Genomic DNA, 57,671 nt, shown 5'->3' on the forward strand with positions numbered 1-57,671 from the left:
GCCGGCCCCGGGGTGCCGCCCCGCCCGGGGGGTGGTTGTTGGCGCGCCTCGGGGGGGGGGGGGGCCCCGGGGGGGGCCGCCGGGGGGGGGGGGGGGGGGCCGGCGGGGGGGCGGGCCCCCCGCGACCCGATCCGCGCCAGGGGTCAGGCCGGCGGGTGGTACCGGCCGGCGACGTCGGTGGATGTCAGGGCCCTGTCCCACACCTGGACCTGGTCGATCGTGCCGGGCCACAGGTCGGCGGTGCGGCCGCCGGAGAAGGCGCGGGCGATGGCCAGGGGGCCGTTCGCGGTGTCGCCGGTGAGCTGGGTCCACTCGGTGGACTGCTTCACTCCGTCGACGTAGAGGGTGTACGTGCCCGCGTCCCCGTCGTGCACGCCCACCAGTTGGTACCAGCGGCCGGTCCGCGGTTCCGCGTCGGCGAGCGCGCGGCCCTCGCTCGTCGAGAACGCGAACCGCCTGTCGGCGGCGGAGTACTGCAGGTAGAAGCCGCTGCTGACGGTGCCGTCCTGGCTGACGGCGGTGGCGAACGTGCCGGTTCTGTCGAGCCGGACCCACGCGGAGACGGTGAAGTTGCCCGCGGTGTCCACGACGGGTCCTGCGGTCTGGGCCCACTGGTCCGTGCCGTTGAACTGCACGGCGCTTCCGGAGACGCCGCCCACCCAGGTCGGTGAGCCGGTCAGTCCGGCGTCGTGGGCGCCCGAGCCGTCGTGGCCGGTGCCGCCCGCGGCTTCGTCGAGGTTCCATGTGCCGACCGGGTCACGTTGACCGGCCGGGTACGCGATGCGCAGGTTCTGCAGACGGTGGGTCGAGCGGGTCCCCTGGCCCGCGGGGCGGTACGAGGCGGTCGCGGTCAGGGCGGCGGTGCTCGCCGGTTCGGCGCCGGCGGGCGGGGTGAGGAGGTAGCTCCATGCCGCGGACCTGCCGGGCCGGATCGCGGCGACCGGGTGCTGCCCGACCGCCTCGGCCGACCAGCCCTGCGGCAGGGCGAGATCGACCCGGGGGGAGGTGAGCGTACGGTCGGTCGTGTTGCGCACCGTGACCCGGAACGGCGTGGAGGGGTGCACCGTGAGCAGTCCGGCGGCGTTGACGGGTCCGACGGTGACCTCGGCGTCGGCACTGGACGGGGCCCACGACTGGAACTCGGTGACGCCGACGAAGGCGCCCGGCGGGTTGGTGAACACCAGCCGGACCCTGCTGGTGGTCACGGTCGGGAAGGTGACGCGGTTCGTACCGTTGCCCACCGGCCGGTCGGGGCTGCGGACCTGGCCGGGCACGTCCTGCCAGGCGCCCTGGTCCCAGTACTGCACGCGGTAGCCGGCCGCGGGCCTGACCCCGCCGCCGTCGTCGTATCCGGACCAGCGGATGTCGCCGACCGGGACCGCGGCGCCGAAGTCGACACCGTAGGAGTCACTGCCGTTGGGGGAGGCGTAGTTGGTCCAGCGGGTGTTCTGCGGGACCTCGTTGTACCAGATCTTGCCGTCCAGGGCGTTCCACGGGTTGTCGTAGGGCGAGGTGTAGGAGGCGATGGGCCGGGGGTAGCCCGTGCGCAGTGGGTTCGCGGCGTCGTTGACGAGACCGTCGTCCGGGGCGGGGACCGTGGGGCCGACGGTCACGGTGGTGTCGCGCAGCGTCGTGGAGTGGTGCACGGGCCGGCCGTCGACGTACAGGCGCATGCCGGTGCCCTGGTGGTAGTGCGTGCCGTCGCGGTCCCACAGGAGCGTGACGTTGTGGCCGTGGTAGGGCACGTTCTCCGCGGCGAAGTGGTCCCATGAGCCGGGGACCAGGGGCCGCACCTCCAGCGTGTCACCGGACTGCGGCCGCAGGCCCAAAAGGCCGGAGAGCACCAGGTCGTTGAAGGTCGAGTGGTTGTAGTCCTCGCTGTGGCCGGTGCCGTCGTAGATCCAGGCGTCCTGGTCGGGCGCGTGCGCCTCGGCCACGTAGGGCTTGCCGTTCTTGGTCTGCGTCGCGGCGTAAGTGGCCAGGGCAGCCGCGTAGTCGGCCTTGGTGACGGCCATCTGCACCGGCTGGTCGTCGAGCAGGTTCGCCAGCCCGGTCAGCGTCTGCGAGGTGGCGAACGGCCAACTGGGTCCGTCCCAGCGGCAGCAGTTGCCGGCGTCCTTCATGAAGTACGGGCTGCGGCGCTCGGCGGACGTGGGGCCGTAGGGCGCGGCGAAGCCCTGGGGGTCCAGCAGTTGCGACCAGGCACCGGCGGCGGAGGGCTCGGCGGCACCGAACATCCAGGGTATGTAGCCGATTTCCTCGCGCGTGCCGGAGAGCTCGTGATCGGGGTTGTCGTCGCGCGCCATGGCGTAGTAGAAGCCGCGCTCGGGGTCCCACAGCCACTCGTGCATCGCGGACTTGAGCGCCGCGGCCCGGGAGGTGTACTCACGGGCGAGCGCGGTGTCCCCCGAGAGACGCGCGATCGCGGCGATGGCCTGGGCGTCGCCGTACTGGTAGGAGTTGAGGGTCGGCCGGTAGCCCGCGCCGCCGTGGTAGGGGTCGCCGGACTCGTAGGAGGAGGCGGAGAACTCCATGGCGTCCCAGACCGGGACCGACCAGTAGAGGCCGAGCCGCTTGTCGAACTGCCGGTCCCAGCCGCGGTACTGGCGGACCAACTGCGGCAGCAGGGTCTTCAGGTGCGCGAAGTCGCCGGTGACCTGCGCCTGCTGGTAGGCGGCGGTGGCCAGCCACATGCTGTACTCGTGCGCCCAGTCGGTGGTGTCGGCGTTCACGGCGTCGGTGGCCGGCTTCGGCCCGGCGCCCGGGCCGGTGAGCCAGAAGTCGATGTAGTCGCGGTTGTAGCCCTGGTCGCGGACCCAGCGTCCCTCGGTGACCTGGTGGCCGACGGCCGCGTTGATCGCCTGGTAGGGGGCCGCGTAACCGCAGCAGTCCAGGAACTCGGTGGAGATCCAGCCGTCGGCGGGGTCGGTCCAGCGCAGGTGTTCCTTGTACACGCGCCACCGGTAGTAGTAGACGCTCTGCATGGTGCGGTCGGGCAGGTCGACGAACGGCACGTTCGCTCGGTACCAGTCCGGGTCGGCGATGCCCTCCAGGTACGTGTCGTCGTCCAGGAAGTGGGTCCCGGCCCCCACGGCCGGCAGTGGCCCTGGGGCGGCGGCTTGCCCCGTCGGCGCGCCGTCCGCGCGAGCCGGGACGGCGACCAGGCTGAGCACGATCATCAGCAGCGCGGTCGCGCTCGCTGCCGATCGGGCGGGGAGACGGAGGACTCGGCCTAACGAGGGAAGCATCGGGCGCGTCCTTTCGCTGCATCCTTACAACGATGTAAACGCACAAAGTTGCTCACGAACACACAGGAGTCGTCAACCCTTCTCGCAGAGGGAGTTGGGAGACCGGGCGTGCGGGACGGCGGGGGCCCGGGTAGCGGGGCAGCAGGGGGGTACGTCGGCGACCTGGTCCAGCGCCGGGCCTACGAGGCGCCGATGGATTCCAGCAGCAGGTGGAGGTCCTGTGCCGCGTCGGCGGTGGAGCCGGTTGCGGCGATGAGGACCGCCGCGGTGGCGGCGGTCAGAAGGGGGTGGCGGCCGAGCGGCGGGGCGAGCAGTGCGGCGACGCGGCGGGGGACCGGACCCGCGGTGGCGAGCGGGTTGCGGCGGCCCAGCGAGCCGAGGACGCCGAGGGCGGCGCCCGCGCCGCGGAGGCGGGCGGGGGCACGGTGGGCGGCGAGGGCCGCCTTGCCGACCGCGCGGGCGACCCGGGTCCGGTCCCCGGCGGCGGTGGCGGCGTTCTCGTCGGCCCATCGTTCGATGGTGTACGTGACGGCCGAGGCGAGCGGGCGCAGCAGGGGATTGGCCGCGGCGCCCAGCTGTGCCAGGGCGACGAAGGCGTAGTGGTGGCCCGCGAGGTGGGCGCGTTCGTGGGTGAGCAGGATGTCGTGCTCGCCGGCGTCCAGCACGTGGAGCATGCCGGTGGAGACGACGATGCGGCCGGGCAGTCCGGGCAGCGCGTAGGCGTCCGGTGCCTCGTCGTCGACGACGACCAGGCCGTCGCGCGTGGGCATGCAGGCGGCTTCCAGGGCGGCCGCGGCCAGCGTGCGGGCGCGGCGCCAGAGCATGCGGGCCGCGGCCGTGACGGCGCCGCCCAGGAGCAGCCCGGCCAGCAGGGCGACGGACAGTTCGGCGGGGTCGTTGCGCTGGGCGGTGTGCGCCGACCAGTGGCCGAGGGAGGCGAGCAGCGGGATGCGGATCAGTGCGGTGGTGGCCAGCAGGCCCAGTGAGATGGTGCTCGCGGTCGCCAGGACCACCGCGGAGGCGGTCAGGAGCCAGGTGGCCAGCCGCGGTTCGCAGCGCGTCGACAGCGGCCGCGCCCCGAGCGGGGCGAGCAGGGACAGCAGCAGCGGGAGGTAGACGGCGATACGCATCCGGGCGGGCCTTACCTGTCGGGGTCCTGCTCGGCGCCGAGCAGGTGGCGCAGCAGGTCGGCGTCGGTGGCGGACAGTCCGTCGGCGAAACGGGCGAGCACCGCCTCGCGGTCGTCCCGTTCCTCCAGGACGGTGCGCATGCGGCGGGCGGCGAAACCGGCGTCGTCGGTCACGGGCGCGTAGGCGTAGGCCCGGCCGCGCGGGGTGCGGGTGAGCAGCTGCTTGGTGTGCATGCGGGTGAGGATCGTCACCACGGTGCTGTAGGTCAGGTCACCGGTGAGGCGGGTCGCGACCTCGCCCGGGGTCAGCGCGCCCTGCGCCTGCTGCAGCACGGCAAGGACCTCGGCCTCCCGCTCGCCGTTGGCCCGCTTGCGGCCTCTTCCTTGCGTGTCCGCGTCCATGCGTTTGGCGTTTCCTCGCTCGTCTTCTACAGTCGTGTAGACCTTCTACGGTGGTGTAAAGACCGTCGTGTCCCGAGTGTGCCATGCGCCCGTGCCCCCGGGACGCGCAGGGCAGGAAAGGACCCGTGGGTGTCCCAGGCCCTCAATCCGCTGGACGCCACATCGCTGCTGACGGCTCTCGGAGCCGTCGGGGTGTTCCTGGTGCTGTTCGCCGAGACCGGCCTTCTGGTCGGCTTCTTCCTGCCCGGCGACTCGCTGCTGTTCACCGCCGGCCTGCTGTGCACCACCGGGGCCGGCGGCGTCCACCTGTCCCTGCCCGGCGTGCTCGTCGCCGCCGTGGCGGGAGCACTGCTCGGCGCCCAGACCGGTTATCTGATCGGCCTTCGCGCCGGGCGGGCCCTGCTCGGCCGCACCCGCAACCGGCATCTGCTGGACGGGGCGCAGCGGGCCGAGGAACTGCTGTCCCGCTACGGCCATCGCAAGGCCATCGTGCTGGCCCGCTTCATCCCGGTGGTGCGCACGGTGCTCAACCCGCTGGCGGGAGTGGTCCGGGTGCCCGCGCGCACCTTCACCCTGTGGCAGGTCGTCGGCGGGCTGGTGTGGACGGTCGGCCTGGTGCTGGGCGGATACGCCCTGGGCTCCAGCATCCCCAACGTCGACCGGTATCTGCTGCCCCTGGTCTGCCTGATCGTCGCCGTCTCCCTCCTTCCGCTGGTCCTGGAAGTGGTGCGGGCACGCCGCCGCCGCGGTTCCGACCCGGCCCGGGAGACCGTCGGGTGAGGAGCACCTCCCCGGCCGCGGCCCCGCCGCCGCGTCCCGTCCCGCAGCTCCCGCACGCCCACCACCCCTTCACCCCGCACAGAAACGGACCCCAATGAGCGCCATCAGCGTCGGCCAGGCCGCTGTCCTCGGAATCGTGGAGGGGGTCACGGAATTCCTGCCCGTCTCGTCCACGGGCCATCTGAAGATCACCGAGGGCCTCATGGGCATCCCGGTCGACGACGCCTCCGTGGTCGGCTTCACCGCCGTCATCCAGGTGGGCGCCATCGCCGCGGTCCTGGTGTACTTCTTCAAGGACATCGTCCGGATCTGCAAGGCGTGGTTCACGGGCCTGGTCAACCGTGAGGAGCGGTACCACCACGACTACAAGTTCGGCTGGTGGGTGATCTTCGCGACGATCCCGATCGTGGTGGTCGGCCTCGCGGCCAAGCCGCTCATCGAAGGCACTCTCGCCTCGCTCTGGGTGGTCGCCGGCTCCCTCATCGTGGGCAGCGGTGTGATGTGGGCCGCCGACCAGATGGGCCGCCACAAGCGCGGCGAGGACGACACCACCTTCAAGGACGCCATGCTCGTCGGCTCCTCGCAGATCCTCGCCCTGCTCTTCCCCGGCTTCTCCCGCTCCGGCGCGACGATGTCCACCGCGCTCGTCCTCGACCTGGACCGGGTCGCGGCCACCCGCCTGTCCTTCTTCCTCGGCATCCCCGCGCTGACCGGCGCCGGCCTGTACGAGCTGAAGGACGCCCTCGGCGCGGGCGTCGGCACCGCCCCCCTGGTCGTCGGCACCGCGGTGTCCTTCGTCGTCGCCTATGCCTCGATCGCCTGGCTGCTGAGGTTCGTCGCCAAGCACTCCTTCAACGCGTTCGTGTTCTACCGGGTCGTCGTCGGCGTCCTGCTCCTCGCGCTCCTGGGCACCGGAGCGCTGACCGCATGACCACATGACCGCGTGACCGCATGACCGCCGCCGTCTTCGATAATGGAAGGGCATGACGGCGGACGATCCGGGGAGGGGACGGTCCATGGCGGACGCGGACAGCGAGCGACGGCCTGCGGGCGAGTTGGAGGCCAGTGTGCTCGCGGCGCTGTGGGCGGCGGGAAAACCGCAGACCGCGGCGCAGGTCAGGGAGGCGATCCCGCAGGAACTCGCCCGCACCACGGTGGCGACCCTCCTGACGCGCCTTCACGAGAAGGGCGCGGTGGGACGCAGCCCCGGCGGGCGCGGTTTCGTCTACTTCCCGGTGGAGGACTCCCACGGCCTGACCGCCCGCCGGATGCACCGCGAGCTCGACCAGGACGACGACCGCGGCAGAGTGCTGGCCCGGTTCGTCGAAGGTCTCAGCCCCGGTGACGAGGCCGAGCTGCGGCGCCTGCTGGAGGGCGACGGCGGGTGATCGCCCTTCTGCTCCTTCCCCTGGTGCTGCCGTTCGTCCTGCCGCCGCTGGCCCGGCGGGTGGTGCACCAGGTACGGCCCGCGATCGCGCTGTGGGCCGTCACCTCGGCCGCGTCGGCGTTGGCCATCGGGGTGGTGGCCTGCCTGGGAGTCCTGCTGATCCCCCTGGCCCTCACGGTGCCGCCGGTCGCCGCGCTCGCGGAGCTGATCCAGCCGCTCCAGGCCGGTCCGGGGTTCCTCGTGATGGCCGTGTCGGCCCTGGCCGCCGGGGCGCTCGTGGTCACCTCGGTCACCGGCGTGCGTCGTGCGTGGTCGGAGGTGCGACGCTTCCGCGCGGCGCACGGCGACGTCGCCGGCCTCCCGGAGGCGGGGGGCCTGTGCGTGCTCGACGACCCCCGCCCGGACGCCTACGCGCTGCCGGGAACCCGTCGCCGCCCCGGCCGGATCGTGGTGACCACCGGCATGCTCCGCGCCCTGGCCCCCGCCGAACGTGAGCCCCTGCTCGCCCATGAGCGTGCCCATCTCGCCGGGCGCCACCACCTGTTCCTCGCCGCCGCACAGCTCGCCGGATGGTGCCACCCGGCGCTCGCCGCGGTCGTGCCGCAGGTGTCGTTCGCCGCCGAGCGTGTCGCGGACGAGGCCGCCGCGAGGGCCGCCGGCGACCGGGCGCTGACGGCGCAGGCCGTCGGCCGGGCCGCCCTGGCCGTCACCCGCGGCCGGGAGCGGATCGAACGGCCCATGGTCGCCAGGGGTGTTGTCAGCGGTCCGGTTCCCGCCCGGGTCAAGGCCCTGCTGGCCCAGGCTCCCACCCGTCGTCTCACGCCCGTGCTGGTCGCCGTCACCCTGCTGTGCGGCACCGCTGCCGCCTCCTCGCTCACCGGGGCGATCTGGCTGCACGACGGGGTCGAGGTCGCGCAGGGGGAGGACCCCGACCACTGCACCCCGTCCTTGCCGTGACGGTGCCGCCCTCCAGGTCCCCCGGGTCCTCCACATCCCCCGGGTCCGCACACGGGAGATAAGGGCAGCCTTTCCTTTGATGTCTACAGTTCTGTAGACTCACGTGCACGCGCCGGCCGAGCCGCTGTCCGAGCTTGCCGCGGCCGTGTTCACGTAGCCCCGGAAGGACCCCCGTGTTCGGCAACTACCTCATCGGCCTGCGCGAGGGCCTCGAGGCCAGCCTCGTCGTGTGCATCCTCGTCGCCTACCTGGTGAAGACCGGCAACCGCCGCCAATTGGCGCCCGTTTGGGCCGGTGTCGGTATCGCCGTGGCCTTGAGCCTGGCCTTCGGCGCCCTCCTGCAGTTCGGCTCGTCCACTCTCACCTTCCATGCCAAGGAAGCGCTCGGCGGCTCCCTGTCCGTCCTGTCCGTGGCGCTCGTGACCTGGATGGTGTTCTGGATGCGGCGTACCGCCCGCCACCTCAGGAGCGAGCTGCAGGGCAAACTCGACGCGGCTCTCGCCGTCGGCACCGGCGCGCTGGTGGTGACCTCGTTCCTGGCCGTCGGACGTGAGGGCCTGGAGACGTCCCTGTTCATCTGGACGGCGGTGCAGGCCACCGACGACGGCGTCCGCCCCCTCGTCGGCGCCCTCCTCGGCCTGGCCACCTCCGCAGTCCTGGGCTGGCTGTTCTACAAGGGCGCCCTGCGCATCAACCTGGCGAAGTTCTTCCGCTGGACGGGCGCCATGCTCGTGGTCGTCGCGGCCGGTGTCCTCGCCTACGGCATCCACGACCTCCAGGAAGCCGACTTCCTGCCCGGGTTGCACCGCCTGGCCTTCGACATCAGCACCACCATTCCGCCGGACTCCTGGTACGGCACCCTGCTCAAGGGCGTCTTCAACTTCCAGCCCGACCCCACCCTCGTCCAGGTGATCGTCTGGGCGCTGTACCTGGTCCCGGTGATGGCCTTCTTCCTGGCCCCCGAACGCGGCAAGCCCGCGTCGCATGCCGAGAAGACGGCCGAACGACCGCCGTTGCCCGCGGAGCGGTGACGCTCCTCACCCGCGCCGGCCCCGCCGCGACACGACAGGACGGCACCTGAACAGGGAGAACCGTGCACGAACCAGATGATGAGGCCCCCGACGGCCCGGCGGCCCGTGTGGTGGCGTGGCTCACCGCACGCGACGTGATCGAACGCGACCTGCACGACGCCCTGGGCGGGCGAGTGAGCCAACGTGACGACACGGTCTCCAGGATGGCCGACGTGCTGCAGGCGACGGCCCACGGGATGGCGCCGGAGGCGGCCGCGGTGTGGGCGGGCGTGCCGTATCCGGTGCTGCGGACCTGGCTGGAGCAGGATCCCGCCTTCGCCACCGCCGTCACGTCAGCGGCCGCGCTGGCGGCAGCACATGGAATGCGACCGGCCGGCGCGGCCACCCCGGCGATGGTCCGTGTCGCCGTACTCGCCATCAGCCGGGGCGAGAACTGGCAGTCCGCCGCCCGCCTGGCGGGATTCACCCCGTGGACGTTCCGCCGGCTGTGCGGCACGTCGCCCGCGTTCGGTGCCATGACCCGTGCCGCACGCAAACTGCGGCCCCGCAGGTCGAAGCACTTCGTCCCGGCCACCTTCCGCCCACGACGCCCGGGGCAGACCGCCGGCAAGGAGCAGGGCCACCGCCTGGTACGCCTGGACGACCCGGTGCTCGCCCCCCAACGCCCCGAGGAGGACTGACCGGTGGTCACGGGTCGACGTCGCGCTCCCCGGCGACGTCGTGTCCCGGTGTCGTCGACCCGCCGGAGAAGCCCCGCGTGGGCAGGTCCTGACGGTTCCGACGGGGCCGCACGCGGGCACGTGCTCAGTGAGGGACCGTGACCAGTCCCGCCTCGTAGGCGACGATCACGAGTTGGACGCGGTCCCGGGCGCCCAGTTTGGTGAAGAGCCGTGAGACGTGCGACTTGGCGGTCGCCACCGAGATGACGAGGTCCTGTGCGATCTCGATGTTCGTCCGGCCGCGCCCGACGAGGGTGAGCACCTCCCGTTCCCTCTCGGTGATGCCCTCGATCAGCCGCGTGGAGCGCTTCAGGTGGGACCGGGGCGGTCCGGCGAAGTCCGCGATCAGACGGCGGGTCACACCCGGTGCGATCAGTGCGTCGCCCGCGGCGACGACGCGGATCGCCGCGAGGATGTCGCTCAGCGCCATGTCCTTGACCAGGAAGCCGCTCGCACCGGCCCGGAGCGCGCCGTAGACGTGGTCGTCCTCGTCGAAGGTGGTCAGTACCAGGACGCGAGCGGTCGCCGGACCGGTCGTGATCAGGCGCGTGGCCTCGATCCCGTCCATGCCGGGCATCCTGATGTCCATCACCACGACATCGGGGCGGACATCCCTGACGAGTTCGACCGCCTCGCTGCCGGTGGCCGCTTCACCGACGACCTCGAGGTCCGGGTGGTCGGCCATCAGGACCCGCAGCCCGGAGCGGACCAGCGGCTGGTCGTCGGCGAGCACGATCCGGATCGTCATCGGGCCTCCGCGCGGGCGTCGGCGGGTTCGGGCAGCGGCAGCCGGGCCGCCACCCGGAAGCCGCCCTCGGGGCGCGGCCCGGCGTTGAGGTGGCCGTGCAGCAGGCCGACCCGCTCCCGCATGCCCACGAGGCCGAAGCCGTGGGCCGGGCCGCTCGCGGTGGCGCCGCGTCCGTCGTCGGCGACCTCCACGGTCAGTTCCTCGTCACCGAAGTCGACGGTGACCCGGCAGTGCCCGGTGTCCGCGTGCCGGACCACGTTCGTCAGCGCTTCCTGCACGATGCGGTACGCGGACAGGTCGATGTCGGCCGGCAGGGGACGCGGGTTCCCGCCGCGGCGCACGTCGACGCGTACTCCCGCCTGCTCGGTGGCGGCCGCCAGCCGTTCGAGGTCGTCGAGGCCTGGTGAGGGCCCGAGCGGTGCCCGTCCCGAGGCCGCGGCGCCGGCCGCGTCGGCCTGACGGAGGGCCACCACGGTGCGACGCAGGCCCGACAGGGTCTCCCGGCTGGTGGCCTCGATGGCGTGCAGCGCGTTGCGGGCCTCCGCGGGCTGCGTCCCGATCACCTGGTGGCCCACCCCCGCCTGGATGGCGATGATGCCGATGCTGTGGGCGACCATGTCGTGCAACTCCCGTGCGATGCGAAGTCGTTCGGCGGTCACGGCCTCGGCAACCTCCCGTGTGCGCAGCGCTGCCGTGTGCTCACGGCGCTCACGGCCCAGCAGGCCGGCCAGACAGGAGGCGGCCATCGCCAGGAGGGCGATCACGCCGTTGACGGTCAGGTTGTCCCCGTGCGCGAAGCCGCCGATCAGCAGGAGTTGCGCGGTGAAGGAGAGGGCCACGGCGACGATCGAGGCTCGCCACGTACGGGTGGCGACGATGAGGCCGAGGACGAGGTCCACCGCCAGAAACGAAAGGAACTCACCCTGGAACGACCCCTCCAGGTCGACAGGTACCGAGACGGGGGTGAGCATCACCGCGACGGTGGATCCGAGGAGCGTCATGGCCAGGGCGAGCAGCGGTATCCGCCGGATCACCCCGACGAGGAGGCTCGCGGCCAGCAGCGATGCGACAGCGTGCACCGTTCCCGAGGCCCGCGCCGCGCCCCCCGCCGGCAGGACCAGCATGGCGAGGTAGAGGGCACCCCCGATCCAAGCCGTGGCCTTGGACCGCGTCATCGGCGGTGGGCCTGTGCGAGGCGGCGGTCGCGCTGCGAGGAGCGCGCCGGCAACGAGGCGGTGGATGCGGTGTCCATGCCGCCGAGACTAACCACCTCTCGCCCGCGCGGCATCGGCCCGGGGACGTACACCCGCGGGCCGACTCCGGCCGTGCGATTGCCATCCACGGCCCCATGCCCGGACGCGGATCTCCCGGCAGCGTTGTCCCCGTGATCGAAGTCGACGAACTCACCAAGCGATACGGCGGCACGATGGCCGTCGACCATCTGTCCTTCACCGTGCGACCGGGTCAGGTCACCGGATTCCTCGGCCCCAACGGCGCGGGGAAGACCACCACGCTGCGGATGATCCTCGGCCTGGAGGCGCCCACAGGTGGTGCCGCCACCGTGGGGGGCGTCCCCTTCCGCGACCACCTCCGCGGACTGCGGCACGTCGGTGCCCTCCTCGACGCCAACCAGGTCCACGGCGGACGCAGCGCGGCGGCCCACCCGTCCGCCCTGGCCCGCAGCAACCGCATCCCGTCGCGCCGAGTGGACGAGGTGCTGGGGGAGGTGGGGCTGGCGGATGTGGCGCGGCGCCGCATCGGCGGGTTCTCACTCGGCATGAAGCAGCGGCTCGGGATCGCCACCGCCCTCCTCGGGGACCCGCCCGTGCTGATGTTCGACGAGCCGGTCAACGGCATGGACCCGGAGGGCGTGCTGTGGGTGCGCCGGCTTTTCCGGCGCCTGGCCGCCGAGGGGCGGACGGTCTTCCTCTCCAGCCACCTGATGTCGGAGATGGAGAACACCGCCGATCAGCTCGTCGTCATCGGCCGGGGCCGGCTCGTCGCCGCCGAATCGGTGCGGGACTTCGCGGCCCGCGGCACCTTCCTCGGTGTCGTGGTCGGCACCCCGCGGGCCACCGAGCTGACGGCGGTGCTCGTCGCCGCCGGGGCGTCGGTGGAGCCGCAGGGGCCGTCCGGCACGGGGCGGCTCGTCGTGACCGGGCTGCCCGCGGACCGGATCGGAGCGCTCGCCCTCGACCACCGGATCGTGCTGCACGAACTGACCACCCGGACCGCCTCACTGGAGGAGGCCTTCATGGAACTCACCGCCGACAGCGTCGAATATCCGGCAGGACGGCCCCGATGACCACACACCATTCCGGCCCTTCGACCGCCTCGGACACGCCCGTCACGGAACCGCCCTGCCGTTTCTTCGACCTGCTCGCCTCCGAGTGGATCAAGATGCGGTCCCTGCGCTCCACGCCGTGGACGATCGCACTGACCGCTCTGTTCGTCATCGGGTCATCCGCCGTGGCGGCGCTCGCCACCGCCAGGCACCTCGCCGACGCCGGCCAGGGCGCGCGGCAGCCCCACGACTTCCTGCCCTTCGACGCCTATCCGCCGGCCGGCTACCTGACGCTGATGCTGGTCGCCGGCAGTGTCGGCGCCATCACCGTGGTGAGCGAGTACGGCAGCGGCCTGATCCGGACCACGACCGCGGCCGTCCCTGCCCGGGGGTCGGTGGTGCTGGCCAAGGCGGTCGTCACCGCCGCGCTGTGGACCGCGGTCGGTGCGGCTGTCTCGACCGGTTCCTTCCTGGTTTCCCAGGCCGTCCTGAACGGGCAGCACGCCGGGGTCCCCCTCGGCCACCCTGGGGTGCTCCGGGCGCTGGTGGCGTCGGCGCTGCTGGCCCCGGTCTGCGCACTGGTGGGCCTGGGGCTCGGCGTCCTGATCCGGCACAGCGCCGCCACCATGGTGACCAGTGCCTTCACGCTGCTGATGCTGCCGACGCTCTTCTCCCAGAGCGAGCGCTGGTCCGCGGATGTCAACCACACCATGGTGGCCGCCGCTTGGCGCCGCCTGGTCCAGAACTGGGGGCCGTCGCCCGCATCCCACATGGTCACCGCCACAGTCCCCGGGTCCTGGCTCGTGTACGGGCTCTGGCCGGTGATCGCGGTAGCGGTCGCCGTGGCCGTCGTACGGCGCCGGGACGTGTGACGGGGTTCGCGGTGCGACGACGGGAACCGCACGACCCGCTACTACATCTTGTAGGTAAAGGTCGTGTCCGTGAGTCCACGGGAGGGGGTGCGGAGGGTGAGCGGGGCAGTCGACGTCGGCGTCATTGCCCCGCGCGGCGGCGGGCGGTTCCGCCGCCGGGTCCGTCGGGTGCCTCGTCAGTGGTCAGGAGTCGTTGCAGCATCTGCTCGTCCTCCGGTGAGAGGTCCGAGACGAAGCGGGCGAGGACGGCCTCCCGGTCCGATCCCGCGTCGAGCAGGGTGCGCATGCGCTGTGCGGTGTGGGAGGCCTCGTCGCGCGCGGGTGCGTACGCGTAGCCGCGCCCCTGCCGGTGCCGGACGAGCATGCCCTTGCCGTGCAGCCGGACCAGGATCGTCAGAACGGTGGTGTACGCCAGGTCTCCCGGCAGCCGCTGCTGCACCTGGCCCGCGGTCAGGGGTTCCTCGGCCGACCAGAGGGCGGTGAGGACGTCGTTCTCCAACGCTCCGCGCGCACGCCGGGGAGCCGCACCGCTGTCGTCGTGTTTCCGTTCGCGCACCGTGCTCGCCCCTCTGTCGGCTCGGCCCTCAAGGTTACCGCCGCGCGTGCCGGCCGCCGGCGGAGATGGGGCCGGGCGTGGGGCCGGAAGGAACTACTACATGTTGTAGAGTTTCGCCCGCTCCCACCATCGCACGGAGGAACGCCCATGTCGCACGCCGGCGGAACGGTCGACCCGAACACGGCGGACGCCGTCCCCGCCCCCGGGCGGCCGGCGCCACCGGGCAGGGTCGTGATCATCTCCGCCGGCATGGGAGCGGGCCACGACGGCGCCGCGGCCGAACTGGCCCGCCGCATCACCCTCAGCGGGACCGCCGTCGACCGGTACGACCTGCTCGACCTGCTGCCCGCGCGGCTCGGCCGCGCGCTCGGCGCCGGCTACCACCGCCTCCTGGTCCACGCGCCCTGGGCGTACCAGCGGATCTACAGCAGCACCGAGCAGGCCGGCGGCACGGGACCCGCGGCCCGCGCCCTGCTCCGCGCCGCGGAGCGGCGGGTACTGGAGACGCTGCCGGCCGACACCCTCGCGGTCGTCTCCACCTATCCGGGCGCCAGCCGCGTCCTGGGCTCGCTGCGCCTCGACGGCCGGCTGAGCGTCCCCGTCCTCACCTACCTGACCGACTTCTCCGTGCACCCCCTCTGGGTGGCGCCGGGCGTGGACACCCACCTGGCCGCGCACGCCGTCCCCGCCGCGCAGGCCCGCGCGCTCGGCGCGGCCGACGTCCGGGTGAGCGGGCCCGTGACCGATCCGCGGTTCGTCCCCGGCGGCCCGTCGGAACGCGACGCCGCCCGCGCCCGGTTGGGGCTGCCGCAGAGCGTCCCGCTGGCCCTGCTGGTCGCCGGCTCGTGGGGTGTCGGGCCGGTACGGCAGGTCGCCGCGGAGATACGCGCCGGCGGCGCGGCGGTTCCCGTCGTGGTCTGCGGCCGCAACGAGGCCCTGGCCGAGCGGCTGCGCGCGGACGGCGTCGGGCACGTCTTCGGCTGGACCGACGACATGCCCGCCCTGATGCACGCCACCGACGTCCTGGTGCAGAACGCGGGAGGCCTCACGTCGCTGGAGGCATTCGCCTGCGGTCTGCCCGTGGCCAGTTACCGCTGCATACCCGGCCACGGACTGACCAACGCCGCCGCACTCGACGAGGCGGGACTGGCCACGTGGATACGCGACCCCGAGCACCTCGCCCCCGGCCTTGCCGAGCTCATTCACGGCCCGCGCGCAGAGCGGCAACGCGCCGCGGGCCTCGCCCTGTTCACCGCCGGACCGGACAACGGCCCGGCAGCCGTCGTACTCCGGGGCCGCCCCGGTGTCAGGCCCGTCTCCGCGCGCCGTCATGAGACGGCCCCCCGACCGGCAGCCGCGCACGTGACACGGCCGCGCTTTGCCCTCCGGCGGCTGGCCGCCACCGCCGCGGCGGCGTGCGCACTGTGGGCGGGTGGTGTCGGCCTGGGCATCGCCACCACGCACGACTACCCGGGCCTGCTGCGCGCCATCGACCACCGGATCGACCCCGACGACCTGACGCCCGCCCCCGCCCCCGCCCTCGCCCCCGTCCCGGAGGAAGACCGGCCGTGACCAGCACCCGATTCCTGCGCAGCACGGCCCTCATCGCGCTGCCCGCCCTCGCGGCCGTCCACGCCGCACCCGTCGTCTCCACCTTCGGGCCGTTGCGCAACCGCGTCATGCCCCGGCTGTCCGGGCAGGGCCGGACCGACCATGTGGCCCTCACCTTCGACGACGGACCCGACCCGCTGTCCACCCCCTTCTTCCTGCGCCTGCTGGCCGCCCGTCGCGTACAGGCCACCTTCTTCCTCCTGGGCGCCCAGGCGCGCCGCTCGCCGGGCCTGGTCCGTGAGATCGCCCTGGCCGGCCACGAGATCGCCCTCCACGGCTGGCACCATCGCCCCCTGCTGCTGCGCGGCCCGCGCTCCACCTACGACGACCTGGCCCGCTCCCGCGACCTGGTCGCCGACCTCACGGGACGGCAACCCGGCCTGTTCCGGCCCCCGTACGGCGTCATGACCACCTCCGCCCACCTCGTGGCGCGCCGGCTCGGTCTGACCCCCGTGCTGTGGACCTGCTGGGGCGAGGACTGGACGGCCCGTGCCACCCCGGAGTCCGTGCACCGCACGGTCACCGCCGACCTGCGGGGCGGCGGGACGGTCCTGCTCCACGACTCGGACTGCACCTCCGCACCGGGAGCCTGGCGATCCGCCCTCGGCGCCCTGCCCCGCGTTCTCGACACCTGCCAGGAGCGCGGTCTGGACGTCGGCCCGCTGCGCGACCACGGGACGGACGGGCGGTCGTCCGCCCCGCGGACGTGACCTCTGCCGAGCCGGTCGGGGACGTCCCGCCGCTCGGGGCTCCGTCGGACACACCGGCCTCGGTCATCGGCAACGGCCCCGTGTGAGTGGCTTCTTGCGTGTTTCCAGCCGATTATTTCGTTCGGTGCATGATGTATTGCGGATGCGTCATCCCGTCGTTACGCTCCCCGGCGCCAGGCCCAGTCGCCGCGCATCTCCGATGAGCCGCGGAACGGCGGGAGTCGACAGCCGACCGGAGGAGTCCAGATGGGTGTCACACGCAGGGTCTTCCTGCAGGCCGCGATCGCGGCCGGCGCCGCGGGCGGGATCGGGACCGCGCAGACGGCGCTGGCGTCGCCGGCCGGTGCGGCCGGAAGTCCGCCCGGCGACGTGGTCGGCAAGATCACCGTGGGCTACCAGGGCTGGTTCGCCTGCCCCGGCGACAACGCCCCGATCAACGGCTGGTGGCACTGGAGCCAGAACTGGGGCCAGCCGCCGTCCCCGACCAACACCGGCATCAGCTGCTGGCCGGACATGCGCGAGTACGCCCACGGCTACCGGACGGCGTACGCGAACCTGGGCGACGGCCGGCCGGCCACGCTGTTCTCCTCGTACGACCAGCAGACCGTGGACCTGCACTTCTCCTGGATGCAGCAGAACGCCATCGACACCGCCGCCCTGCAGCGCTTCAATCCCAACGGCGGGGAGGGCGCCACCCGCGACCAGATGGCCGTCAAGGTGCGCGCCTCGGCCGAGTCGCACGGCGTGAAGTTCTACATCATGTACGACGTCTCCAACTGGACGAACATGCAGTCCGAGATCAAGACGGACTGGACGGCCAAGATGTCGGCGCACACCTCCTCACCCGCCTACGCGCGCCAGAACGGCAAGCCGGTGGTCTGCATCTGGGGCTTCGGATTCAACGACGACAACCACCCGTTCTCGGTCGGCGCCTGCCTCGACGTGATCAACTGGTTCAAGGCGCAGGGCTGTTACGTCATCGGCGGGGTGCCGCGCGAGTGGCGGACCGGCGGCGCGGGCACCAAGACCGGGTACACGGACGTCTACCACGCCTTCCACATGATCTCGCCATGGATGGTGGGCGCCATCGGCAACGCCCAGGAGTCCGACAACGCCTACACCACCTACACCGTCGGCGACGAGGCGGACTGCGTCGCGCACGGCATCGACTACCAGCCGTGCGTACTGCCCGGCGACGTCTCCGGACGGCAGCGGGCGCACGGCGACTTCATGTGGCGGCAGTTCTACAACATGTGCCGGGCCGGCGTGCAGGGCATCTACATCTCGATGTTCGACGAGTACAACGAGGGCAACCAGATCGCGAAGACCGCCGAGACCCGGGCCTCGGTGCCCGCCGACTCCGGGTTCCTCGCCCTCGACGAGGACGGCACCTTCTGCTCCTCGGACTACTACCTGCGGCTGACCGGCGACGGCGGCCGGATGCTCAAGGGCCAGATCGCCCTGACCCCGGTCCGTCCCACCCCGCCGGTGGCCGGCGGCGACACCACCCCGCCGTCCGCCCCGGGATCACTGCGGGTCACCGGCCACAGCGACACCACCGTCGCACTGGCCTGGAACGCCGCCGGCGACGACACCGGCGTCACCGGCTACCGGATCATGCGGGTCAGCGGCTCCACGAGCACCCAGGTCGGGACCGCCACCGGGACGTCCTTCACCGTCACGGGGCTGAGCCCGTCCACCGCTTACCTCTTCGACGTCGTGGCCGGCGACGCGGCCGGCAACCTCTCCCAGCCCTCGAACCAGGTCTCCGTCACCACCGACCCGGGCTCGGGCACCACCGATCTGGCACTGCACAAGCCCACCTCGGAGAGCAGCCACACCCAGGTCTACGGGTCGGGCAACGCGACCGACGGTGACCTCAACAGCTACTGGGAGAGCGTGAACAACGCCTTCCCGCAGTGGCTCCAGGTGGACCTCCAGGCCGCGACCGCCATCCGCCGGCTCGTCCTGCACGTGCCCCCCTCCACGGCCTGGGGCACCCGCACCCAGACCCTGTCGGTGCTGGGCAGCACCGACGGCGGCACCTTCACCACCCTGCTGCCCTCCACCAACTGCACCTTCGACCCGGCGACGGGCAACGCCGCGACACTCACCCTGTCCGCCCCGGTCACCACCCGCTACGTGCGGCTGAACTTCACCGCCAACACCGGATGGCCGGCCGGCCAGTGCTCGGCGGTCCAGATCTTCAGCGCCTGACCGCCAGGCCGGCCCGGGGACGGTCGTCGTCCCCGGGCGGGCCTGGCTGACGCTCCCTCAGAGAGTGGGCTCCGCGATCCTGGTGAACTGGTTCTGCACTTCCAGGTGCAGACCCGGGACGGCACGCAGTGGACGACCCGGGCTCAGGTGGCCGGCAACTCCGAGCGCCAGCGCTGGATCCCGTTCGACGCGGCGGTCACCACCTCCCAGGTCCGGCTGGTGGTCAGCGCCACGCAGACGCAGAACGGCGACTACAGCCGGGTCGCGGAACGCACCCCGTAACGCCGGTACGCCCCGCCGTCCTGTCCCGTCGCGGTCGGCCGTTCCGCGGCGGGACGAGGGGGCAGCACCCCATGATGGGCGCGTGGACTTCGAGCCGTACCGGGGTGAGCTGGTGGCGTACTGCTACCGGATGCTGGGCTCCTTCCACGAGGCCGAGGACCTGGTGCAGGAGACGATGCTGCGGGCCTGGCAGGCCCGCGACCGGTACGACAGCACACGCGCGTCCGTGCGGACCTGGCTGTACCGGATCGCGACGAACGTGTGCCTGACCGCGCTCGAGCGGCGTGCGCGGCGGCCGTTGCCGTCCGGACTGGGCGCCCCGAGCGACGACCCGGGGGCGCCGCTCACGCCGGCGCCCGACATCCCCTGGCTGCAGCCGTTTCCCGACGCGCGGTTCGACACGGGTGTGCGGGCCGACATGCGGCTGGCGCTGGTGGCGGCCATGCAGGTCCTGCCGCCGCGTCAGCGCGCCGTGCTCGTGCTGCGGGAGGTCCTGGAGTTCAGCGCAGCCGAGGTCGCCGCGCAGTTGGGAACGACCGTCGCGGCCGTCAACAGCGCGTTGCAGCGGGCCCGCGCCGCCCTGGTGGACGTGGGCGAGATGGGTGAGGTCGCCGAGCCGGACGATCCCGGGGTGCGCGCGGTGATCCAGCGCTATGTGCGGGCGTTCGAGGCGGCCGACGTCCCCGCCCTCGTGCGGCTGCTGACGGACGACGCGGTCCTGGAGATGCCGCCGGTCCCGCTCTGGTACCGGGGCAGCCGCGACTACGGCCTGTTCATGCGCCGCGTGTTCGACCTGCGCGGAACGGACTGGCGCACGAGGTGCCTCACGGCCAACGGCCAGCCCGCGTTCGCCGCGTACGCGCCGCGGCCCGGTGGCGGTCATCACCTGCACACCCTCCAGGTCCTGGCGGTCACCGGCGGCCGGGTCGCGCACAACGTCGTCTTCGCCGATCCGCGGGTGGGGGAGGCGTTCGGCCTGCCCCAGCGGATTTCCTCCGAAGAGTCGCGCCCGGGGCGATGAGTCCGGCCGGTGCCGCCGGTACGTACCGGTGAGCATCGACCGGAAGGATCAACCGCTGTGAGCGTCATCGTCATCGAGTTCATCACCCTGGACGGGATCGTCTCGGACCCGGACGGATCCGGGGGCACGCCGAGCGGAGGCTGGGCGTTCCGCCACGGTCCCGAGACGGTCGCCGGGGACAAGTTCCGGCTCGGCAGCACGCTGGACGACGGGGTCCTGCTGCTGGGCCGAAGCACCTGGCAGCTGTTCGCGCGGCTCTGGCCGCGACGCGACGACCCGTTCTCCGTACGGATGAACGCCGTCCCGAAACTGGTCGCCTCCCGCACGCTGACCGACACCTCGGCGTGGGCGAACTCGCGGGTCGTCCCCGGCGCACTGATCGACGCCGTCACGCAGGAGGGCCGCGACGTGGTCGTCGCCGGCAGCCTGAGCGTGGTGCACACGCTGATGGCCGAGGGCCTGGTCGACGAGTACCGGCTGCTGACCTTCCCCACCGTCCTCGGCGCCGGCGAGCGGCTCTTCCCCGCCGACGGCCCGCCCGCCCACCTGGAGTGCCTGTCGGCCGAACGGGCCGGCGCCGCCGTCCTCACGCGGTACGGGAGGGCGCCACGTTGACAGCCCCCGGCCCCCGGCTCCCGGCCCCGCCCCGGCTCCCGCGACGGGGGCCGGGGCGGGGCCGGTGCCCGGTCATCCCACCGGGCGTACCCGGACCGTGTGCCTGCCGGGCGCGATGTCCGTCAGGTGCACATGGCCGTCGGCGAGCCGGACGTTGCGGTCCTTGGCCCTGGTGCCGTCCCAGACCAGGCGGTGGTCGACGCGGACGCTGACCGCCCGGCCGTCGGTGGGCACCGCGATGGTGCCGCGCGTCCCCCGCGGGCTGTCGGAGTGGAGCGTGAAGTGCCCTGGTCCGGTGTGCTGCCAGTCGGCGTCGAGCGGGCCGTGCGGGGTGGGCACCCGGCCGCGCGTCCAGGCGACGGAGCCCGGGTGGGGCCGCAGCGCCCAGGTCGCGAAGCCCGGGGAGGTCGGCCGCAGGCCCAGCAGCTGGTTGGTCAGGGCGGGCAGCACGCCGGTGGACCAGCCGTGCGCCATGCTCGTGTAACCGTCCTCGTACAGCGAGCCGTCGGGACCGATGCCCTCCCAGTTCGTGATGCCGGGGTCGTGGGTGTGCATCCACCCGTAGGTGCGCCTGATCTGGTCGATGGCGGAGTCCGCCCGGCCGGTCTCGAAGCGCGCCACGAGTTCGGGATAGGAGGTGAAGGCGTAGACCCGCTGGGAGGCCCCGGCGAAGATCGTGTCGTTGTCCATGAACGCGTTGCCGTAGGGCAGTCGGGTCGTGCCGTCGAGGTGGGTGAGGGCGGAGGCCGCCCGGTCGGGGCCGGCCACGCCGGAGGTGACGGCGATGGCGTTGCCGTCCTGCGCGTGGCGGACCGGGCCGGTGGCGGAGTCGAGATAGGCACCGGCGTCCGCGTCCCACAGGTGGGCGTTGACGGCGTCGGCGACGGTACGGGCCCGCGCGGACCAGCGTGCGGCGTCCGCGTCGTGCCCGAGCAGCCGCGCGATCGACGCCGCGTCGTCGAGGGCCTGCACGTAGTTGACGTTGTAGTAGGTGATCCGCCCGGAGCGCGGCAGGAAGGCGTAGTCCCCGTATCCCGAGGTGTTGTTGAGGCCCTTGCTGAGCAGGCCGTCGGCGTCGGTGACGGACGGGTACCAGGTGTCGAGGACCTTCACCAGATGCGGGTAGTAGCCGGCGGCGTAGTGCAGGTCGCCGGTGTAGAGGACGTAGTCCCAACTGCAGGTGACCCACCACAGCGGATAGTCGAAAAGGGGCAGTGTGTAGTTGTTGATGGAGGCGGGCGGTATCCAGCCGTCGGCGCGCTGGTGGTCGGCGAGGTCGGCCAGTACGTTGCGGGCGGCCTCGGGCGTGTCGTCGTGGGTGAGGTACATGGTGCGCGCGGAGACGGCGAGGTCGCCGATGTACGGGTCCCGGTCGCGCTTGGCCCCGTCGTGCAGGACGAGCTTGCCGCGCAGCGAGGGCGTGTCGGCGCCGCGCGGGTCCACGTCACCGGGGCGGAAGGTGTCGGTGACCAGCTCATTGGTGTACGCGGCCGCGTACCAGTAGCGGTTGAGCTCGTCGTCGGAGCTGAGGAACCAGCCGCTGTAGGTGTCGGGGGTGCCCAAGTAGGCGCTGAAGTCCAGCCAGACCGAGTCGACGGCGACCTGCCCCCAGGGCAGCGCCACCGGGGCGTCCGCGGCGAGCGCGTCGAGACTGATCCTCAGATAGCGGAAGCCGTGCAGTCCGTCCGCGTAGACCTTGCCGTCCTTCTGGTAGCCGCCGGTGTCCGTCCAGTGGGCGCCCGAGGCCGGCACGGCGAACTGGTCGGTGCCGTGACCGGGGGCCCCCGACTGGTCGGACCGGGTGAAGTCGCTGCGATCGCTCAGGAATTGGAGCGTCTCGGAGAAGGCGAGCCGCACGCCGGGGTTGTTCGCGGAGGCCCAGGCGAAGCGGACGTGCGGGTAGCCGACCACGACCTTGCCGAAGTCCACGACGACGCTGGGGATCTGCTCCACCGGCACGACGGCGGGCCACACCTCGTTGACCCGGGTGAAGGTCCCCTTGGGGGTCTCCTGGTCCGCGGTGACCGTGATCCGGACGCCGCTGGTGGACGCCGCGGTCTCGAACCGCACCGGGATCTGCACGGCTGAGTTGCCGGTGACGGTCGCGGCCGTGTGCCACGCACTGCCGTCCCAGGTCTCGACGGTGAAGGCACTGGGCACGCCGTCGGGGTTGGACAGCACGGTGATGCCCGACAGGGTCACCGGCGAGGGCGTGGTGATCGTCAGGACGTCCGGGTACGCGGCGATCGTGTCGTCGTTCCAGAAGGTGTCGGGGTTGCCGTCGACGGCGTTGGACGCGTCGTAGGTGCGCGGATTGCCGTCGTTGCCGTTGTTCGGGCCGTGGGCCGAGGAGGCGGTCGCCGTCGTGCCGTCGGGCCAGCGCGGGGGTGCGGTGGGTTCCGGACGCTTGAACACGGTGGGATTGCCGTGGGGACGGAGCAGTGCCTCCGGCTCGGTGACGTCACCCGTGGTGCGCAGCACGCGGACCGGTCGCACGGTGCGGTCGGCGGGAGCCTGGACGTACTGGTGCCAACTGTGCGGGGCCGCCGGACCGCTGTGGGCGGCGCCCGCACCGCCGGTGCCCGCGTCGCGCGCGGCGGCGGGAGCGGCGGAGGCGACCGTGAGGCCGGTGGCGGCGAGCGCGGCCCCGCCGATGCCCGCCTGAAGGACGGTGCGGCGCTGCGGACCGGACGGCTGAGGGGTGTCTCGTCTGGGGTTGCTCTGCATGTGCGGCTCTCCTTGTAACGATTCAATCCCTGATTGCGGGATGAGGCTACAAGGGAGCCCGCGAAGCCGTCCAGAGGTGCGACACGGTCGGCGATATGCCCGACTCGGCCTTTTCTTATGGGATTTGGGAAGCCGGCGTCCCGCGTCGCGGGGCTGCCTCCGGGTGCGTGTGGGGCCTCCCGCGAACAGCGAACGTTTCAATCACCCCGACAGCCGCCGGGACGGGAGGCAAGGAGCCGGCGTGGGCACCGGCCGGACGTACGGGCCCCGACGGCGCCGGCGATACGGCAGCCCGTGGAGCGGCCGTCGTGGGATCGGTGCTGTTCACGGGCGTACACTTGCCGTGGGAAATCCGAGAACGGCGGTCCGGCACCGGCCGTGATCCGCTTCCTGATCTGCCCCGGAGCACTCGCCGACCGGTTCCGGGAGTGGTGAGGCCAGCGGCACTGCACCCTCTGCCGGCGCGGCCGGCACCCGACAGGGGGGATGGCCCGCTCAGCCGGAATCGGCAGCTTGTGGGCGAGTCCCACCGCACGTTCCTCGGTGTGCACGAGCCCTGCCGGATCCGGTGTCCACGCCGCCCACGGCCCGGAGGCATCCGATGAACCACAAGCGCCCCGGAACGGGCCCGCTCACCGTGACAGTGTTCGCCTTCCCGGGAGTGCGCCTGCTCGATGTGACCGGTCCCATCGAGGTGTTCTCGACTGCCAACGAATTCGGCGGGCGCTACCAGGTGCGGATCGTCTCCGAGGACGGGGCCGAGGTGATGACCTCCACCGGGACCCGGCTCAGCGCCGACCTGTCCGTGGCGGACGTCCGTGAGCCCAGCGACGTCCTGGTGATCCCGGGCGGCCCGGAGTGGGAGACCCTGATCAAGGACGACGACTTCCTGAACGCCGTCCGGCAGCTGAACGAGACGAGCCGCTTGACGGCGTCGGTGTGCACGGGGGCGTTCCTCCTGGCCGCGACCGGTCTCCTGGACGGCCGTCGGGCCGCGACGCACTGGCGGTACTCGCAGCAACTCGCATTGCGTTTCCCGTCCGTGCAGGTCGCACCCGACGCCATCTTCGTCCGGGACGGGCAGTTGATGACATCGGCGGGCGTCACGGCGGGTATCGACCTGGCCCTGGCCGTCGTCGAGGAGCACTACGGCGCGGATGTCGCCCGGGCGGTCGCCAAGGACATGGTCGTCTTCATGCAGCGACCGGGCGGCCAGTCCCAGTTCAGCGCCCGGTGCCAGGCTCCCCACACCCAACAGGACACGCTCCGCCGGGTCCTGGACGCCGTCGCCCAGGATCCCGGGGGCAACCACACGCTGACCGCCATGGCCCGGAGGGCGGGCGTCAGCGTCCGCCACGTGACCCGGCTCTTCTACGAGGAGGTGGGAACCACCCCGGCCCGGTACGTGGAGCAGGTCAGGCTGGAGGCCGCCCAGGGGCTGCTGGAGCGCGGTGACGACTCCATGGCGGTCGTGGCGCGCCGCACGGGGTTCGGCTCGCCCGAGTCGCTCCGCAGAGCGTTCGCGCGTCACCTGGGTGTGACACCCGGCGCGTACCGGGCCCGCTTCCGGACGACCGGCGAGGACACGAAGGACTGACGTCACGGCCGGTCCACGCCGCGGCACCCGCGGCGTGGACCGGCCGTGCTGCGTACGGACGACACCTCGTAAGGGCGCGGGCCGGCATCAGCCCGGCCCGCTCCCGCATGCCCGCATGCCCGCGTGACGGCACATCACGGCATCTCACGCGGCGGACCCCCGGACACCCGACCCCGGACCCCCGTTCGCTCCCCGTGCGCATCCCCCTGCCGGAGGGCCGAATGTGCGCCACCGCTGTCCGTATCTGCGGCCAGCACGCGCGGCCCCCGGGGAGTTGAACGCAGAGAAGAACACCCATGGACCGGGACCGGCCTGAAGCGTCGCCTCGCACAGAGGCGTCCGAGGCGCGCCGCGGTGGCCCGACCGAGCAGAAGGCGATCAACGATGGCTCCGATCAGTCCGACCCCCGCACCCGATCCGCGCAGATGGCGGGCGCTCGCGGTCATCTGTCTGGTGCAGGTGATGCTGCTGCTCGACGTGACCGTGGTGAATGTCGCGCTGCCGCCCATCCAGCGGGATCTCGGCTTCACGACCACCGGCCTGGCATGGGTCGTCAACGGCTACACCGTCACCTACGGCGGACTGCTGATGCTGGGTGGCCGGCTGGGCGACCTGCTCGGCCGACGGCGCCTCTTCCTCGTCGGCCTGGCGGTCTTCGCGCTCTCGTCGGCGAGCGCCGGGGTGGCCCAGCAGGCCGGTGTCCTGGTCGCCAGCCGGTTCGCGCAGGGCATCGGCGCGGCACTCGTGAGCCCGGCGGCCCTGTCCCTGGTGACGCTGATGTTCACCCAGCGCCAGGAACGGGCGCGGGCGATGGCCATCTGGAGCGGCCTGGCGGGAGTCGGCGTCGCGCTGGGTGTCGTGCTGTCAGGGATCCTGACCGACATCGCCTCGTGGCGGTGGATCTTCTTCATCAACCTTCCCGTGGCGGCCTTCGCGTTCCTCGCCACCCCCAAACTGGTCTCCGAGAGCCGTGCCGCCGCCAGGCGCGGGCGGCCCGACGTCGTGGGAGCCGCCCTGGTCACCCTCGGCCTGCTCCTGCTGGTGTTCGGGCTGTTGGAGAAGGCGGGCCACGCGTGGCTCTCGCTCCCCGTCCTCGGCTCCGTGGGGATCGGCGTGCTCCTCCTGATCGGCTTCGTACTGGTCGAGGCCCGGGTGTCCGCACCCCTGGTACCCCTGGCGTTCCTGCGTTCGCGCAACCGGAGCATCGCCAACGTGGTGCGCATCTGCTACTACGTGGGCTTCGCCACGTTCTTCTTCTCGCTGAGCCTGTACGTGCAGCACACGCTGCGCTTCTCGCCGCTGGCGACCGGATTCGCCTTCATCCCCTTCGGGTTGGTCATCCTGTTCAGCGCGACCGTGCTCGCACCACGCCTCCTCCGCCGCTACGGGCTGCGGATGCTCAACGGGGGAGGACTCGCGATCTCCACGGCCGGCTACCTTCTGCTCGCCGGTCTGAGCGTCCACGGCAGCTACGTGGCCGATGTGCTGCCGGGCCTGCTCCTCGTGCCGCTGGGAGGCGGTCTGGTCCTCGTCGGTTCCACCGTCGCGGGAGTGGACGGCGCCACGGGCGAGGACGCGGGCATCGCCACCAGCATGAACAACGCGTCCATGCAGATCGGCAGCGCCCTCGGCCTGGCCGCCCTGGTCTCCGTGGGCACCAGCCATGCCACCGTGCTGCGGCACGCGGGTATGGACGCGATGACCGCCACCGTGCGCGGTTACGCCCTCAGTTTCGCCATCGCCGCGTGCCTGACGGCCTTCGGCGCGGTGCTGGGCTTCCTCGGGATCCACCGCACGGTGGCCGAGGTCCCGGCGGTGCCGCCGAAGCCCTGCAGCGCGTGGCCTGATCCGTCCGCGACGGTGAGAGCGTGAGCCCCCGGCCGGGGATGCCGGGGGCTCACGGACCTGTCCCCGCCGGCTCCCTCTGACGGTTGGAAGGGAATCATGAACAACATCGCTGAGAACGGCGCCGGTTTCACGGCGCCCGCCCACGGTCAGGATTGGCGCGTCGCCTACTGCCCGCCCCCTGAACCACCGCCGGGCACGCCGTACGGCGCGGAGGTGGTGTGCGTCGTCGGTGACCGGATCCTCCTCGTCAGCGAGGACGGACAGCGCTGGCGCCTGCCCTCCAGCCGCCCCGAGCCGCGCGAGCGGTGCCGGGACACGATGCGCCGGGAGGTCCGTGAGGAAGCCTGTGCCGCGGTGGTGGAGCGCAGGCTCCTCGGGTTCAGCCGGGGTGTCTGCGTACGCGGCCCGCAGGAGGGGCTGGTGCTGATCCGGGCGATGTGGCGGGCGGAGGTGCGACTGGCTCCGTGGGACCCGCACCGCGGGACGGTCCATCGCCGGCTCCTGTCCGTGGGAGAGGCGTTCCGGACCCTGACCATCCCCGAGGGCCTCGGTCCCTTCTACCGCAAGCTGTTCGCGCAGGCCGTCGTCTCGCGCACCGCCGTCCACCACCTCTGACCCATCGGGCGCCCGTACGGGCGGATCCCCCTCGCACCGTGTCCGAGGGGGATCCGCCCGTACGGGTGTCAACCGGTCGGTCAGCGGAAGGCCGACTCCACCAGGTCCTTCTGCTCGCCCGCATGGCGCCGGGCGGAGCCCACGGCGGGGGCCGGAGCCTGCGGCCGGCTGACGCATCCGATCCCGCGGTGCAGGTGCGGGGCCACGAAGGACCATGCGCCCTGGTTCTCCGGCTCCTCCTGCACCCACCGCACCTCGGCATCGACCGGGAAGCGGGCCAGTTCCGCGCCGAGCTCCTCGTCCGGGAACGGGTAGAGGCGCTCCAGGCGGACGATCGCGGTGTCCGTCAGGCCCGCGTTCCGCCGGTGGGCGTCCAGGTCGTAGAAGACCTTCCCGGAACACACCAGCACGCGCTTGATCCCGGCGGTGTCCGTCGTGCCGTCCGGTATGACGGGACGGAACGCGCCCGTGGTGAACTCCGACAGACCGGAGGTGGCTGCCTTCAGCCGCAGCATCGACTTGGGAGTGAAGACGACCAGGGGCCTCTTGTGCCCGTCGAACGCCTGCTGCCTGAGCAGATGGAAGTAGTTGCCGGGCAGCGAGGGCATGGCGACGGTCATGTTCTCCCGCGCGCACAGTTGCAGGAACCGCTCGATCCTCGCGGACGAGTGGTCCGGCCCCTGCCCCTCCAGGCCGTGCGGCAGCAGCAGCGTCACTCCGGCGCGCTGCCCCCACTTCTGCTCGGACGACGAGATGTACTCGTCCATGACGGTCTGGGCGCCGTTGGCGAAGTCGCCGAACTGGGCCTCCCACAGCACCAGGGCCTCGGGCCGGGTCACCGAGTAGCCGTACTCGAAGGCCAGCGCGGCCAGTTCGGAGAGCATCGAGTCGTAGGGCGTGAAGGCCGCCGCCCGCGCGTCCAGGGAGCTCAGCGGTGTGTGCTCCGCGCCGGTGCGCCGGTCGGTGAGCACCGCGTGGCGCTGGCCGAAGGTGCCGCGGCGGGAGTCCTGCCCGGACAGCCGCACCGGAACCCCGTCGAGCAACAGGGAGCCCAGCGCCAGGGTTTCGGCCGTGGCCCAGTCGATCGTTCCCGCGTCCAGCATCGCGGTGCGCCTCTGGAGCTGCGGCAGGACGCGCGGGTGCACGGTGAAGCCCTGCGGCACGCCGGTCTGGGACGCGATGACCCGCCGGGCGGTCTCCTCCGCGATGGCGGTCGCGGCCCGCGGGGCGGCTCCGTCCGCGGGGTCATCGACGGCCACCGGGCCGACGGGCTGCGGCGTGCCGGGCGCGGACGGCGCGTGGGTCTCGACGAAGGCCTCTTCCAGGTGTGCCTGGTAGTCCCGCAGCGCGCCCTCCACCTGCCGTTCCCCGATGTCCCCGCGGCGGACCAGCGCCTCGGCGTACAGCTTGCGCACCGAGGGCCTGGCGTCGATGCGGTCGTACATCGTCGGCAGTGTGATGAACGGGTCGTCGACCTCGCTGTGCCCGTTGCGCCGGTAGCAGACCAGGTCGATGACGACGTCCTTGTGGAACTCCTGGCGGTAGTCGAAGGCCAGGCGCGCGGCCCTGACGACGGCCTCGGGGTCGTCCCCGTTGACGTGCAGGACCGGGGCCTCGACCGTCCTGGCGACATCGGTGGCGTAGGTGCTCGAACGGCCGCTGGCGGGCGCCGTCGTGAAGCCGACTTGGTTGTTGATGACCATGTGCACGGTGCCGCCGGTGCGGTATCCCGGCAGCTGGGACATGTTCAGCGTCTCGGAGACCACGCCCTGACCGGCGAACGCGGCGTCGCCGTGGACGACGACGGGCAGGACGGAGTGGGCTTCGCCACCGCCCGCGGCCAGGTCCTGCTTGGCGCGCACGACTCCCTGCGCGACCGGCCCCACGATCTCCAGGTGCGAGGGGTTCGCCACGACGGAGACGGCGATCGCGCTGCCGTCCAGCGCACGGTAGGTCCCCTCCGCGCCGAGGTGGTACTTCACGTCTCCGGAGCCCTGCACGGAGCGGATGTCCACGGCGTCCTCGAACTCGTGGAAGATCTCCGCGTAGGACTTGCCGACGATGTTGGCCAGTACGTTGAGCCGGCCCCGGTGCGCCATCCCGATGACGGCTTCCCCCACACCGGCCCTGATGGACCGGAACAGCAGGGCGTCCAGGAGCACGATCGCCGATTCGCCGCCTTCCAGCGAATACCGCTTCTGGCCCACGTACTTGGTCTGCAGGAACGTCTCGAAGGCCTCGGCCGCGCCCAACCGGTAGAGGATCTGCAGCTGTTCGGCACGGTCCGGCCGGGGCTGCGGGGATTCGACCCGCTGCTGGATCCACCGGCGTTCCTCGAAGGCCCTGATGTGCATGTACTCGGCACCGACGGTCCGGCAGTACGCGTCCCGCAGCGCGTCCACCACCTGCCGAAGGGTCATCGAGTCCCGCCCGGCGAAGCCGTCGACGACGAACTCCCTGTCCAGGTCCTCGTCGCCGAGTCCGAACGCCGTGATGTCGAGCTCCGAGTGGGCGACCGCGGGCTCCGCCGCGAGCGGGTCGGTGTCGGCCACCAGGTGTCCGCGCACCCGGTACGCGTCGATCAACGCCGCGACCCGGACCGCCTTGAGCGCCGCGTCGCCCGCGCCGTCCTGGGCGGGGGTCGTTCCGTGGCGCGCCTGCCGGCCGATCGCGGAGGCCGGGACGGCGAAGAAGTCCCGCCAGGTCTGGTCGACCGAGCCCGGGTCCTCCAGGTACCGCTTGTACTGCTCGTCCACGAGCCATTCGTTGAGGCCGAATTCCAGCCTGCGGAGCACGGGCTCCCCGGCGTGTGACTGCGACACCATTGGGTCGCCTTCTTTCCTCACTCGGAGCGATCGATGGGTGGACGCGGCCGGTCTCCTTGGCCGTACCGCATGGCGTCCAAGGACCTCGGTTCCACATCTCGTCGTTGAGGCGAACCCATCCGCCGTGTCGCGCCATCGACGGTACGGCGGTCCGGGCGCCGGGAGAGAGAGCCGGACCTGCCACAACGGCGGCACATCCGGACATCGCATCGGCGGCGGTACGCCGCCGACCGGCGGCGTTTCGACCGGCACCACCCGTCGTGTCCGGAAGTGAGGCTGTCGTGGCACACGGTGTTATGCGCCCTGCACGGGAAGCCGTCATAGCCTCCTTGCGCCAGCGAGCCAACGGGCCGACGGACTCGGCCGCGACTCGCGAGCTCTTGTGCGTGGGCCCACGCCGCCGGCCGACCACCGACGGTGTCCCCACGACGAGGAAAGAGGCGTTCTACGCCGTGCCGCCCCACCCGAGCAGTGCCCGATCCCTCCCGACCACGGACGACGCGGGCCCGAGACGTCCCGTCCACGCCCGCCCCCGGCCGCGCCGGGCCGAGCGGACGAGACGTCCGCTGCTCGGTCCCAGCTGGTTCGCGGCCGTCATGGGCACCGGGATCGTCGCCAACGCGGCGGTCACCCTGCCGCGGAGCTTCCCCGGACTGCGGGACGCCGCGATGGTGGTCTGGATCGGGGCCGCGCTGCTGCTCGCCCTGCTCACCGCCGAATACGTCCGGCAGCGGGCGCTGCGGCTGCACGCCGCCGATCCGACGCTGTCCCAGTTCTTCGGTGCGCCGCCCATGGCACTGCTGATCGTGGGCGCCGGAACGCTGCTGCTCGGCGAGCCGGTCATCGGGGCGCGGGCGGCGCTGGACGTGGACTGGGTGCTGTGGTCGCTCGGCACCGTACTCGGCCTCGTCACGGCCTGCACGGTGCCCTACCTGATGGTCACCCGGCACCGCTACGCACCGGACGCCGCGTTCGGCGGCTGGCTGATGCCGGTGGTGCCGCCGATGGTGTCGGCCGCGACCGGGGCGCTGCTCGTCCCGCACGCCCCGGCGGGCCAGCCCCGGCTGGCCCTGCTGCTGGCCTGCTACGCGATGTTCGGGCTCGCCCTGGTGGCGATCCTGCTGGTACTGGCCATGATGTACAGCCGTCTGGTGCACCACGAGGCCCCCACGGGCGCGGTGGTGCCCACGGTGTGGATCGGCGTGGGAGCGCTGGGACAGGGCGTGACCGCGCTGGGTGCACTGGCCACGGCCGCACCGAGCACACTGCTCGCCCCCTACGCGCGGGGCGCGGCCGTCTTCGCGCTCTTCGGCGGCCTCGGGGTGTGGGGCTTCGCCATGCTGTGGCTGGTGCTCGCCGCCGCGCTGACCGCACGGGAGATCCGGTCGGGACTGCCCTTCGCGCCGACCTGGTGGTCGTTCATCTTCCCCCTCGGCGCCTGCGTCACCGGCACCGGCGCCCTCGCCGTCCGCACCGGCTCCCAGCTGTTCATCTGGACCGCCGTCGGCTTCTACGTCCTGCTCGTCGCCGCTTGGGCCGTGGTCGCCTGGCGCTCCCTGCACCACGCCGCGGGGCACGCGGCCAGGCCGGGAGGCCGGCAGTAGCCCGGCCGCCAAGGGTGCTGTGTCGCGCGTCACATCGACCGCATGTCACGGACCGGGCGCCTGCCTCCATCCGGTGGTCGTCAACAGCGGCTCGGAGGAAGGCGAAGCGATGAACGCACAGCGGGAAGCCCGCAGGGCGGGCGCACACCGCGTCCTGATCCTGGGCGCGGGCTACGCGGGCACGGCCGCGGCCGTCCAGCTCGCGGCCCGGGTCGGCCGGGATGACGACGTTCGCGTCAGCCTCGTGAACGCGCAGGAGCGCTTCACCGAGCGCATGCGACTGCACATGACGGCGACCGGGCGGCGGGTCGCCGAACTGAGCGTCCCGGAGCTGCTGGCCGGCACCGGCGTGCGGTTCGTGCGCGGCTGGGTGACGGCGGTGGACGCGGACGCGAGGACGGTACGGATCGACGACGACCGGGTCCTGCCCTACGACACGCTCGTCTACGGACTGGGCGGCGTCGCCGACACGGCCGCAGTGCCCGGAGCCGCCGACCACGCCTGGACCCTCAACAGCCCGGGGGACGCCGAGGCCCTGGCGGACCGGCTGTCGCGCCTGGCCCACGGGACGGTGGTGGTGGCCGGCACCGGTCTGACCGGCGTCGAGTCGGCCGCGGAGATCGCCGAGCGGCACCCCGGCCTGAACGTCGTCCTGCTCGGCCGGGGCGAGCCCGGTGCGGCCATGGGCCCGAAGGCCAGGGCGTATCTGCGGAGGGCGCTCGACCGGCTGGGCGTCAGCGTGCGCGGCGGAGCCGAACTGGCCAAGGTGCTGCCCGGCGCGGTCGGGCTCACGGGCGGGGAGAGCATCGCCGCCGATGTGGTCGTGTGGGCCGGCGGCACGCGTGTGTCACCGCTGGCGGCCGCCGCCGGGCTGACCGTCGACGAGCGCGGCCGCATCGTCACCGACACCGCGCTGCGTTCGGTGTCGCACCCGGACGTGTACGCGGTGGGCGACGCGGCCGCGGTCCGCCAGGGCTACGGCGTCCTGCACGGCACCTGCCAGAGCGGCATGCCGACCGGGGTGCACGCCGCGGTGTCGATCGCCCGCTCGTTGCGGGGCAAGCAGCCGAGGCCGTTCCGCTTCGGCCACTACCACACACCGGTGAGCCTGGGACGGCGCGACGCGGTCGTGCAGTTCACCCGCCCCGACGACAGCCCGCGACGCATTCACCTGACAGGTCGTGCGGCGGCCCGGTACAAGGAGATGGTGACCGCCTCGCCCTGGCCGACCTACGGCCGTATGAAGAAGATGCCCGCCTCGGGAGCGTTCTGGCCCCGCGGCGGCCGCTTCACCCGGAACCCGGAGGCACGGTGACGCACGTGTCCGGCGACATCGACCAGCAGGTGTTCCACCGGCACCGCAACCTGCTGTTCTCGGTGGCCTACCGCTTCCTCGGCACCGCGGCAGACGCCGAGGACGCGGTCCAGGACGCCTGGATCAAGTGGTCGGCCGCCGACCGCTCGCAGGTCGCCGACCCCAAGGCGTACCTGACCCGGATCGTCTCGAACCTGGCGCTGGAACGGCTGCGCTCCACCCGCCGCAAGCGCGAGACCTACGTCGGGCCGTGGCTTCCGGAGCCCATCCTCACCAGCCGCGACACCGCCGAGACCGTCACGGACGCCGAGTCGGTGTCCATGGCGATGCTGGTGGTCCTGGAGACGCTGAGCCCGCTGGAGCGCGCGGTGTTCGTGCTGAAGGAGGTCTTCGGCTTCAGCCACGCCGAGATCGCGGAGGCGGTGGAGCGTTCCGAGGCGGCGGTCCGGCAGGCCGCACACCGCGCCCGGGAGCATGTGCGGGCCCGGCGGCCCCGCTTCACCGCCGACCGGGCGCGGCAGCGCGAGGTCACCGAGCGGTTCTTCGCCGCGACGACCGGTGGTGACGTCAACGCCCTGATGGAGCTGCTGTCCCCGGACGTCACCCTGTGGACCGACGGAGGCGGCAAGGTCCGGCAGGCACTGCGCCCGGTCGTGGGCGCGCGGACCGTGGCCGCATGGTTCGCGGCCATGGGCACCGTCAGCTACCAGGGCATCGAGCCCGCGGACATGAACGCCGAACTGGTCGAGATCAACGGCGGACCGGGCATGCTGTTCAGCGGCCCGGACCGCGTGATCGCCACCGTCACCCTCGACTTCGACGCGGACGGCCGCATCACGGCCGTGCACAACGTGGCCAACCCCGACAAGCTCCACGCGGTCACCGACGGCACCGCGCACGACGTCGGCAGGCGGTGATCCGGCCATGGCGTTGTCGACGGAGCTGACGCGGCTGATGGGTGTGCGGCACCCGATCGTGCTGGCACCGATGGGCGGTTCGGCCGGCGGCGCGCTGGCCGCGGCCGTCTCGCGAGCGGGCGGGCTCGGGATGGTGGGTGGTGCGTCAGGGGACCGGGCATGGCTGGAGCGGGAGTTGGCGATCGTCGCGGAGGGCACCGACCAGCCGTGGGGTGTCGGCTTTTTGACCTGGGCGGTCGATGCCGGCGCGGTGGAGCGGGCCCTCGAGTTCCGTCCTGCGGCGGTGATGCTGTCCTTCGGTGACCCGGGCCCGTTCGTCGACCGGATCCGCCGGTCGGACGCGGTTCTGATCGTCCAGGTCACCGATCTGGACGAGGCACGGCGGGCCGTGGAGGTGGGAGCCGACGTCATCGTGGCGCAGGGAACCGAGAGCGGTGGCCACGGCGCCCGGCACGGGCGCTCGACCCTCCCGTTCGTGCCGCTCGTGGTCGATCTCGCGGCGCCGGCACCGGTCCTGGCGGCCGGTGGGATCGCCGACGGCCGCGGCGTCGCCGCGGCCCTGGCCCTGGGCGCCGCCGGAGCCCTCATCGGCACCCGCTTCCAGGCCACGACCGAGGCACTGGCCGCCCCCTCCGTCGGCAGGGCCCTCGTCGAAGGACGCGGACAGGACACCGAACGCAACAGCGTGCTGGACATCGCCCGCGGCGCGAGCTGGCCCACCGGCAAGTACACCGCCCGTACGCTCGGCCATCCCTACCTCGACCGGTGGCGCGGCCGGGAGGCCGAACTGGCCGACGACCGCCGGGCCCGTCAGGACTACCAGGACGACGTGGCCCGAGGGGCGATCCCCCCGCTGCCGGTCTGGGCGGGCGAGGCCGTCGACCTCGTCACCGATCTGCCGTCCGCGTCCGACCTCGTCACCGCGCTCGCCGCCCAGGCCGAGGACGCGCTGACCTGGGCCGGACGACTCCGGCCGGACCCTCGTCCCGGCGCGCGGGACTGACGCTCGCACCGCGGCCGTCCCCGCGGGGCGCCGGGTCCCGAAGCGGACGCCGGCCCGCGGCACGGTCCGGTTCCGCCGGTTCACGGGCACGGTACTCTGCCCCGGTGACATCGGATGCCCCCCTGAACCCGGACGAGGAACGCTTCTGGCGTGCCCTGATGCACGTCATGGTGGCGCTGCCGAAGGCGCTGGACGAAGACCTGCTGAAGGTGACCGGGCTGACGATGTCCGAGTACGCGGTGCTGGTCCACCTGTCCGAGGCCGCGGGGCGCGAGATGCGCATGACCGATCTGGCGGCCGCCACCGCCCTGTCCGTGAGCCGGATCTCACGCGTGGCCGATGCCATGCAGACACGCGGGTGGGTGGTGAAGCAGCGCGACGCCAACGACGCCCGCGGGAGCGTGGCGAGGCTGACAGCCGAAGGCCGAAGGCGCCTGCAGTCCGCGTATCCCACCAACCTGGCGAGCGCCCGCAGGCGCGTCATCGATCACCTCGACGCTGCCACGGTCGCCGGTTTCGCCGGACAGCTGGAAACCATCGCCGCCCGACTCGACTGAACCCGTGCTCCGACGGTGGCAACACGTCCTCGTACCGCGGTGGGGCCGCTCCGGGACCTAATGCGTCGCCGAGTCGAGGGCGCGATAGAACGCCTGATGAGCAAGGCGCTGGAATTCGTCACCGCCACTCAGCGCACGGATGACCTCGGCGCAGTAATGGTGGTGTTCCCGCGGCGCCGTGCGGCCGCCCGAGGAAGTCGCGAGCAGCTCTCGGGGTACCGGGAGGCTCAGGACCCGGAGCACGCGCGAGAAGTTCTCCGCGAGGTCGATCCCGCCCCCTATCTCTTCGAGAATTTCTCCGAGCGGGTTCGCGGGGCCTTCTCCGCGCGCATTGCGCAGCATCCGGCAGCATCGGTCGAGGGCGTCGAGATCCGCCTGTCCGATGGTGACGGGATGGAGGCGGGGCAGGGGCGGATCTGCGGGTTCGTCGGGAGCGCCGTGATCGGCCGGCCCGGAATCTCCCTCCCAGATCAACCGGCGGAGCCGTACCGGGAACGCCCGCAGAACAGTCCCGTAACTGGAGTACGCGGTGTCGACGACGTCGGCCTGGCCCTCGGGGATCTCCCCTCGGTACCAAAAATGCAGGGAATGCAGCAGAGGCTCTTCGACGGTACGGAATGCGGAAGCGAAGACGAGGTCTTCCGGTACCAGGGTGTGTGGCGGAATCTCCGGCTCCATTCGCACAGCGGGCCCTAGAGGTCGGTGGTGGGATTGTACCGTCGTACAGGAGATCGGGCCCTGGATTCCGCCGGGTTGGTGGGCGGGACGGGCCCTGCGCACACGTCGTGCGGTGCGTGGTCCAACCTAGCAACGTGTGCGTACGCAAGCAAGTAGTGTGGTGTGCTGCGCGACACCGGACACACCGTGTGTCCCGCGCGTGCTCCCCGCCGGTGTTCCCCGGACAGGGCGCCCGCGAGAGGGCAGCCGGGCGGGACGCAAGCGGTCTGCTTAGGCTGAAAGGACACCTACCCGTCGGTGGTCCCCGCCGCAGGCCCATCGACGCCAGCCGACCTGCAGTGGACGCCGGCCTGCGGGGCGTCACTCGCGTGACGGGACCGAGTATGGGCACTTCTTCTGCGAGCCGTCCCCCGCCCGGCGACGAGAGGATCGCCGGCTTTGTGCTCGATCGGCACGGCGTCGTCTCCGCGTGGAGCGCCGCGGCCGAGGATCTCTTCGGCTGGAGCCCGTCCGAGGTCGTCGGTCGCGCGGCGGCCGAGCTGTGGCCCGAGGTTTTCGCGCGGCCGTCCCGAGGTGTCGCAGGCCCGGCGGATCCGGCCGTTCCCGGCCACCGCGCCTCGCTCGCCCGTCGGGAGGGCCCACCCGCCGATGTCGTCCTGCACACGTCGACACTGCGGGAGCCGGGAGGGCGGGGGGAGGGCTGCGTGGTCATCGCCGTCCCCGTGGCCCCCTGCTCGGACACGGAGGGGCTGGCGATCCTGGAGGCGCTGTTCACGCAGGCGCCGATCGGCATCGCGGTCTACGACCGGGACCTGCGCGTCGTACGGGTCAACACCGCTCTGGAGTACATCCACGGTTTTCCCGAGGAACGGGCCCTCGGGAAATCCATCAGCGATCTGCTGCCGGGGGTCGACACCACGGCGATCGAGTGCCGCCTCAGGAAGGTGCTGGAGACCGGCCATCCGATCGTCAACGCCGTCCATCGCGGCCGCACCCCCGCGGATCCCGAGAGGGAACACGTGTGGAACGTGTCGTCCGTGGTCCTGACCGGGCCGGACGGCGGCGTCCTCGGAGTCACCGACCTGATCATCGACATCACGGACCAGTTCCAGACGCGTGAGCGACTGTCGCTCATCGGTGAGGCCGCGGTCCGCATCGGGACGACGCTCGACGTGCGGTGCACGTCGGAGGAGCTCGTGGAGATGCTGGTGCCGCGATTCGCCGACGTCGCGGTGGTGGACCTGCTGGACAGCGTCATGGCCGGCACGGAGCCGGAACCGAAGCCGACCGGCACCGGTCCGGTCGTGGTGCGCCTCGTGGCCCGCAAGGCAGCGAAGCCGAAGATCTTCGAGGGGCTCGCGGAGCTCGGGCAGTTGCGCAACTATCCTTCCGATTCGCCTCATGTGCAGAGCCTCGCCGACGGGCGGCCGAGGCTCATTCCCCACCTCGACGAGGATGCCGCATGGCTGCGGCAGTACACCGACGAGCGGGTCCGCGCCATGCACGAGCACGGGATCGGCTCCTTGATCCTCGTACCGGTACGTGCCAGGGGCGTGACCCTGGGCTTCGTGCACCTGTACCGGAGTCGCACGAAGCCCTTCGAGGCGGACGACCTCGTTCTCGCCCAGGACGTCGTCGCGCGCGCGGCGGTCTGCGTGGACAACGCCCGTCGTTACACCAATGAGCACACGGCCGCCCTCACCCTCCACGCGAGCATGCTGCCCCGCAGCGTCGCGGAGCAGAGTGCGGTCGAGGTGGCCCACCACTACCGGCCGTCCCGTGTGCACGAGGGAGTCGGCGGTGACTGGTTCGACGTGATCCCCCTCTCGGGTGCACGGGTGGCCCTGGTCGTGGGTGCGGTGCCGGGGGAGGGGTTCCAGGCGGCCGCATGCATGGGGCACCTCTCCTCCGCGATCCGTACTCTGGCTCAACTCGACCTACCGCCCGACGAGTTGCTCGGCCAGATCGACGAGATGGTGCCGCGTCTCCTGGAGCGCGAACACGCCTCGGGAGCCGCACCCGTGGTGGAGGCGCTGAAGGGTTCCACTTGTCTGTACGCGGTGTACGACCCCATCACGCGGCGCTGTGTGATGGCGAGCGCCGGTCATCCCCCTCCCGCCGTCGTCGGAGAGGCGGGGGAGGTGGACTTCCCCGATCTGCCGGTCAACAACCCGCTCGGTCTGGGGGACCCGGTGTTCGAGCCGCTGGACGTCGAGCTGGGCGAAGGCAGCACCCTGGTGTTCTGCAGCCAGGACCTCCTGCGGTGCCCCGAAAGGGCCGGCGCGCCGGCCTCACGGCTCGGCGCGGTCATCTCCGGCCGGAGCCGTCCGCTCGACGACATGTGCGGCGTGATCGCCGACCTCATCGCACCCCACCTCACCCAGGACAACGGTCTTGCCGTGCTCCTGGCCCGGACGTGCACCCTGGACCCCGAGAAGGTGGCGACGTGGACCGTGCCCCCTGTCCCGGGGGCGGTGGGCAGCATGCGCTCACTCGCGCGGCGGCAACTCGACCAGTGGGGTCTGGAGCACCTGGCCTTCGACATGGAACTCATCGTCAGCGAGCTGATCACCAACGCGATTCGGCACGGTCATGATCCGATACGGCTCCGGCTGGTGCTGGACCGGACGCTGATCTGCGAGGTCAGTGACGCGTCGAGCACCTTCCCGCACATCCGCAGGGCGGCCACCACCGACGAGGGAGGGCGTGGGCTCTTCCTGGTGGCCCAGTGCTCCCACCGCTGGGGAACCCGGTACCTGCCCGTGGGCAAGACCATCTGGGCCGAGCAAGTGCTGGATCCGGTGGCGTCCTGACAGGGGGTGACCCCGGGCATGCCGCTGTGCGGCCCCGGGGTCGTGGGGCCGCGCAAGATGGCACACGGGCGGTGCCGGAGCGCCGGGGTCACCGGGACGGCATCTCCCGCGCGGGGGGAGACGGGTCAGAGGCCGCGGTCACCGGCCGCCTCTGCCGCGGTCCCGGCTGCGGCCATGCTCGTGGCACTGATGACGGACGGGGCCCGCCGCAGGTTCAGGACGGCCAGTGCGGTCAGGTCGATGCCGACGGCGACGGCCCAGACAGCGGCCCTGATGCCGTCGACGATCCCGCTCGGATCGCCCTCCGCGTGCGATCCGCCGAACGCACCGGCGAGGGCGATCAGGAGGGCGAGGCCGACGGCGCCGCCGATCTGCCGGCCGGTGGCGGCGATGCCGCTGCCGATGCCCTGGTCCTCGGCCGGAACGCCGGTCGACGCGGCGGCGAACATCGTGACGAAGACCATCCCTTGTCCCAGCGACAGCACGGCCAGCGGGACGGCGAGCGCGGCGTACGGCCGGTCGACGCTGATCATCGATGCGAGCGCGATCGCGCCGGCGGTGCTGATCGCGAGAGCGGCGAGCAGCGTCTTGCGCGTCCCGACCCTGGTGGCGGCCCTGCCGCCGGCGAAGGTGCCGACGAGGGCCAGGGCGGAAGGTACGACGAAGGCGAAGCCGGTGGCCAGAGCGCTGTACCCCTGGACCGACTGCCACAGCAGGGTGAGGAAGAAGGCCAGCGCACCGAAGGTGGCCATGAGCAGGAAGGCGATGGCCGTGCCGGTCGACAGGTCCCGGTTGCGGAACAGCCCCAGGGGCACGAGGGGCGAGGCGGACCTGGACTCGACGACCACGAACAGCGCGAACAGGACGACCGCGAGCACCAGGGACCACAGCGCGACCAGCGAGGCCCAGCCCCGGTCCGGCCCCTGGACGAGGCCGATGACCAGCAGGGAGGAGGACGCGGTGCCGAGCACCGCGCCGGGCAGGTCGAAGCCGCCGCGGACGCCTCGTGCGGTCCCGGGCAGCAGGACGACCGCCGCGACGAGACCGGCGCCGGCCATCAGTACGTTGACGTAGAACACGGCGGACCAGTCGAAGGCGTCCGTCAGCACTACCTGCTCGTTCCCCAAGTGCCTGGAGCCCCGCGGGACTCGACGTGACGCGCGCTACCCGTCGACCAGACCGGAGCGCCACGCCCACAGCGCGATCTCGACCCGGTTGCGGGCGTTGAGCTTGGTCTGGATGTTCCCCAGGTGGGTCTTGACCGTGCCGAGGGACACGAAGAGCGCGGCCGCGATCTCCGCGTTCGTCATGCCGTCGGCCACCAGCCGCACCACCTCGGTCTCGCGTGAGGACAGGTCGGACGCGGCCGGGGACCCCGTCCGCGGCGGCTGGATGCCCCTCAGCAGCCGGACCGTGATCGCCGGACTCACCAGCGCCTCGCCGGAATGGGCCGCCCGCACCGCCTCGGTGAGCAGTACCGGACCCGAGTCCTTGAGGAGGAAGCCGCAGGCACCGCTGTTGAGCGCCTCGTAGACGTAGGCGTCCTCGTCGAAGGTCGTGACGACCACGACCTTGGGGGCGGCCGCACCGGCGCGGTTCAGTTCGCGCAGCGCCTGCAGCCCGTCCAGCCGCGGCATGCGGATGTCCATCAGCACGACGTCCGGGTCGAGCTGCCGGCTGAGCTCCAGGGCCTGGACGCCGTCCTTCGCCTCGCCCACCACCTCGATGTCGTCCTCGGCGCCGAGGATCAGGGAGAAGCCGGTGCGGACCATGGCCTGGTCGTCCGCGAGCAGCACGCGGATGGTCATCGCGGGCCTCCCGCGGGGATACGGGCTCGGACGGTCCAGCCCTCGGGGGTCCTCGGACCGGCGGTGAAGGAGCCGCCGAGCGCCACGGCCCGGTCGCGGAGACCGGTCAGTCCGTAGCCGCCCCCCGACGAGAGGCCGTCGCGGCCGCGGCCGTCGTTGGAGACCTCGACCGTCACCGCGTCGGGCCGGGCCTCGCGGCCCACCAGGATCTCCAGGGCGCGCACGTCCTCGGCGTGCCTGCGGACGTTGGTCAGGGCCTCCATCACCACCCGGTGCACGGCCGACTGGACGTCGATCGGCACGTCGTCGAAGTCCCCGGCGATCCTCAGCCGCACCTTCACGTCGTCGCCGGAGGTGAAGTGGTCGGCGAGGGAGGCGATGTCGGTGATCGTGCCCATCGGTGTGAGACGGGCCTGCGAGCCGGGTTCGTGCAGCAGGGCGACCATGCGGCGGATGGCGGTCATCGCCTCGTCCCCGGCCGCCTCGATGCGCTCCAGGGCGGGGAGCACCGCCTGCGGCTGCTTGGCCGCGACGCTCTGGGCGGCCTGGGCGAGCACCACGATGCCGGTGACGTGGTGGGCGACGTAGTCGTGCAGGTCGGACGCGATGCTCGTGCGCTGGGCCAGCTGGTCGGCGATCGCCTGGCGCCGGCGGCCGGCCTGGAGCATGCGGGCCCACAGGCCCGTGGCGCCGGCGATGACACCGGCCAGCGCCAGGGCGAGGGAGACGACGGGGGTGATCCGCGTGGCCGACAGTTGCAGGGGCTGCAGGACCAGGCCGCCCAGCAGCAGCGGGATCGCGAGCGCGGCGCGCACCGGCTCCGCCCGCCAGGCGGTCAGCCCGATGACCATCAGGGTGACGGCGGCCACGGTGAGGCCGAACGGCAGGGCTTCCTGGAGACCGGACGAAAAGCGCATCGTCGCCAGCAGCATGACCGCGCCCAGGACCAGCGCGCCGGTGCCCAGCGCCTCACCCGACAGCCGCCACATGATCGTGGCGACGAGGGCCGCCAGCAGGATGGCGGGTGCGCCGGCCTGCCGCAGGTACAGATCCACGATCCCCAGGCCCAGCAGGATTCCGAGGCCCGCCATCCACACCACACTGCGCACCAGCCGCTCCAGCAAGCGGTTCGTGCCGTTGTTCACGTCGTCGTCCCTGCTCTCGATCCCTGCCCCGGCTCGTCGGACGGGCAGTGGGCCCTCCGCGGTTCCCTCCAGTGTCACCGAAGCGCCTCGGATGCCCCTGAGACGCCGCTCACTCCGGAGACCGCGCGGTGGCGCCCGGCCGGGGCCGGGACCGTCAGCGGGTCCCGGTCCGGGTCGCGGTCCGCGCTCCGGGCAGGACCCGGGTCCGCGGTCATGAGGTCCGAGCCCGCGCCGAGGACGGCGACTTCGAGGGCGGTGAGCGTGTAGACGCGGGCCGAGTGCAGCAGCCGGGGCAGGGAGAAGGACACGGGAAGCCTCCTGTGGTGGTGGACGGGTTCCCGGTCGCGGCCGGGAAGGACGGCGTTCAGGGCATCCAGCGGCACACTCATGCGTGACTCCGCTCGGCGGCCACGCCGTGGGGGCGGGCCAGGGTGCGGGGATCCGCGCGGAGGGCGCCGCGCACGAGTTCGTCCAGCAGCGCGGGATAGCCCAGCCCCTGCTGCGCGAACATCTTCGGGACCTGGGACCGGGCGGTCATGCCCGGCATGGTGTTGACCTCGTTCAGGACGGGCCCGTCGGCGGTCAGGAAGAAGTCGCACCGGGCGACCCCGCGGCACCCCAGTGCGGTGAACACGGCCAGCGACGCCTCGACCAGTTGGTCGTGCTCGTCGGCGGAGAGCGGGGCGGGTATGAGGAACCGGGCCCCTCCCTCGTACTTCTGCTCGGTGTCGAAGAAGCGTCCGTCGTCCAGGACGATCTCCAGCGGCGGTCCCACCGTCAGGCTGCCGTCCGCCCGCCGCAGCACGGCGAGATCCACCTCGCGGCCGACGACCAGCTGCTCGACCAGGACCCGGTCGTCGAGCCGCAGGGCCTCGGCGAGCGCCGGGGCGAGGTCCGGGGCCCGGAGGACGAGGGAGACGCCGTGGCTGGATCCGGCGGCGACGGGCTTCACCACGACCGGGCCGTCGAAGACCACCTGGTCCGCGTCGTCCGCCGTGACCAGGAGTCCGGGGGCCACGGCGACGCCGACCGCCTCGGCCACCAGCTTGGTCGCCCACTTGTCCATGGCCAGCGCTCCGCCCCTGACCCCCGCGCCGACGTACGGCACGTCCGCCAGGTCCAGCAGCGCGGCCAGCGTGCCGTCCTCGCCGTACGGGCCGTGGACGGCCGGGAAGGCCACGTCGCAGCCGGCCAGCAGCACCAGGGCGGCGGCCACGCTCTCCGCGGCGGTGCCCGCCAGCGGCCGCCCGTCGGCGTCCTGCCACCGTCCGTCCCGGCCGATGGTGAGGGCGAGGACGTCGTAGCGGGCGGGGTCGAGGGCGGAACGCACCGAGGCGGCGGACGCCAGGGAGACCTCGTGCTCGCAGTTGCGGCCGCCGCCGATCACGGCGACGCGGACGCGGCCCGCCCGCGAGGGCGTGGTGCGGGTCATGCGGCCACCGCCTGACGGCGCACGGTCCGGCGCGGGCGCGTGCCCAGACCGGTCACGATCTCGTGCTCCAGGGTGCCGGACCACCGGGCCCATTCCCTGACCGTGGGCTCGCCGCGGTCACCCGGCCCGAAGACGGTGGCGATCTCGCCGGGTACGGCCGGCCGGTCGCCGGTGTCGACGATGACCTGGTCCATGGAGATCCGGCCGGCGACACGGCACCTGCGTCCCCCGAGCAGGACCTCCGCCCGGCCGGACGCGGTGCGGGGGAGGCCGTCCGCGTACCCGACCGGCAGCAGGGCCAGATGCGTGCGCCGTTCCGCGCTCCAGGCGTGCCCGTAACCCGCCCGGGCGCCCGCCGGCACCGCGCGGACCGACACCACGGGCGCGGTCAGCGTGAGGGCGGGGCGCAGCCGGGTGGTGCCGGTCGGGTCGATGCCGAAGAGCCCGGCGCCGACCCGGGCGAGGTCGAAGCGGGTCCGGGGGTCGGTGAGGGTCGCCGACGTCGCGGCCAGATGCCGCCACCGGGGACGCAGTCCGGCCTCCGCCGCGGTGGCCACCGCGGCCCGGAACAGGGCGAGGGCGCGGTCGGTGCACGGGTCGCCGGGGGTGTCCGCGCAGCCGAGGTGGCTCATCACGCCCACGACCCGGACCAGGCCGTCGGCTTCCGCCTCCCGGGCCCGCCGGCACAGCTCCGGCCACGCCGCCGGCTCGGCGCCGTCGCGGCCCATCCCGGTGTCCAGCTGCAGATGCAGCCGCGCCGGGCGGCGGGTCCGGGCGGCGGCCCGCACCACGGCGGCCAGGTGCGCGGATCCGGGAACGGCCAGGGACACACCGGCCCGCAGCGCCTCGTCGAACGCGGCGTCCACCGGGTTGAGCCAGCTCAGGACCGGCACCCGGAAGCCGGCACCGCGCAGGAGCAGCGCCTCCTCCACCGACGCGACGCCGAGCGACGTCGCGCCCGCGCCGAGCGCGGCCGAAGCCGCCTCGGCGGCACCGTGCCCGAACCCGTCGGCCTTGACCACCGCCATCAGGCGGGTGGCCCGGGCGGCGAGGAACCGGGTGTTGGCGGCGATCGCCGCCGGGTCGAGCGACAGCTCCGCACCGTCCGCGCGGCCGGGCCGCCGGGGCGGCTCGACGACACGGAGGCCGGAGGCGATCGTTGGTGCGCAGTACATGCGGCGCCTTTCCTGGGGTCTCACGGCCGGTCCCGTGCCCAGGGGGTCACGAGGGCCGCCGGCCGTCGGGAGTGCCGAGTCCACGAGATGGAGCTCATGACCAGGAGGCTATGAAGCCGGTGCGCAGGCCGGCTTCGGGCAGAAGTCGGACCTGTCCGGGGGCGCTACGACTTTCGGCCGAGTGCGGACGTGGTCCTTCGGTGAGTGCGGTGAGTGCGCTGGAGGCCGCCGGTCACGCCGCTCACGCCGGCACGATACGCACCGCGCCGGCGCCGCCCATGGCTTCCGCCTCCCGGGTGTCCCGGGCACCGCGGTGGACGACGACGTTTCCCAGAGCGAGGGACACCTGCGTGACGAGGGCGGCGACGCCGTCCTCCCAGTCGTCCGGCCCGTCGGCGGGGCGGACGATGATCAGCTCCAGCACGTCCGCGGGATGCGTCGCCGTCCCCTCGACGACGGCGCCGCTCAGCGCGAGGTACTCCGGTGCCGGGTGAAGGTGGGCCCGCATCTGTTCGCGGACCGTGTCCGCCACCCGGCTGTGCAGGTGGGTCAGCTGGTGCAGGGCTCCCCAGGCGATGTGGCCGGGGACGAGACGTACGGCTTCGCCGCTGCGCCTGGGGGCGATGAGGCCGAGCAGACCGAGGCGGAAGAGCGCCGTCTCCAACTGGGTCGTCGTCACCGCGGCGGTGCCGGACAGCTCGTCGAGCGGCAGCGGCCGGCTCGCGTCGGCGGAGTGGTGACCGACGAGGGCGGTGAGGAGCCGTCCGGCCGTTCCGGGAACCAGGGCGGACAGCGGGGACCGGAAGTTCATGGCGCGTCTCTCCGTGGGAGGCAAGGGGTCTCGCCGGATTCGCGGGCAGGTGGCATCGACGACGAAGCCGACGAGAGTTCGGTGTCCGGGCGTTCGGTCGTCACGGCCGGCGGTGGGGCGTTCCCGAGGGCCGGTCGTTCACGAGCAGCGCGGTGACGGATTCCTGGAGCCTTTCGACGACGTCGAGGAATCCGGGCTTTCCCCACAGCGCCAGCCCCGGAGCGGCGATGAGTACGCCCGTCATGTGCACGGTCTCCGGGACGTCCCGGCCCGCGAAAGTGCGCAGCGCCGATGTGGCTCCGAGGGCCCATGCGCGGGTCGCCTCGCCGAGGGCGAACTCGTAGTGGAGGGGGGCCGCGGCGGCGGCCTCGTCGGCGTACCGGACCAGTTGACCGAGTTTTCCCTGCGCGCCGGTCAATTCCATGATGCCGAGGGTGGAGTGCAGCAGACCGTTCAGGACGACATGGACCTCTGTCCAGCCGTCCGCTTCGAGGCCGGCCAGCGCCTCCCGCACCGCGATGCCGTCGTGATGCGCGTAACCCCGGACAACGTCGATCGCGCGCTCGTGGGACGCCCTCCCGGTATTCTCGCTCATCTGGCCGACGCTATTGTTCGCCGGAGCGGCGGGAATCGGTCTCCCGGTGCATTGTGCATCGGAAAAAAGCACTAGGACTCCCGCCGCTCCTCCAGGAAGCGGATGCGCAATCAGGCCCCGGAAGCGTCCAGCATGGCCTCACGGTCGACGACCTTGACGCGCTCACGTCCCTCCGGCACGCCCAGGGCCCGCTCGTGGGCGTCCAGCCGGTACCAGCCCTCGCGCGTCGTGTAGCGAACACCGCGCTGTTCGAGGAACTCCACGACGGCGCCGGGGTCCGGCGCGGCCGGAGCGGGCAGCCGGCCGGCCGCATGGTCCTCCAGCAGACAGGCGACCGTCTCGTTGGCGTCGCCCTTGGTGTGCCCGATCAGGCCCACCGGCCCCCGCTTGATCCACCCCGTCACGTACACCGAGGCCATCGGCTCGTCGCCGTCGAGCACGCGGCCGGCCGCGTGCGGGACCGTCCCCGAGACCACGTCGAACGGCAGCTTCGGCAGCTCGTCCGAGTAGTAGCCCACCGCGCGGTACACGCTCCGCACGTCCCAGTCCGTGAAGCGCCCGGTACCGTGGACGTTGCCGGTGCCGTCGAGTTCGGTCCGCTCCGTCCGCAGCCCGGCGACGCGGCCCTGCTCGTCCAGCACCTCCACCGGGGACTCGAAGAAGTGCAGGAACAGCTTGTGCGGCCGGTCGCCGACGTCGCGGATGGCCCAGTTCTCCAGGGTCTTGGCGACCATGTCCGTCTGCTTGCTCGCGCGCCGGGCGGCGATCGAGCCCTCGTCGTAGTCGATGTCCTCCGGGGCGACGATGACCTCGATGTTCGGGGAGTGGTCCAGCTCCCGCAGTTCCATGGGCGTGAACTTGGCCTGCGCCGGGCCGCGGCGGCCGAACACGTGGATCTCCCGGGCCCTGTTGGCCTTGAGGCCGTCGTACACGTTCGGCGGGATCTCGGTTGGCAGCAGCTCGTCCGCCGTCTTGGCGAGGATGCGGGCCACGTCCAGGGCGACGTTGCCGACGCCGAGCACGGCCACCTTCTCCGCCGTCAGCGGCCAACTGCGCGGCCCGTCGGGGTGCCCGTCGTACCAGGAGACGAAGTCCGCCGCACCGTAGGAGGCGTTGAGGTCGATCCCGGGGATGTCCAGCGCCCGGTCGGAGATCGCGCCGGTCGAGAAGACCACCGCGTCGTAGAAGGCGCGCAGATCGTCCAGGTCGATGTCACCGGGATAGTCGACGTTGCCGAACAGACGCACCTGCGGCTTGTCGAGAACCTGATGGAGAGCTTCGACAATGCCCTTGATCCGGGGGTGGTCCGGTGCCACGCCGTAGCGTATGAGACCGAAAGGTGCGGGCATGCGCTCGAACAGGTCGACGGACACACCCGGTTCCCGCGCGGATTCGGATTTCAGCAGCGCGTCCGCCGCGTAGATTCCAGCAGGGCCTGCACCGACGATGGCTATACGAATCGGACGCGACATGAAACAAATACCTCCCGAATTGCGGTACCGCGTAACGAGCCGGTAATTTCCTTTCCGCGGCGCCACCGACTCTATCCGATGGCTCCCCGCGCCTTGGAACCGGCTCTTAGTCCTACGACTTTGTGCCCGGCCGAATGGCACTTCCGGCCGGTGCGGAACCCCACTCGGGCGGTGCGGGAACAGGCGCCCGCCCCCGTTGTGCGGGCGCCGGGAGGGGTCGTCGGGCCCCCTCGGTCTCGGTCTCGGCGTGACGGCGGACCCGGGGCGCGGCAGCGCTCGACGTGGTGGTATCTGCTGAGCGGCCCGCGTGCACGTGCCGGTCCGGCTCTCGGGTGCAGGACGGCTTTCCTTGGGGAATCGCGCGCGCCAGGACAGCGTAAAGAAATCGTCGGTGGGGCGGATCCGGCACAGGATTTCCACTTCCGGTCCCGGACGACTTCCTTGACGCAAACGAACGATCCGTCTCGTGATCGGAATTCGGCCGAACGGAATTCACCATCGGCCGCCGAGGGGCGCGACGGTGCGCACGACTCCCGTGCATTCGGAGAGGACAGCGGTCGACTCCCCGATCACGACTTCCGACACAATGCCCGGCAACTCCGTCGCATCTGACGATGCGACCACGAACGCCCGCGTCAGCCGCCGCCACGCCCTCGGCCTGCCCAGCACGACACGCCCTCGCTCACGTCGCGCCCGGCAAGACCGGGGGCTCGCCGGTGCAGGGCCTGCACCTGACCTTCGGCGCCGACCCGAGCACCCGGATGGTCGTCTCCTGGCTCACCGACGGCCCCGTCAAGCGGCCGCTCGTCCGCTACGGGACGTTCGGCGGCGACGTCGGCTCCAGCGTCGCGGGCAGCGAGACCCTCACCCCGAACCGGGCCTCGCACGCCACGGAGGTCGTCGACACCTCATTCGGCGCCGTGCACATGCCGGCACGAACAACCGGTCGTTCTTCAAGGACGGCGCCGCCAAGGTCATCACCTGCTTCGACAGCACGGGCGGCTCTTTCTGCGCCAGGGAGCAGGCGGTCCGGCGCGGCACCCGCGACGAGGACCACTCCTACGGCTTCGCGGCCTTCACCGTCGACCCGGCAAGTACGTGACCTGCTACAACGTGAACCAGCCGAACGGCGAGCTGTCGGTCTTCGAGAAGTCCACCCCGCAGCGCAAGCGTTCCGGCGGCAGGCACTGACTCCACAACCCCCGACAGGGGGCGGGGCGGGGCGTCGGCGCGCCCCGCCCCACCCCCTCCGCTCGACCGGGTCAGTGACCGGGCGGCGTGTACCGCAGGTGCCGCCGTTCGGCCAGCTCCTCCGCGCTCACCACGGTCAGGACCGGGGAACCCGGAGCCGCGAACATGGTCACCACCAGCTGCGACTGGGCGTCCTGGAGGTTGTTGCCGCCCTGGTAGTGGATCACCTCGCCGCCGGGCTCGAACAGCGCGTCACCGGCCTTCAGCACCCGGGGCGGCTCTCCCTCCAGCTCGAAGATGATCTCGCCCTGTGTCACGTAGCCGAACAGCGGCCCGGGGTGCCGGTGCGGCGGCGCACCGGGGTCACCGGGCGACAGCGTGACGCGGATGGTCCTGGCCTCGGCGCCGTCCGGGATTCGGGGCGCCGCTTCCGGCAGGGTCGCGATCACCTCGACACCCGGGGGCAGGTGCGTGTGCTCAGCACTCATGAATTCCTCCAAACAGGGACTGTCCGCAGTGACGACCGGACGGTCCCCTCGTTTGTGACAGCCGGACCGCGGGTGAACCCGCCCGGGCCCGGGCGGGGTTCGCACGCCCGGACGCACGCGCGCACCCCGGGCGGGTGTGTCGCACGCGACACCGGTGACTGTCACATCTCGCCGGCTTCCCCGGTCAGCTGTGAGGACGGCGATGCGACCCCGGCCCACGCGTCGCGTCGCGTCGCCCGTGCCGCTCCCGCTCGAAAGGCTTCTCATGGCAGGCCATGGCTCTCCCGAACCCGGCGGTGACAGTCCCCTCCCGTGGCCGTTCCGTTCTTCCGGGGACCCGGCCCTCGGCTTCGACCGCGGTCGTACGCCCGTGGGCAAGTACGGTGTGCTCGTCGGGTACAACGGGTCCGCGCGCAGCAAGAGGGCGCTGTCGTACGCGGCCGGGATGGCGCGGCGTTCCGGCACCGCGCTCGTCGTCGTCCACGTCTCACGACAGAACGCGGTCGCGGCGTTCTTCGGGTTCGAGCCGCCGGTCGTCGCGCGGAATCCGTACTGCGGCACGCAGACGCTGGCGCAGCAACTGGCCTGCGAGGACCATCTGTCGGGGCTGTCATGGACCCTTGTCCGGTGCAGCGGCGTCGTCGCCGACGAATTGGAGAAGGCCGGCCGCAAGTACCGGGCGAACGCCATCATCGTGGGCCGGTCGCGCGGGGCCGGCGGCAAGCTCTTCCGCTCGATCTCCCGCACACTGATGCGCCGGGCCCACCAGCCGGTCATCGTCGTTCCCTGACCGGCGGCACCATGGACGCGCGGTCGATGCCGCGGGCGTCAGCGCTGGGCGAGCCACTCGTCGAACGTCGTGCGGCTCGTCCTGGCCTGAGCCCCGGCGAGCAGTGACCGCTGCTGCAGGGCGGCGCCGAAGAACCAGGCGTGGGCGTCGGTGACGACGTCCCGCGTGTCGCACCGCGCCGCCAGCAGCTTCACCGCGAGTTCGTCGAGCCGGTACTCTTCCGGACCCGCGATCGCGAGGGTGCCGAACAGCGGCTCTCCCATGGCGACGTGCGCGACAGTGGTGGCGACGTCGTCCGAGGACACCGGCCGCATCAGGGCGGGAGCGACGTGCACGCCGCTGTCCCCGGGCGCGTCCGCGAGCACGGTGGCCTCGACACACTCGAAGGACGGCGCGGCACGCACGATCGAGTGGGGGATCGGAGAGCGCCGCACCTGCTCCTCCAGCAGCAGCTTCGCGCGGAACCAGCCGGACAGCAGTTGCTCGGTCCCCACGGCGGAGAGGATCACATGATGTGCGACTCCCGCCTTCTCCGCCGCGGCCAGCAGCCCGGTCGTGGTGGAGCGGAAGTGGCGCAGGCTGGTCTGCTCGGCGGGCGAGGCGGTATAGGTGACGTCCACCACGACATCGGCGCAGCGCAGGGCCCGCTCCAGGTCGCGGTCCGTCACGGCGTCGGGGCCTTCGCGACGGGTGAGGGGGACGACGTCCGCACCGCGTTCCCGCAGCATGGAGATGGTCTTGGAGCCGACCAGACCGGTGGCCCCTGCCACAACGACTCTCATGCGGGCCCACTTCCTTCAGGGGGTTCGGCGACCCCGCTGGTCCTCTGGTGGCGGTCAAGCCGGCCGCTCCCTTCACCGTGACCGGGCCCGGACCGTCGTTGTGACAGCTTGTGGTCGGCGGGGGTGGAGTCGTCCGTCACAGTGCGCGTCACACCGAGGGGCGGACGACCCCGTCACAAGTCACTCGGAGACATACGCATGCCAGTCCGGGCGACCTCCCGGTCCTTGCCCGACGACTCGGCGGCGATCTCGTCGATCCGCGCCATCAGTTCGTCGAGGGGCGACAGCACATGGACAGGGGTCGGGCGGAACCACCCGACGGGAACGGCAGCCGGCGTCACAGAGTGCGGGAGGCCCATGAAGGCGGATGCGGCCGTCCGGGTAGCGGCCAACGTCGAAGCGGAGGTGCGGTTCTCGCCGCCACGGCAAGGGCGGTGCCGACGACCGTGCGGACCGCTCCGCCGCGTTGTCCGGAGACCACGGGGCTCGCCGTGTGTCGTCCCGACGCCGACGCGGCCGTCCTCCGCCTGCGCGAAGTGATCGCTCGCGCACAGGCGTGACCCCGGGCCCGATCGGCCTACGGCGTCGGGGGCAGGACGGAGCGGACCGCGTCCTCACTGCGGGCCACGACGGCGGTCCCGTCGTCCGCGGTGATGATCGGCCGCTGGATGAGGACCGGGTGCCGGGTCAGCGCGTCGATCCACTGCTCGCGGGTGGAGGCGTCCCGGGCCCACGCCGTCAGACCGATGTCGGCCGCGACCGGTTCACCCGTGCGTGCGATGTCCCAGGGCTCCAGGACGAGCCGGTCCAGCAGCGCGGTGAGCTCGGCCGCGGTGGGCGGGTCGTCAAGGTAGCGCCGTACGGTGTATGCGACCCCCTCGTCGTCGAGGACGGCGAGTGCCGAACGGCACTTCGAGCAGGCCGGATTGATCCAGATCTCCAAGGCTTCGCCTTCTCTGTCGGAGCGGACGCGGTCGACGGGTCCGCCGTTCAGGCGGTGACCCCGGTCAGTGCGAGGAACTCGGCGCGGGACCTGGGGTCGTGGCGCAGCAGTCCGAGCAGGCTGGAGGTCACGGTCGTCGAGCCGGTGGCCAGGACGCCGCGCAGGCTCATGCAGGTGTGCTCGGCCACGATGACCACCCCGACGCCCTGGGGGTCGAGCTGGGTCTGCAGCCAGTCGGCGATCTGCTTGGTGAGGCGTACCTGCACCTGGGGAGCCTTTCACCTCGACAAGCTCGTCGACGCGGGCCTGCTGCGCGCGCGGTACGAGAACCCGGGCGGGATCCGCAAGGTCGGCCGCAAACCGAAGGTCTACGAACCGACCGAGACGGACCTCCGCGTCAGCATCCCCGAGCGCCGCTCCGACGTGATCGCCGAGATCCTCATGGACGCCGTCCTGGCGGAACGGCCCGGCGAGGACGCCCGGGCGGCGGCCCTGCGCACCGCCCGCGACCGCGGCCGGCAGACGGGGGCGGCCGAACGCGCCCGCATCCGCCCGGGCCGCCTCGGCCCCGAGCGTTCCCTCGGTGTCAGCGAGCCGCTGCTGGAGCGGTTCGGGTTCGAACCCGACCGGCAAGGGCCGACCCTGCTCCGCCTGCTCAACTGCCCGTTCCACCAACTGGCGGCGCGCTCACCGGAACTGATCTGCGGCATCAACCACGCGTTCCTCGCCGGCATGCTCGACGGCCTGCAGGCCACCGGCGTCGACGCCGTACTCGCCCCGAGCCCGGGCCGATGCTGTGTGGAAGTACGCGAGCCCTCCGACGACGCCCGGGCCCGCACTCAGGCGGAAGACACCGCGTACGTACGCGAAGAGGCCGCCGGGCGCCCCGAGGCCTGAGCGCGGAGGCGCGCGAGCGGCGCAGCCCGCGCGCCGAGCCGCCGAACCAGGCGGCCGCACCGGCCTGTTGCCCCGTCCCCGCGGCACGCCGAATTCACGGGGAGATCCGCCGCCGTCCCCCCGGACGCGTCACGGCCGACGAACCCGTCTGATCGCGTCACTCTTGCGCCATGGCGCAAGAGTGACGTGTGCGACCCCTTGAACAACGGCGGGGGCGGCCAGAGGATCCAGTGATCTTTCGCACTTCGCCCGCTCATCGCCGCGTCACAGGAGTCTTCCTTGCCCAAGGTTCCCATTCCCCGGCCCGGGCCGATCGCCCTCGCCGTGGCTGCCGCGCTGGCACTCGGCGTCATACCGGCGACAGCCGCCGTGTCCGCGTACTCCGTCGGTGAGGCGTCGCACAACGACGCCGGACACCGGATCCCCGGCACTGCCGGCACGCACACCGTCACCCTGATCACGGGTGACAAGGTCACCGTCGGGACCGCCGCCGACGGCACCGTCGTGCACTCCTTCCAGGCCGCGAGCGGAGCCACCACCGGCTTCCACCGTGCTGTCCTGGACGGTGCCACCTACGTCTACCCCGACTCCGCGCTGCCGTACGTGAGCGCCGGGAAGCTCGACAAGCAGCTCTTCAACGTGACGCGGCTGATCGCCGAGGGTTACGACGACGCGCACAGCTCCCGGCTGCCGCTGATCCTGCGCTACACCGACGCCGCCGCCAGGTCCCGCAGCCGGGCGAAGGTGGCCGGCTCGACCGACGTCCGCCGCCTGGACAGCATCCAGGGCGCGGCCCTGGGTCAGAACCACCGGCAGGCACCGGAGTTCTGGTCCTCGCTGACCGGGGGCTCCGCCGCCGCGGCCCGCTCCGCCACGCCGTCCTTCGCGGGCGGCGTCGCCAAGGTGTGGCTCGACGGCAAGGTGAAGGCCGACCTGGCCGACTCCACCGCGCAGATCGGCGCGAACAAGGTCTGGGCGGAGGGCGACACCGGCCAGGGCGTGAAGGTCGCGATGCTCGACAGCGGCGCGGACACCGAACACCCGGACCTGGCAGGGCAGGTGTCCGACAGCGCCAGCTTCGTGCCCGGCGAGGACGACATCGCCGACTACAACGGCCACGGCACGCACGTCGCCTCGACCATCGTCGGCACGGGCAGCGCCTCCGACGGCAAGGAGCGGGGTGTCGCCTCCGGCGCCCGGCTGGCCGTCGGCAAGGTGCTCAACTCCGAGGGCAGCGGCCAGGAGTCCTGGATCATCGCGGGCATGGAGTGGGCCGCCCGCGACCAGAAGGCCAGGATCATCAGCATGAGCCTGGGCGGGGCCGGGGACAAGTCCGACCCGATGAGCCAGGCCGTCGACGAACTCAGCAGCGAGACCGGCGCGTTGTTCGTGATCGCGGCGGGGAACGGCGGCCCGCACTCCATCAGCAGCCCCGGCGCCGCGGACTCCGCGCTGACCGTCGGAGCCGTCGACTCCACCGACACACTCGCGGACTTCTCCAGCCAGGGCCCGCGCGACGGCGACGGCGGCCTGAAGCCCGAGATCACCGCGCCCGGCGTCGACATCGTCGCGGCACGCTCGCACTACAAGCGGGGCTCCGGCTACTACACCACGATGAGCGGCACGTCGATGGCGACGCCGCACGTCGCCGGTGCCGCCGCGCTCCTCGCCTCCGCGCACCCCGACTGGACGGGCGCCCAGCTCAAGGAGGCGCTGGTCAGCAGCGCCAAGGCGACCCCGGCGTACACCCCGTACCAGGCGGGCGCGGGCCGGCTCGACGCACTCGCGGCCGTGCACACCACGGTCTTCGCCACCACGAGCGCCTACTCCGGCTTCTACACCTGGCCCCCGAAGCCGGGGCAGACCGACACCCAGACGGTGACGTACACCAACGTCGGCGACGCACCGGTCGGCCTCGACCTGGCGGTCGACGGCACCGTCCCGGCGGGGCTGTTCAGCCTCTCCGCCGACCACGTCACCGTGCCCGCCCACGGCACCGCCACGGCCACCCTGACCGCGGATCTGGAGAAGCTGGGCGGCGACCAGTCGATCAGCGCCATGATCACCGGTACGGACGGCAGCGGCGCGGTCCGCGCCCGGACCCTCATCGGCGCGGCCCGCGAGGGCCAGCGGCAGAATCTGACCGTCGTCGCCAAGGACCGTTCGGGCAAGCCGCTGGAGGGCCGGGTGGTCCTCACCGCCGAGCACCTCTTCACGGTGATGGACCTCGACGCGTCCGGCACCGGCACGGCCCGGCTGCCCGTCGGCAGCTACAGCGGCTGGCTCACCGGCGACGTGCAGGGCGCCGAAGGCCCGCACTCGCGCGGCATGGTGCTGCTCGCCTTCAACGACGTGAAGCTGGACCAGGACCGCACCGTCACGCTGGACGGCCGCAACGCACGCCGGATCCTGGCGCGCGTGCCGCAGCAGACCACCGCCGTCGCGCCGCGCCTGGACGCCCACCGGTCCTTCACCGACAGCCTGGTGGAGACCTCGATGCTGCCGGACCCGTCGTACGACAGCATCTGGGCGCTGCCGACCGGCAAGAAGGTCACCGACGGCGAGTTCGAGACCGGCGCGCGCTTCCGCCTCGAACAGCCCGCGCTGACCCTGGGCACGAAGTCGACGACCTTCAACGACCCGCTGGTCAAGCGCGCGGCCACGCCGCTGCCCGCCGGTACCCGGAACCTGACGGCGGTCTTCGCCGGTGACGGCACGGCCGAGGAGCTCGCGCGGCAGAGCGTTCGCGGCAAGGCCGTCGTGGTGCGCGGCGCCGGCACGAAGGGGATCCAGGCACAGGCGGAGGCCGCCGCGGCGGCCGGCGCCCGGCTGCTGCTGGTCGTCAACGACGGCGTCGGCCGTCTGCAGCCCTGGGACGAGAACCCCTGGAGCCCGGAGAGCCCGGCCCCGGTGACGGTGGCGACGCTCAACGCCGACCAGGGCGCCGACCTGCTCGGACAGCTCCGGCACGGCGCGGTCTCGCTGAAGGTCACCTCGCACCCCACGACCGACTACCTCTACGACGTCGTGCACCACTGGACGGGTGCCGTTCCGGCGGACCCGACCTGGCGTGAGGAGTCCAAGGACCTCGGCCGGGTGGACGTCTCCTTCCGGAACTACCGGCAGGGCAAGGCGATGGAGTTCCGTCCGGACGTCTGGCGCGGCTGGGCCGTCGGCAACCAGCTCACCGCGCCCGCCCAGGGCGAGCGCACCGACTGGGTCACCGCCGGCACCACGTGGCTGGACGACGCCTTCATCCAGGGCGAGACCGGGCAGCACTCGATCGACCCGCTGACCTACCCGGCGCGCAAGACCGGCAAGGTCAGCTGGTTCGGCCCGATCCAGCGGCCCCGCATGGGGCCGATCAACTACCAGCCCGTGCGCTACCTCGACACGATGTACATCACCGCGCCCGGCTGGGGCGACTCGGGGTCCGGCCACGTCGGCGAGGCCGGCGCGAACTTCGACGTCAAGGACTGGATGTCGCTCTACCAGGGCGACCAGCAGCTCGACTGGGGCAACGCCGAGTACCTGCAGGTTCCCGGCCTCGGCGCCGAGCGCCTGCCCTACCGGCTGGTCCTCGACAACGACCGCGGCACCTGGGCCAGCCCGTACTCGACGCACACGCTGACCGAGTGGGACTTCACCTCCGCGGTCACCGGCAGCGACGCGGTGATGTCCCTGCCGCTCATCCAGCTCGACTACGGCGTGGACACCGACAAGGCGGGCCGTGCCGACCGGCACGCCGCCCTGACGGTGACCGCCTCGCACCTGCCGGGCACCACGGCGACCATCGGGAAGCCGACCGTCGAGGTGTCGTACGACGACGGTGCGACCTGGCAGCGGACCGACCCGAGCCGGTGCGACGACGGATGGCGGACGAACCTCCGTGCGCCGCGGTCCGCCGACTTCGTCACCCTCCGGGTCGGTGCCCGGGACAACGCGGGCAACACCGTCTCGCAGACGATCACCCGGGCCTTCGGCCTGCGCTGACGTCACACCCCGGGAGGTCACCGGGACAGCACCGCGTGGGCGGGGCCGCAGCCGGCGGCCCCGCCCACGCGGCGTCCGCGGGGCCGGGCGGGAGCCGGGAGCCGTCGCCCGGCTCGGCAAGCCGTGCCGGCGTGCCGCCGATAGAGTGATCACCACACGCCCCCCGGCGTGGACGTCTTCGGACCGGACGTCGGGCAGGCCCACCGGGAAGGTGACGACGCCCATGGCCGGACAGTTCAGTTGCCGGAGGATCTACGAGGACACCACCTCGCGGGACGGCAAGCGCGTACTCGTCGACCGCTTGTGGCCCCGCGGAATGAGCAAGGAGCGGGCGCACCTGGACGAATGGCTCCGCGACGTGGCGCCCTCGGCCGACCTGCGGCAGTGGTACCACCACGACCAGGAGCGCTTCACGGAGTTCCGGGACCGCTACATCGGCGAGCTGAAGGACGCCGAACACCGCCCGGCCGTGCAGCACTTGCGCGACCTCGCCGCCCGCGACAAGGTCACCCTGCTCACCGCCACCAAGGACCTCGACCACAGTGAGGCCGCCGTGCTCGCCCAATGGCTGGGCGCCGCCGGCAGGGCCTGAGCCCGCCGCCGCTCACATCCCGGCGAGCACCCGCTCCAGACCCCGCACGACGGACGAGCGCCAGCCCTGGCCCATGATCCTGTGCGCCATCCGCTGGGCCGGATCGTCCGGGTCGAAGCCCTCGTGCACGAGGAAGAGCCGCGTCCCGCGCCCCTCGGGCTCCAGGGTCCAGGTGATCGTCCAGTCGGCCGCGGAGCCGGGGGAGTTCCCCGACCCGGCGGACGCGTCGCGCCAGCGGACGCGGAGCATCCGCTCCGTCTCGTAGCCGAGGACCTCCACCAGCACGGTGCCGGAGAAGCCGGTGTTGGGGCGCGGCACGGCGTTCATCGTGTACCGGTGCCCGACTTCGAGCCGGAAGTCGCCGGGCATCAGCCACTGGGCGAGCAGTTCCGGCTCGGTCAGGGCGCGCCAGACCTTGGCCGGGGGGTGCGGGAGGAACTGGGCGACGCGGAGCGTCGTGAGGTCGTCCTCGAACTCGTCCCCGCCTCC

At 72.4% G+C, this 57,671-nt stretch carries 48 protein-coding genes and 2 pseudogenes (1 of these 50 running past the window's edge); 27 read left to right on the forward strand and 23 right to left on the reverse strand.

Annotation, left to right across the window (positions count from 1 at the left end):
- Positions 1–143: 143 nt before the first annotated feature.
- From ACFYXS_RS04600 to ACFYXS_RS04610, 3 genes are all read right to left on the reverse strand, one after another.
- The gene (locus ACFYXS_RS04600) at positions 144–3,179 is read right to left on the reverse strand and encodes a LamG-like jellyroll fold domain-containing protein (protein ID WP_389243811.1); all 3,036 of its coding nucleotides are present in this window, start codon (positions 3,177–3,179) and stop codon (positions 144–146) included.
- A gap of 248 nt (positions 3,180–3,427) precedes the next feature.
- The gene (locus tag ACFYXS_RS04605) at positions 3,428–4,378 is read right to left on the reverse strand and encodes a M56 family metallopeptidase (RefSeq protein WP_389243813.1); all 951 of its coding nucleotides are present in this window, start codon (positions 4,376–4,378) and stop codon (positions 3,428–3,430) included.
- A gap of 11 nt (positions 4,379–4,389) precedes the next feature.
- Positions 4,390–4,779, reverse strand: coding sequence for a BlaI/MecI/CopY family transcriptional regulator (locus ACFYXS_RS04610; RefSeq protein WP_389243815.1), 390 nt, complete (start codon positions 4,777–4,779; stop codon positions 4,390–4,392).
- A 129-nt stretch (positions 4,780–4,908) separates the two neighbouring features.
- Here ACFYXS_RS04610 and ACFYXS_RS04615 point away from each other — a divergent pair, with 129 nt between their 5' ends.
- From ACFYXS_RS04615 to ACFYXS_RS04640, 6 genes are all read left to right on the forward strand, one after another.
- Entirely contained in the window at positions 4,909–5,559 is a 651-nt protein-coding gene (locus tag ACFYXS_RS04615) for a DedA family protein (protein ID WP_389243817.1), read from the forward strand.
- Between the two features lie 94 nt (positions 5,560–5,653).
- Entirely contained in the window at positions 5,654–6,490 is an 837-nt protein-coding gene (locus ACFYXS_RS04620; RefSeq protein ID WP_389243819.1) for an undecaprenyl-diphosphate phosphatase, read from the forward strand.
- 85 nt (positions 6,491–6,575) lie between these two features.
- Positions 6,576–6,947 carry a BlaI/MecI/CopY family transcriptional regulator gene (locus ACFYXS_RS04625; protein ID WP_389243821.1) on the forward strand — a complete coding sequence of 124 codons (372 nt, stop codon included), beginning with the start codon at positions 6,576–6,578 and terminating at the stop codon, positions 6,945–6,947.
- Positions 6,944–7,903, forward strand: a complete 960-nt coding sequence (locus ACFYXS_RS04630; protein ID WP_389243823.1) for a M56 family metallopeptidase — start codon at positions 6,944–6,946, stop codon at positions 7,901–7,903. The genes ACFYXS_RS04625 and ACFYXS_RS04630 overlap by 4 nt, the downstream gene beginning before the upstream one ends.
- A gap of 173 nt (positions 7,904–8,076) precedes the next feature.
- Positions 8,077–8,934: an iron uptake transporter permease EfeU gene (efeU, locus tag ACFYXS_RS04635; RefSeq protein WP_389243825.1), complete on the forward strand. Its 858-nt coding sequence runs from the start codon at positions 8,077–8,079 to the stop codon at positions 8,932–8,934.
- 62 nt (positions 8,935–8,996) lie between these two features.
- Positions 8,997–9,614: a hypothetical protein gene (locus tag ACFYXS_RS04640; protein ID WP_389243827.1), complete on the forward strand. Its 618-nt coding sequence runs from the start codon at positions 8,997–8,999 to the stop codon at positions 9,612–9,614.
- 124 nt (positions 9,615–9,738) lie between these two features.
- On the opposite strand, the gene ACFYXS_RS04645 is transcribed toward ACFYXS_RS04640, so the two are convergent.
- Both ACFYXS_RS04645 and ACFYXS_RS04650 read right to left on the reverse strand, forming a co-directional pair.
- Entirely contained in the window at positions 9,739–10,401 is a 663-nt protein-coding gene (locus ACFYXS_RS04645) for a response regulator (protein WP_389243829.1), read from the reverse strand.
- Positions 10,398–11,576: a sensor histidine kinase gene (locus tag ACFYXS_RS04650; protein ID WP_389243831.1), complete on the reverse strand. Its 1,179-nt coding sequence runs from the start codon at positions 11,574–11,576 to the stop codon at positions 10,398–10,400. The genes ACFYXS_RS04645 and ACFYXS_RS04650 overlap by 4 nt, the downstream gene beginning before the upstream one ends.
- A 209-nt stretch (positions 11,577–11,785) precedes the next feature.
- On the opposite strand from ACFYXS_RS04650, the gene ACFYXS_RS04655 reads away from it, so the two are divergent.
- A complete protein-coding gene (locus ACFYXS_RS04655) occupies positions 11,786–12,706 on the forward strand; it encodes an ATP-binding cassette domain-containing protein (RefSeq protein WP_389243833.1) in 921 nt (306 codons plus the stop codon).
- Complete coding sequence (locus tag ACFYXS_RS04660) at positions 12,703–13,557, forward strand: ABC transporter permease (protein WP_389243835.1); 855 nt, start codon at positions 12,703–12,705, stop codon at positions 13,555–13,557. Before ACFYXS_RS04655 ends, ACFYXS_RS04660 begins: the two co-directional genes overlap by 4 nt.
- 121 nt (positions 13,558–13,678) lie before the next feature.
- On the opposite strand, the gene ACFYXS_RS04665 is transcribed toward ACFYXS_RS04660, so the two are convergent.
- Positions 13,679–14,113 carry a BlaI/MecI/CopY family transcriptional regulator gene (locus tag ACFYXS_RS04665; RefSeq protein WP_389243837.1) on the reverse strand — a complete coding sequence of 145 codons (435 nt, stop codon included), beginning with the start codon at positions 14,111–14,113 and terminating at the stop codon, positions 13,679–13,681.
- Positions 14,114–14,260: 147 nt separating this feature from the next.
- Here ACFYXS_RS04665 and ACFYXS_RS04670 point away from each other — a divergent pair, with 147 nt between their 5' ends.
- From ACFYXS_RS04670 to ACFYXS_RS04695, 6 genes and pseudogenes are all read left to right on the forward strand, one after another.
- On the forward strand, positions 14,261–15,685 hold the full coding sequence (locus ACFYXS_RS04670; protein ID WP_389243839.1) for a glycosyltransferase: 1,425 nt from the start codon (positions 14,261–14,263) through the stop codon (positions 15,683–15,685).
- Positions 15,682–16,434, forward strand: a complete 753-nt coding sequence (locus ACFYXS_RS04675) for a polysaccharide deacetylase family protein (protein WP_389243841.1) — start codon at positions 15,682–15,684, stop codon at positions 16,432–16,434. The genes ACFYXS_RS04670 and ACFYXS_RS04675 overlap by 4 nt, the downstream gene beginning before the upstream one ends.
- A gap of 246 nt (positions 16,435–16,680) precedes the next feature.
- Positions 16,681–18,651 (forward strand): discoidin domain-containing protein, encoded by a 1,971-nt coding sequence (locus ACFYXS_RS04680; protein WP_389243843.1) that lies wholly within the window; start codon positions 16,681–16,683, stop codon positions 18,649–18,651.
- A 105-nt stretch (positions 18,652–18,756) separates the two neighbouring features.
- Positions 18,757–18,933, forward strand: coding sequence for a hypothetical protein (locus tag ACFYXS_RS04685; protein WP_389244726.1), 177 nt, complete (start codon positions 18,757–18,759; stop codon positions 18,931–18,933).
- A gap of 25 nt (positions 18,934–18,958) precedes the next feature.
- Positions 18,959–19,954, forward strand: a pseudogene (locus ACFYXS_RS04690) (sigma-70 family RNA polymerase sigma factor); the annotation flags it as partial.
- 57 nt (positions 19,955–20,011) lie between these two features.
- Positions 20,012–20,569 (forward strand): dihydrofolate reductase family protein, encoded by a 558-nt coding sequence (locus tag ACFYXS_RS04695; protein WP_389243845.1) that lies wholly within the window; start codon positions 20,012–20,014, stop codon positions 20,567–20,569.
- Between the two features lie 72 nt (positions 20,570–20,641).
- Here ACFYXS_RS04695 and ACFYXS_RS04700 read toward each other — a convergent pair whose 3' ends face one another.
- Positions 20,642–23,296, reverse strand: a complete 2,655-nt coding sequence (locus tag ACFYXS_RS04700; protein WP_389243848.1) for an alpha-L-rhamnosidase C-terminal domain-containing protein — start codon at positions 23,294–23,296, stop codon at positions 20,642–20,644.
- A gap of 601 nt (positions 23,297–23,897) precedes the next feature.
- Here ACFYXS_RS04700 and ACFYXS_RS04705 point away from each other — a divergent pair.
- The 3 genes from ACFYXS_RS04705 (at position 23,898) to ACFYXS_RS04715 (ending at position 27,356) form a co-directional block, all read left to right on the forward strand.
- Positions 23,898–24,893, forward strand: coding sequence for a GlxA family transcriptional regulator (locus ACFYXS_RS04705; RefSeq protein WP_389243850.1), 996 nt, complete (start codon positions 23,898–23,900; stop codon positions 24,891–24,893).
- A gap of 384 nt (positions 24,894–25,277) precedes the next feature.
- On the forward strand, positions 25,278–26,765 hold the full coding sequence (locus ACFYXS_RS04710; RefSeq protein WP_389243852.1) for an MFS transporter: 1,488 nt from the start codon (positions 25,278–25,280) through the stop codon (positions 26,763–26,765).
- A gap of 72 nt (positions 26,766–26,837) precedes the next feature.
- Positions 26,838–27,356, forward strand: a complete 519-nt coding sequence (locus tag ACFYXS_RS04715) for an NUDIX domain-containing protein (RefSeq protein WP_389243854.1) — start codon at positions 26,838–26,840, stop codon at positions 27,354–27,356.
- Positions 27,357–27,436: 80 nt separating this feature from the next.
- Here ACFYXS_RS04715 and ACFYXS_RS04720 read toward each other — a convergent pair whose 3' ends face one another.
- Positions 27,437–30,391 (reverse strand): multifunctional oxoglutarate decarboxylase/oxoglutarate dehydrogenase thiamine pyrophosphate-binding subunit/dihydrolipoyllysine-residue succinyltransferase subunit, encoded by a 2,955-nt coding sequence (locus ACFYXS_RS04720; RefSeq protein ID WP_389244686.1) that lies wholly within the window; start codon positions 30,389–30,391, stop codon positions 27,437–27,439.
- A gap of 386 nt (positions 30,392–30,777) precedes the next feature.
- On the opposite strand from ACFYXS_RS04720, the gene ACFYXS_RS04725 reads away from it, so the two are divergent.
- From ACFYXS_RS04725 to ACFYXS_RS04745, 5 genes are all read left to right on the forward strand, one after another.
- A complete protein-coding gene (locus tag ACFYXS_RS04725; protein WP_389243856.1) occupies positions 30,778–31,785 on the forward strand; it encodes a TDT family transporter in 1,008 nt (335 codons plus the stop codon).
- 109 nt (positions 31,786–31,894) lie between these two features.
- A complete protein-coding gene (locus ACFYXS_RS04730; protein WP_389243858.1) occupies positions 31,895–33,100 on the forward strand; it encodes an NAD(P)/FAD-dependent oxidoreductase in 1,206 nt (401 codons plus the stop codon).
- Positions 33,097–34,017 (forward strand): RNA polymerase sigma-70 factor, encoded by a 921-nt coding sequence (locus ACFYXS_RS04735; protein ID WP_389243860.1) that lies wholly within the window; start codon positions 33,097–33,099, stop codon positions 34,015–34,017. Before ACFYXS_RS04730 ends, ACFYXS_RS04735 begins: the two co-directional genes overlap by 4 nt.
- Positions 34,018–34,024: 7 nt before the next feature.
- Positions 34,025–35,020, forward strand: a complete 996-nt coding sequence (locus tag ACFYXS_RS04740; protein WP_389243862.1) for an NAD(P)H-dependent flavin oxidoreductase — start codon at positions 34,025–34,027, stop codon at positions 35,018–35,020.
- A 104-nt stretch (positions 35,021–35,124) separates the two neighbouring features.
- Positions 35,125–35,577 carry a MarR family winged helix-turn-helix transcriptional regulator gene (locus ACFYXS_RS04745; protein ID WP_389243864.1) on the forward strand — a complete coding sequence of 151 codons (453 nt, stop codon included), beginning with the start codon at positions 35,125–35,127 and terminating at the stop codon, positions 35,575–35,577.
- A 57-nt stretch (positions 35,578–35,634) separates the two neighbouring features.
- On the opposite strand, the gene ACFYXS_RS04750 is transcribed toward ACFYXS_RS04745, so the two are convergent.
- The gene (locus tag ACFYXS_RS04750) at positions 35,635–36,255 is read right to left on the reverse strand and encodes a hypothetical protein (RefSeq protein ID WP_389243866.1); all 621 of its coding nucleotides are present in this window, start codon (positions 36,253–36,255) and stop codon (positions 35,635–35,637) included.
- 383 nt (positions 36,256–36,638) lie between these two features.
- On the opposite strand from ACFYXS_RS04750, the gene ACFYXS_RS04755 reads away from it, so the two are divergent.
- The gene (locus tag ACFYXS_RS04755) at positions 36,639–39,068 is read left to right on the forward strand and encodes a SpoIIE family protein phosphatase (RefSeq protein WP_389243868.1); all 2,430 of its coding nucleotides are present in this window, start codon (positions 36,639–36,641) and stop codon (positions 39,066–39,068) included.
- A gap of 125 nt (positions 39,069–39,193) precedes the next feature.
- On the opposite strand, the gene ACFYXS_RS04760 is transcribed toward ACFYXS_RS04755, so the two are convergent.
- The 10 genes from ACFYXS_RS04760 to ACFYXS_RS04805 form a co-directional block, all read right to left on the reverse strand.
- Positions 39,194–40,177, reverse strand: coding sequence for an MFS transporter (locus ACFYXS_RS04760; protein WP_389243870.1), 984 nt, complete (start codon positions 40,175–40,177; stop codon positions 39,194–39,196).
- 54 nt (positions 40,178–40,231) lie between these two features.
- Positions 40,232–40,876: a response regulator gene (locus tag ACFYXS_RS04765; protein WP_389243872.1), complete on the reverse strand. Its 645-nt coding sequence runs from the start codon at positions 40,874–40,876 to the stop codon at positions 40,232–40,234.
- Entirely contained in the window at positions 40,873–42,021 is a 1,149-nt protein-coding gene (locus ACFYXS_RS04770; protein WP_389243874.1) for a sensor histidine kinase, read from the reverse strand. Before ACFYXS_RS04770 ends, ACFYXS_RS04765 begins: the two co-directional genes overlap by 4 nt.
- A 74-nt stretch (positions 42,022–42,095) precedes the next feature.
- On the reverse strand, positions 42,096–42,410 hold the full coding sequence (locus ACFYXS_RS04775) for a hypothetical protein (protein WP_389243876.1): 315 nt from the start codon (positions 42,408–42,410) through the stop codon (positions 42,096–42,098).
- Complete coding sequence (locus tag ACFYXS_RS04780) at positions 42,407–43,453, reverse strand: D-alanine--D-alanine ligase family protein (RefSeq protein WP_389243878.1); 1,047 nt, start codon at positions 43,451–43,453, stop codon at positions 42,407–42,409. The genes ACFYXS_RS04775 and ACFYXS_RS04780 overlap by 4 nt, the downstream gene beginning before the upstream one ends.
- Positions 43,450–44,628 (reverse strand): alanine racemase, encoded by a 1,179-nt coding sequence (gene alr / locus ACFYXS_RS04785; RefSeq protein WP_389243880.1) that lies wholly within the window; start codon positions 44,626–44,628, stop codon positions 43,450–43,452. The genes ACFYXS_RS04780 and alr overlap by 4 nt, the downstream gene beginning before the upstream one ends.
- A 241-nt stretch (positions 44,629–44,869) precedes the next feature.
- Positions 44,870–45,439 (reverse strand): hypothetical protein, encoded by a 570-nt coding sequence (locus ACFYXS_RS04790; RefSeq protein ID WP_389243882.1) that lies wholly within the window; start codon positions 45,437–45,439, stop codon positions 44,870–44,872.
- 100 nt (positions 45,440–45,539) lie between these two features.
- Positions 45,540–46,034, reverse strand: coding sequence for a hypothetical protein (locus tag ACFYXS_RS04795; RefSeq protein WP_389243884.1), 495 nt, complete (start codon positions 46,032–46,034; stop codon positions 45,540–45,542).
- A 110-nt stretch (positions 46,035–46,144) separates the two neighbouring features.
- A complete protein-coding gene (locus ACFYXS_RS04800; protein ID WP_389243886.1) occupies positions 46,145–47,506 on the reverse strand; it encodes an FAD-dependent oxidoreductase in 1,362 nt (453 codons plus the stop codon).
- 1,262 nt (positions 47,507–48,768) lie between these two features.
- Positions 48,769–49,185: a cupin domain-containing protein gene (locus ACFYXS_RS04805; RefSeq protein WP_389243888.1), complete on the reverse strand. Its 417-nt coding sequence runs from the start codon at positions 49,183–49,185 to the stop codon at positions 48,769–48,771.
- Between the two features lie 370 nt (positions 49,186–49,555).
- Between ACFYXS_RS04805 and ACFYXS_RS04810 the strand changes: the two genes are divergently transcribed.
- Positions 49,556–49,975 carry a universal stress protein gene (locus ACFYXS_RS04810; RefSeq protein WP_389243890.1) on the forward strand — a complete coding sequence of 140 codons (420 nt, stop codon included), beginning with the start codon at positions 49,556–49,558 and terminating at the stop codon, positions 49,973–49,975.
- A 38-nt stretch (positions 49,976–50,013) separates the two neighbouring features.
- Here the strand turns inward: ACFYXS_RS04810 and ACFYXS_RS04815 are convergent, their stop codons facing one another.
- The 3 genes and pseudogenes from ACFYXS_RS04815 to ACFYXS_RS04825 all read right to left on the reverse strand — a co-directional run.
- A complete protein-coding gene (locus ACFYXS_RS04815) occupies positions 50,014–50,757 on the reverse strand; it encodes an SDR family oxidoreductase (protein ID WP_389243892.1) in 744 nt (247 codons plus the stop codon).
- A gap of 577 nt (positions 50,758–51,334) precedes the next feature.
- Positions 51,335–51,700, reverse strand: a complete 366-nt coding sequence (locus ACFYXS_RS04820) for an ArsC/Spx/MgsR family protein (protein ID WP_389243894.1) — start codon at positions 51,698–51,700, stop codon at positions 51,335–51,337.
- Positions 51,701–51,747: 47 nt separating this feature from the next.
- A pseudogene (locus ACFYXS_RS04825) lies at positions 51,748–51,972 on the reverse strand (GTP cyclohydrolase I); the annotation flags it as partial.
- Between ACFYXS_RS04825 and ACFYXS_RS04830 the strand changes: the two are divergent.
- The 3 genes from ACFYXS_RS04830 (at position 51,950) to ACFYXS_RS04840 (ending at position 57,182) form a co-directional block, all read left to right on the forward strand.
- Positions 51,950–52,597, forward strand: coding sequence for a transcriptional regulator (locus ACFYXS_RS04830; RefSeq protein ID WP_389243896.1), 648 nt, complete (start codon positions 51,950–51,952; stop codon positions 52,595–52,597). The pseudogene ACFYXS_RS04825 and the gene ACFYXS_RS04830 overlap by 23 nt on opposite strands.
- A 279-nt stretch (positions 52,598–52,876) precedes the next feature.
- Complete coding sequence (locus tag ACFYXS_RS04835) at positions 52,877–56,590, forward strand: S8 family serine peptidase (protein WP_389243898.1); 3,714 nt, start codon at positions 52,877–52,879, stop codon at positions 56,588–56,590.
- 223 nt (positions 56,591–56,813) lie between these two features.
- Entirely contained in the window at positions 56,814–57,182 is a 369-nt protein-coding gene (locus tag ACFYXS_RS04840; protein ID WP_389243900.1) for a DUF488 domain-containing protein, read from the forward strand.
- 12 nt (positions 57,183–57,194) lie between these two features.
- On the opposite strand, the gene ACFYXS_RS04845 is transcribed toward ACFYXS_RS04840, so the two are convergent.
- A protein-coding gene (locus ACFYXS_RS04845; RefSeq protein WP_389243902.1) for an SRPBCC domain-containing protein crosses the window boundary here: on the reverse strand, positions 57,195–57,671 show its 3' portion. 24 nt of this gene lie beyond the right edge of the window; only the last 477 of its 501 coding nucleotides appear in the window; its start codon lies off the right edge, out of view; its stop codon occupies positions 57,195–57,197.

It is taken from the genome of Streptomyces sp. NPDC002574 (assembly GCF_042889545.1).
In the GTDB taxonomy this organism is placed as follows: domain Bacteria; phylum Actinomycetota; class Actinomycetes; order Streptomycetales; family Streptomycetaceae; genus Actinacidiphila.

Bases quoted from the DNA above. Each gene is read 5' to 3' on its own strand.
- ACFYXS_RS04720 (WP_389244686.1), bottom strand. From the start codon at position 30,391: ATGCGATGTCCGGATGTGCCGCCGTTGTGGCAGGTCCGGCTCTCTCTC.
- ACFYXS_RS04775 (WP_389243876.1), bottom strand. From the start codon at position 42,410: ATGAGTGTGCCGCTGGATGCCCTGAACGCCGTCCTTCCCGGCCGCGAC.
- ACFYXS_RS04670 (WP_389243839.1), top strand. From the start codon at position 14,261: ATGTCGCACGCCGGCGGAACGGTCGACCCGAACACGGCGGACGCCGTC.
- ACFYXS_RS04660 (WP_389243835.1), top strand. From the start codon at position 12,703: ATGACCACACACCATTCCGGCCCTTCGACCGCCTCGGACACGCCCGTC.
- ACFYXS_RS04680 (WP_389243843.1), top strand. From the start codon at position 16,681: ATGGGTGTCACACGCAGGGTCTTCCTGCAGGCCGCGATCGCGGCCGGC.
- ACFYXS_RS04610 (WP_389243815.1), bottom strand. From the start codon at position 4,779: ATGGACGCGGACACGCAAGGAAGAGGCCGCAAGCGGGCCAACGGCGAG.
- ACFYXS_RS04730 (WP_389243858.1), top strand. From the start codon at position 31,895: ATGAACGCACAGCGGGAAGCCCGCAGGGCGGGCGCACACCGCGTCCTG.
- ACFYXS_RS04700 (WP_389243848.1), bottom strand. From the start codon at position 23,296: ATGCAGAGCAACCCCAGACGAGACACCCCTCAGCCGTCCGGTCCGCAG.
- ACFYXS_RS04715 (WP_389243854.1), top strand. From the start codon at position 26,838: ATGAACAACATCGCTGAGAACGGCGCCGGTTTCACGGCGCCCGCCCAC.
- ACFYXS_RS04755 (WP_389243868.1), top strand. From the start codon at position 36,639: ATGGGCACTTCTTCTGCGAGCCGTCCCCCGCCCGGCGACGAGAGGATC.
- ACFYXS_RS04790 (WP_389243882.1), bottom strand. From the start codon at position 45,439: ATGAACTTCCGGTCCCCGCTGTCCGCCCTGGTTCCCGGAACGGCCGGA.
- ACFYXS_RS04710 (WP_389243852.1), top strand. From the start codon at position 25,278: ATGGCTCCGATCAGTCCGACCCCCGCACCCGATCCGCGCAGATGGCGG.
- ACFYXS_RS04795 (WP_389243884.1), bottom strand. From the start codon at position 46,034: ATGAGCGAGAATACCGGGAGGGCGTCCCACGAGCGCGCGATCGACGTT.
- alr (WP_389243880.1), bottom strand. From the start codon at position 44,628: ATGTACTGCGCACCAACGATCGCCTCCGGCCTCCGTGTCGTCGAGCCG.
- ACFYXS_RS04625 (WP_389243821.1), top strand. From the start codon at position 6,576: ATGGCGGACGCGGACAGCGAGCGACGGCCTGCGGGCGAGTTGGAGGCC.
- ACFYXS_RS04750 (WP_389243866.1), bottom strand. From the start codon at position 36,255: ATGGAGCCGGAGATTCCGCCACACACCCTGGTACCGGAAGACCTCGTC.
- ACFYXS_RS04605 (WP_389243813.1), bottom strand. From the start codon at position 4,378: ATGCGTATCGCCGTCTACCTCCCGCTGCTGCTGTCCCTGCTCGCCCCG.
- ACFYXS_RS04800 (WP_389243886.1), bottom strand. From the start codon at position 47,506: ATGTCGCGTCCGATTCGTATAGCCATCGTCGGTGCAGGCCCTGCTGGA.
- ACFYXS_RS04705 (WP_389243850.1), top strand. From the start codon at position 23,898: ATGAACCACAAGCGCCCCGGAACGGGCCCGCTCACCGTGACAGTGTTC.
- ACFYXS_RS04840 (WP_389243900.1), top strand. From the start codon at position 56,814: ATGGCCGGACAGTTCAGTTGCCGGAGGATCTACGAGGACACCACCTCG.
- ACFYXS_RS04650 (WP_389243831.1), bottom strand. From the start codon at position 11,576: ATGACGCGGTCCAAGGCCACGGCTTGGATCGGGGGTGCCCTCTACCTC.
- ACFYXS_RS04725 (WP_389243856.1), top strand. From the start codon at position 30,778: ATGGGCACCGGGATCGTCGCCAACGCGGCGGTCACCCTGCCGCGGAGC.
- ACFYXS_RS04600 (WP_389243811.1), bottom strand. From the start codon at position 3,179: ATGATCGTGCTCAGCCTGGTCGCCGTCCCGGCTCGCGCGGACGGCGCG.
- ACFYXS_RS04620 (WP_389243819.1), top strand. From the start codon at position 5,654: ATGAGCGCCATCAGCGTCGGCCAGGCCGCTGTCCTCGGAATCGTGGAG.
- ACFYXS_RS04805 (WP_389243888.1), bottom strand. From the start codon at position 49,185: ATGAGTGCTGAGCACACGCACCTGCCCCCGGGTGTCGAGGTGATCGCG.
- ACFYXS_RS04815 (WP_389243892.1), bottom strand. From the start codon at position 50,757: ATGAGAGTCGTTGTGGCAGGGGCCACCGGTCTGGTCGGCTCCAAGACC.
- ACFYXS_RS04780 (WP_389243878.1), bottom strand. From the start codon at position 43,453: ATGACCCGCACCACGCCCTCGCGGGCGGGCCGCGTCCGCGTCGCCGTG.
- ACFYXS_RS04765 (WP_389243872.1), bottom strand. From the start codon at position 40,876: ATGACCATCCGCGTGCTGCTCGCGGACGACCAGGCCATGGTCCGCACC.
- ACFYXS_RS04645 (WP_389243829.1), bottom strand. From the start codon at position 10,401: ATGACGATCCGGATCGTGCTCGCCGACGACCAGCCGCTGGTCCGCTCC.
- ACFYXS_RS04740 (WP_389243862.1), top strand. From the start codon at position 34,025: ATGGCGTTGTCGACGGAGCTGACGCGGCTGATGGGTGTGCGGCACCCG.